Annotated in this window: 59 protein-coding genes and 2 pseudogenes (1 of these 61 running past the window's edge); 36 read left to right on the forward strand and 25 right to left on the reverse strand. The window is 38.0% G+C overall.

The window, feature by feature from the left end; all coding sequences use genetic code 11:
• Positions 1-121 precede the first annotated feature (121 nt).
• Together rpsI and rplM are read right to left on the reverse strand one after the other, a co-directional pair.
• On the reverse strand, positions 122-511 hold the full coding sequence (rpsI, locus tag JP36_RS03230) for a 30S ribosomal protein S9 (RefSeq protein ID WP_013746828.1): 390 nt from the start codon (positions 509-511) through the stop codon (positions 122-124).
• Between the two features lie 16 nt (positions 512-527).
• Entirely contained in the window at positions 528-956 is a 429-nt protein-coding gene (gene rplM, locus JP36_RS03235) for a 50S ribosomal protein L13 (protein WP_026211022.1), read from the reverse strand.
• Positions 957-1236: 280 nt separating this feature from the next.
• Here rplM and arsC point away from each other — a divergent pair, with 280 nt between their 5' ends.
• The 5 genes from arsC to JP36_RS03260 all read left to right on the forward strand — a co-directional run bounded on the left by arsC (position 1237) and on the right by JP36_RS03260 (position 3769).
• Positions 1237-1599 carry an arsenate reductase (glutaredoxin) gene (gene arsC / locus JP36_RS03240; RefSeq protein WP_018346396.1) on the forward strand — a complete coding sequence of 121 codons (363 nt, stop codon included), beginning with the start codon at positions 1237-1239 and terminating at the stop codon, positions 1597-1599.
• Positions 1600-1674: 75 nt separating this feature from the next.
• Entirely contained in the window at positions 1675-1860 is a 186-nt protein-coding gene (locus JP36_RS03245; protein ID WP_230585709.1) for an alternative ribosome-rescue factor A, read from the forward strand.
• Between the two features lie 172 nt (positions 1861-2032).
• On the forward strand, positions 2033-3139 hold the full coding sequence (locus tag JP36_RS03250) for a transglutaminase domain-containing protein (RefSeq protein ID WP_018346394.1): 1107 nt from the start codon (positions 2033-2035) through the stop codon (positions 3137-3139).
• Positions 3111-3473: a mercuric transporter MerT family protein gene (locus JP36_RS03255; RefSeq protein WP_039167722.1), complete on the forward strand. Its 363-nt coding sequence runs from the start codon at positions 3111-3113 to the stop codon at positions 3471-3473. The genes JP36_RS03250 and JP36_RS03255 overlap by 29 nt, the downstream gene beginning before the upstream one ends.
• A gap of 2 nt (positions 3474-3475) precedes the next feature.
• Complete coding sequence (locus tag JP36_RS03260; protein WP_013746834.1) at positions 3476-3769, forward strand: heavy-metal-associated domain-containing protein; 294 nt, start codon at positions 3476-3478, stop codon at positions 3767-3769.
• 47 nt (positions 3770-3816) lie between these two features.
• Here JP36_RS03260 and moeB read toward each other — a convergent pair whose 3' ends face one another.
• Both moeB and moeA read right to left on the reverse strand, forming a co-directional pair.
• The gene (moeB, locus tag JP36_RS03265) at positions 3817-4545 is read right to left on the reverse strand and encodes a molybdopterin-synthase adenylyltransferase MoeB (protein ID WP_039092043.1); all 729 of its coding nucleotides are present in this window, start codon (positions 4543-4545) and stop codon (positions 3817-3819) included.
• Positions 4546-4553: 8 nt separating this feature from the next.
• Positions 4554-5783 carry a molybdopterin molybdotransferase MoeA gene (moeA, locus tag JP36_RS03270; protein ID WP_039171909.1) on the reverse strand — a complete coding sequence of 410 codons (1230 nt, stop codon included), beginning with the start codon at positions 5781-5783 and terminating at the stop codon, positions 4554-4556.
• Between the two features lie 187 nt (positions 5784-5970).
• On the opposite strand from moeA, the gene JP36_RS03275 reads away from it, so the two are divergent.
• Both JP36_RS03275 and JP36_RS03280 read left to right on the forward strand, forming a co-directional pair.
• Positions 5971-6927, forward strand: a complete 957-nt coding sequence (locus tag JP36_RS03275; protein WP_018346390.1) for an SPFH domain-containing protein — start codon at positions 5971-5973, stop codon at positions 6925-6927.
• A complete protein-coding gene (locus JP36_RS03280; RefSeq protein WP_052119434.1) occupies positions 6924-7376 on the forward strand; it encodes an NfeD family protein in 453 nt (150 codons plus the stop codon). Before JP36_RS03275 ends, JP36_RS03280 begins: the two co-directional genes overlap by 4 nt.
• A gap of 53 nt (positions 7377-7429) precedes the next feature.
• On the opposite strand, the gene grcA is transcribed toward JP36_RS03280, so the two are convergent.
• The gene (gene grcA / locus JP36_RS03285; protein ID WP_039136361.1) at positions 7430-7813 is read right to left on the reverse strand and encodes an autonomous glycyl radical cofactor GrcA; all 384 of its coding nucleotides are present in this window, start codon (positions 7811-7813) and stop codon (positions 7430-7432) included.
• 298 nt (positions 7814-8111) lie between these two features.
• Between grcA and ung the strand changes: the two genes are divergently transcribed.
• The 5 genes from ung (at position 8112) to pfkA (ending at position 12117) form a co-directional block, all read left to right on the forward strand.
• A complete protein-coding gene (gene ung / locus JP36_RS03290; protein WP_039171912.1) occupies positions 8112-8780 on the forward strand; it encodes a uracil-DNA glycosylase in 669 nt (222 codons plus the stop codon).
• Between the two features lie 14 nt (positions 8781-8794).
• Positions 8795-9574, forward strand: coding sequence for a peroxide stress protein YaaA (gene yaaA, locus JP36_RS03295; RefSeq protein WP_039171914.1), 780 nt, complete (start codon positions 8795-8797; stop codon positions 9572-9574).
• A complete protein-coding gene (locus tag JP36_RS03300) occupies positions 9564-10133 on the forward strand; it encodes a hypothetical protein (protein WP_234702140.1) in 570 nt (189 codons plus the stop codon). Before yaaA ends, JP36_RS03300 begins: the two co-directional genes overlap by 11 nt.
• On the forward strand, positions 10123-11022 hold the full coding sequence (locus tag JP36_RS03305; protein WP_039171919.1) for a cation diffusion facilitator family transporter: 900 nt from the start codon (positions 10123-10125) through the stop codon (positions 11020-11022). Before JP36_RS03300 ends, JP36_RS03305 begins: the two co-directional genes overlap by 11 nt.
• A 129-nt stretch (positions 11023-11151) precedes the next feature.
• Positions 11152-12117 carry a 6-phosphofructokinase gene (gene pfkA / locus JP36_RS03310; RefSeq protein ID WP_039092036.1) on the forward strand — a complete coding sequence of 322 codons (966 nt, stop codon included), beginning with the start codon at positions 11152-11154 and terminating at the stop codon, positions 12115-12117.
• 61 nt (positions 12118-12178) lie between these two features.
• Here pfkA and JP36_RS03315 read toward each other — a convergent pair whose 3' ends face one another.
• From JP36_RS03315 to gpt, 5 genes are all read right to left on the reverse strand, one after another.
• Entirely contained in the window at positions 12179-13549 is a 1371-nt protein-coding gene (locus JP36_RS03315; protein ID WP_039171921.1) for a sensor histidine kinase, read from the reverse strand.
• The gene (locus JP36_RS03320; RefSeq protein WP_039136346.1) at positions 13531-14193 is read right to left on the reverse strand and encodes a response regulator transcription factor; all 663 of its coding nucleotides are present in this window, start codon (positions 14191-14193) and stop codon (positions 13531-13533) included. Before JP36_RS03320 ends, JP36_RS03315 begins: the two co-directional genes overlap by 19 nt.
• A gap of 83 nt (positions 14194-14276) precedes the next feature.
• Positions 14277-15821, reverse strand: coding sequence for a phosphoethanolamine transferase (locus JP36_RS03325; protein WP_052119435.1), 1545 nt, complete (start codon positions 15819-15821; stop codon positions 14277-14279).
• Positions 15822-15934: 113 nt separating this feature from the next.
• Positions 15935-16519, reverse strand: coding sequence for a D-sedoheptulose 7-phosphate isomerase (lpcA, locus tag JP36_RS03330; protein WP_039136344.1), 585 nt, complete (start codon positions 16517-16519; stop codon positions 15935-15937).
• A 22-nt stretch (positions 16520-16541) separates the two neighbouring features.
• Positions 16542-17000 carry a xanthine phosphoribosyltransferase gene (gene gpt / locus JP36_RS03335; RefSeq protein ID WP_013746851.1) on the reverse strand — a complete coding sequence of 153 codons (459 nt, stop codon included), beginning with the start codon at positions 16998-17000 and terminating at the stop codon, positions 16542-16544.
• A 129-nt stretch (positions 17001-17129) separates the two neighbouring features.
• Here gpt and JP36_RS03340 point away from each other — a divergent pair, with 129 nt between their 5' ends.
• The 11 genes from JP36_RS03340 to JP36_RS03390 all read left to right on the forward strand — a co-directional run bounded on the left by JP36_RS03340 (position 17130) and on the right by JP36_RS03390 (position 27665).
• Positions 17130-18584 carry an aminoacyl-histidine dipeptidase gene (locus JP36_RS03340; RefSeq protein WP_039171925.1) on the forward strand — a complete coding sequence of 485 codons (1455 nt, stop codon included), beginning with the start codon at positions 17130-17132 and terminating at the stop codon, positions 18582-18584.
• 9 nt (positions 18585-18593) lie between these two features.
• Complete coding sequence (gene ubiE / locus JP36_RS03345; protein ID WP_039136340.1) at positions 18594-19367, forward strand: bifunctional demethylmenaquinone methyltransferase/2-methoxy-6-polyprenyl-1,4-benzoquinol methylase UbiE; 774 nt, start codon at positions 18594-18596, stop codon at positions 19365-19367.
• 10 nt (positions 19368-19377) lie between these two features.
• Entirely contained in the window at positions 19378-20007 is a 630-nt protein-coding gene (locus JP36_RS03350) for a ubiquinone biosynthesis accessory factor UbiJ (RefSeq protein ID WP_039171928.1), read from the forward strand.
• A complete protein-coding gene (ubiB, locus tag JP36_RS03355; RefSeq protein ID WP_039171932.1) occupies positions 20004-21644 on the forward strand; it encodes a ubiquinone biosynthesis regulatory protein kinase UbiB in 1641 nt (546 codons plus the stop codon). The genes JP36_RS03350 and ubiB overlap by 4 nt, the downstream gene beginning before the upstream one ends.
• A 70-nt stretch (positions 21645-21714) precedes the next feature.
• On the forward strand, positions 21715-21951 hold the full coding sequence (gene tatA / locus JP36_RS03360; protein WP_039171936.1) for a Sec-independent protein translocase subunit TatA: 237 nt from the start codon (positions 21715-21717) through the stop codon (positions 21949-21951).
• A gap of 2 nt (positions 21952-21953) precedes the next feature.
• Positions 21954-22514 carry a Sec-independent protein translocase protein TatB gene (gene tatB / locus JP36_RS03365; protein WP_021461293.1) on the forward strand — a complete coding sequence of 187 codons (561 nt, stop codon included), beginning with the start codon at positions 21954-21956 and terminating at the stop codon, positions 22512-22514.
• A 27-nt stretch (positions 22515-22541) separates the two neighbouring features.
• The gene (gene tatC, locus JP36_RS03370) at positions 22542-23270 is read left to right on the forward strand and encodes a twin-arginine translocase subunit TatC (protein WP_039171940.1); all 729 of its coding nucleotides are present in this window, start codon (positions 22542-22544) and stop codon (positions 23268-23270) included.
• A gap of 359 nt (positions 23271-23629) precedes the next feature.
• On the forward strand, positions 23630-24370 hold the full coding sequence (locus tag JP36_RS03375) for a hypothetical protein (protein ID WP_039171944.1): 741 nt from the start codon (positions 23630-23632) through the stop codon (positions 24368-24370).
• 102 nt (positions 24371-24472) lie between these two features.
• Complete coding sequence (locus JP36_RS03380; RefSeq protein WP_039171946.1) at positions 24473-25921, forward strand: porin family protein; 1449 nt, start codon at positions 24473-24475, stop codon at positions 25919-25921.
• A gap of 121 nt (positions 25922-26042) precedes the next feature.
• A complete protein-coding gene (gene hemB, locus JP36_RS03385) occupies positions 26043-27056 on the forward strand; it encodes a porphobilinogen synthase (protein WP_039134373.1) in 1014 nt (337 codons plus the stop codon).
• 69 nt (positions 27057-27125) lie between these two features.
• On the forward strand, positions 27126-27665 hold the full coding sequence (locus JP36_RS03390; RefSeq protein WP_039142710.1) for a uracil-DNA glycosylase: 540 nt from the start codon (positions 27126-27128) through the stop codon (positions 27663-27665).
• Here JP36_RS03390 and aphA read toward each other — a convergent pair.
• From aphA to gloA, 8 genes and pseudogenes are all read right to left on the reverse strand, one after another.
• On the reverse strand, positions 27662-28369 hold the full coding sequence (gene aphA, locus JP36_RS03395) for an acid phosphatase AphA (protein ID WP_039142707.1): 708 nt from the start codon (positions 28367-28369) through the stop codon (positions 27662-27664). The genes JP36_RS03390 and aphA overlap by 4 nt on opposite strands.
• Before the next feature lie 13 nt (positions 28370-28382).
• Positions 28383-29441, reverse strand: a complete 1059-nt coding sequence (gene fbpC, locus JP36_RS03400; protein ID WP_039171951.1) for a ferric ABC transporter ATP-binding protein — start codon at positions 29439-29441, stop codon at positions 28383-28385.
• Positions 29442-29455: 14 nt separating this feature from the next.
• On the reverse strand, positions 29456-31510 hold the full coding sequence (locus tag JP36_RS03405; protein ID WP_039171954.1) for an ABC transporter permease: 2055 nt from the start codon (positions 31508-31510) through the stop codon (positions 29456-29458).
• A 234-nt stretch (positions 31511-31744) separates the two neighbouring features.
• A pseudogene (locus JP36_RS03410) lies at positions 31745-32778 on the reverse strand (ABC transporter substrate-binding protein).
• A 210-nt stretch (positions 32779-32988) separates the two neighbouring features.
• A pseudogene (locus JP36_RS11895) lies at positions 32989-33141 on the reverse strand (winged helix-turn-helix transcriptional regulator); the annotation flags it as partial.
• A 314-nt stretch (positions 33142-33455) separates the two neighbouring features.
• Positions 33456-34814 (reverse strand): Na+/H+ antiporter family protein, encoded by a 1359-nt coding sequence (locus JP36_RS03415; RefSeq protein ID WP_039171957.1) that lies wholly within the window; start codon positions 34812-34814, stop codon positions 33456-33458.
• A gap of 79 nt (positions 34815-34893) precedes the next feature.
• The gene (gene rnt / locus JP36_RS03420) at positions 34894-35568 is read right to left on the reverse strand and encodes a ribonuclease T (RefSeq protein ID WP_052119436.1); all 675 of its coding nucleotides are present in this window, start codon (positions 35566-35568) and stop codon (positions 34894-34896) included.
• Positions 35569-35641: 73 nt separating this feature from the next.
• Positions 35642-36052 carry a lactoylglutathione lyase gene (gene gloA / locus JP36_RS03425; RefSeq protein ID WP_039171960.1) on the reverse strand — a complete coding sequence of 137 codons (411 nt, stop codon included), beginning with the start codon at positions 36050-36052 and terminating at the stop codon, positions 35642-35644.
• A gap of 93 nt (positions 36053-36145) precedes the next feature.
• On the opposite strand from gloA, the gene JP36_RS03430 reads away from it, so the two are divergent.
• Entirely contained in the window at positions 36146-36949 is an 804-nt protein-coding gene (locus tag JP36_RS03430; protein WP_039171963.1) for a hypothetical protein, read from the forward strand.
• On the opposite strand, the gene JP36_RS03435 is transcribed toward JP36_RS03430, so the two are convergent.
• Positions 36946-37455, reverse strand: coding sequence for a hypothetical protein (locus JP36_RS03435; protein ID WP_039171965.1), 510 nt, complete (start codon positions 37453-37455; stop codon positions 36946-36948). The genes JP36_RS03430 and JP36_RS03435 overlap by 4 nt on opposite strands.
• 168 nt (positions 37456-37623) lie before the next feature.
• Between JP36_RS03435 and mpl the strand changes: the two genes are divergently transcribed.
• Positions 37624-39000: a UDP-N-acetylmuramate:L-alanyl-gamma-D-glutamyl-meso-diaminopimelate ligase gene (mpl, locus tag JP36_RS03440; protein ID WP_039171968.1), complete on the forward strand. Its 1377-nt coding sequence runs from the start codon at positions 37624-37626 to the stop codon at positions 38998-39000.
• A 107-nt stretch (positions 39001-39107) separates the two neighbouring features.
• On the opposite strand, the gene sodA is transcribed toward mpl, so the two are convergent.
• Positions 39108-39737: a superoxide dismutase [Mn] gene (gene sodA / locus JP36_RS03445; protein ID WP_039171969.1), complete on the reverse strand. Its 630-nt coding sequence runs from the start codon at positions 39735-39737 to the stop codon at positions 39108-39110.
• A gap of 113 nt (positions 39738-39850) precedes the next feature.
• The gene (gene yjgA / locus JP36_RS03450; RefSeq protein ID WP_324606548.1) at positions 39851-40387 is read right to left on the reverse strand and encodes a ribosome biogenesis factor YjgA; all 537 of its coding nucleotides are present in this window, start codon (positions 40385-40387) and stop codon (positions 39851-39853) included.
• 91 nt (positions 40388-40478) lie between these two features.
• On the opposite strand from yjgA, the gene pmbA reads away from it, so the two are divergent.
• The 5 genes from pmbA to tilS all read left to right on the forward strand — a co-directional run bounded on the left by pmbA (position 40479) and on the right by tilS (position 46254).
• Complete coding sequence (pmbA, locus tag JP36_RS03455; protein ID WP_039171974.1) at positions 40479-41828, forward strand: metalloprotease PmbA; 1350 nt, start codon at positions 40479-40481, stop codon at positions 41826-41828.
• Between the two features lie 262 nt (positions 41829-42090).
• Positions 42091-43035, forward strand: coding sequence for a bile acid:sodium symporter family protein (locus JP36_RS03460; RefSeq protein WP_039171977.1), 945 nt, complete (start codon positions 42091-42093; stop codon positions 43033-43035).
• A gap of 83 nt (positions 43036-43118) precedes the next feature.
• Positions 43119-44072, forward strand: coding sequence for an acetyl-CoA carboxylase carboxyl transferase subunit alpha (gene accA / locus JP36_RS03465; RefSeq protein WP_039171980.1), 954 nt, complete (start codon positions 43119-43121; stop codon positions 44070-44072).
• A gap of 30 nt (positions 44073-44102) precedes the next feature.
• Positions 44103-44966, forward strand: coding sequence for a pyridoxal kinase PdxY (gene pdxY, locus JP36_RS03470; protein WP_039171983.1), 864 nt, complete (start codon positions 44103-44105; stop codon positions 44964-44966).
• Position 44967: 1 nt separating this feature from the next.
• Entirely contained in the window at positions 44968-46254 is a 1287-nt protein-coding gene (gene tilS, locus JP36_RS03475; RefSeq protein ID WP_039172094.1) for a tRNA lysidine(34) synthetase TilS, read from the forward strand.
• Positions 46255-46375: 121 nt separating this feature from the next.
• Here tilS and JP36_RS03480 read toward each other — a convergent pair whose 3' ends face one another.
• A complete protein-coding gene (locus tag JP36_RS03480) occupies positions 46376-47200 on the reverse strand; it encodes a glycerophosphodiester phosphodiesterase (protein WP_039171985.1) in 825 nt (274 codons plus the stop codon).
• Positions 47201-47436: 236 nt separating this feature from the next.
• On the opposite strand from JP36_RS03480, the gene JP36_RS03485 reads away from it, so the two are divergent.
• The 4 genes from JP36_RS03485 to JP36_RS03500 are packed head-to-tail and all read left to right on the forward strand — an operon-like array spanning position 47437 to position 51321.
• A complete protein-coding gene (locus JP36_RS03485) occupies positions 47437-48510 on the forward strand; it encodes an ABC transporter ATP-binding protein (protein ID WP_039171989.1) in 1074 nt (357 codons plus the stop codon).
• Complete coding sequence (locus JP36_RS03490; RefSeq protein ID WP_039088689.1) at positions 48507-49376, forward strand: ABC transporter permease; 870 nt, start codon at positions 48507-48509, stop codon at positions 49374-49376. Before JP36_RS03485 ends, JP36_RS03490 begins: the two co-directional genes overlap by 4 nt.
• On the forward strand, positions 49373-50215 hold the full coding sequence (locus tag JP36_RS03495) for an ABC transporter permease (protein WP_039171991.1): 843 nt from the start codon (positions 49373-49375) through the stop codon (positions 50213-50215). Before JP36_RS03490 ends, JP36_RS03495 begins: the two co-directional genes overlap by 4 nt.
• A 23-nt stretch (positions 50216-50238) precedes the next feature.
• Positions 50239-51321 carry an extracellular solute-binding protein gene (locus JP36_RS03500; RefSeq protein ID WP_039172097.1) on the forward strand — a complete coding sequence of 361 codons (1083 nt, stop codon included), beginning with the start codon at positions 50239-50241 and terminating at the stop codon, positions 51319-51321.
• A 401-nt stretch (positions 51322-51722) separates the two neighbouring features.
• On the opposite strand, the gene malM is transcribed toward JP36_RS03500, so the two are convergent.
• The 3 genes from malM to malK form a co-directional block, all read right to left on the reverse strand.
• A complete protein-coding gene (gene malM / locus JP36_RS03505; RefSeq protein WP_039171994.1) occupies positions 51723-52598 on the reverse strand; it encodes a maltose operon protein MalM in 876 nt (291 codons plus the stop codon).
• A gap of 151 nt (positions 52599-52749) precedes the next feature.
• A complete protein-coding gene (locus JP36_RS03510; protein ID WP_039171996.1) occupies positions 52750-54021 on the reverse strand; it encodes a maltoporin in 1272 nt (423 codons plus the stop codon).
• A gap of 54 nt (positions 54022-54075) precedes the next feature.
• Complete coding sequence (gene malK, locus JP36_RS03515) at positions 54076-55194, reverse strand: maltose/maltodextrin ABC transporter ATP-binding protein MalK (RefSeq protein WP_039171998.1); 1119 nt, start codon at positions 55192-55194, stop codon at positions 54076-54078.
• A gap of 365 nt (positions 55195-55559) precedes the next feature.
• Between malK and malE the strand changes: the two genes are divergently transcribed.
• Together malE and malF are read left to right on the forward strand one after the other, a co-directional pair.
• The gene (malE, locus tag JP36_RS03520; protein WP_039172098.1) at positions 55560-56750 is read left to right on the forward strand and encodes a maltose/maltodextrin ABC transporter substrate-binding protein MalE; all 1191 of its coding nucleotides are present in this window, start codon (positions 55560-55562) and stop codon (positions 56748-56750) included.
• A 75-nt stretch (positions 56751-56825) separates the two neighbouring features.
• Positions 56826-57671, forward strand: partial view of a maltose ABC transporter permease MalF gene (gene malF, locus JP36_RS03525; RefSeq protein WP_052119437.1) — the 5' portion only. The gene runs 711 nt beyond the window's last position; 846 of the gene's 1557 nt are visible here — the first part of the coding sequence; it begins with the start codon at positions 56826-56828; the stop codon falls past the right edge of the window.

Raw genomic sequence — 57671 nt, forward strand, 5'->3', positions numbered from 1 at the left:
TTTGATAGATCAGCAACAATTTTGTCTACTATGCCGAAAAGAATCGTTAAGAATAGAAGAGCGAAAAAGAAAAAAGGGCTGAAAACAGCCCTTTTTTGATCTTGAATCGTGCAAAATCGTATTAACGTTTTGAGTATTGTGGACGACGACGTGCTTTGTGAAGACCCACTTTTTTACGTTCAACACGACGAGCATCACGGGTTACAAATCCTGCAGCACGTAATGCTGGGCGTAATGTTTCATCGTATTCAATTAACGCACGAGTAATACCGTGACGAATTGCACCTGCTTGACCAGAAATACCGCCACCTTTAACAGTGATATAAAGATCAAATTTATCTGCCATATCAACTAATTCTAATGGTTGGCGAACAATCATACGTGATGTTTCACGACCAAAATAAACATCAATTTCACGTTGATTAATAGTAATTTTACCTGTGCCCGGTCTTAAAAATACACGAGCTGAAGAGCTTTTGCGGCGGCCTGTGCCGTAGTTTTGATCTGCCATAGTCTAAACCTCGTGATTAAATATCTAAAACTTGTGGTTGCTGTGCAGCGTGATTATGTTCGCTACCTGCATACACTTTCAATTTACGGTACATATCGCGACCTAAAGGACCTTTAGGTAACATACCTTTAACTGCGATTTCAATCACGCGTTCAGGACGACGAGCAATCATTTCAGCAAAAGTCGCTTGTTTAATACCACCAACATAGCCAGTGTGCCAGTAGTAAAGTTTATCAGTTTTTTTACGACCGGTTACGGCTACTTTTTCTGCATTGATAACGATGATGTAATCACCTGTATCAACGTGTGGAGTATATTCAGCTTTGTGTTTACCACGCAAGCGACGTGCGATTTCTGTAGCTAAACGACCTAAAGTTTTACCTGTCGCATCAACTACATACCAGTCGCGTTTTACTGTTTCTGGTTTTGCTACAAAAGTTTTCATTAATTTCATTACCAAAATAATAATTTAACACCCTGTGCCCAAGAATTTGAACACACCTTTTCGCTTGTCCTCATACCCCTTCGAGTAGATTTTAAGCATAAAAAAATTACACGGCGGGAAAACCAATGTAATTAACAGGGTCGCAAAATTATACAGTAAGCAAAATTAAAAAACTATTTAAATTTTATTTTTTATGGTTTATTTTCGAATTTTCCGCATAATGAAAGCTGACGTGTTAAAGTAATCATCTCTTTGCCATATAAAAAGGAGTAATAAATAGATGAGTGTTAAAATTTTGCACAATCCGCGTTGTTCGAAAAGTAGAGCAACATTGCAATTATTAGAAGAAAAGCAAGTGAAGCCTGACATAGAGCTTTATTTGCAGCATCATTTTTCATTGCAGGAGCTTGAAGATTTGATGCGTAAATTAGCGATTGATGATCCGAGAAAAATGATGCGTACAAAAGATGAACTGTATAAATCATTAGGTTTGGATCAGCTTGATCCAAATGTGGAAGCGCAACGGCAACAATTATTACAGGCAATTGTGGAACATTCCGCTTTGTTGGAACGTCCGATTGTCATAAATGGTAATCAGGCACGCATCGGTCGTCCACCGGAACAAGTGTTGGAAATTTTATAGTCAACTCGTTAATTTTTTGTCATAATAGCCGCCGCTTTAATCAGCGGCGTTTTTATAATTTTATTATGGAGATATATGATGAATATGAAATATCAGCACCAACGAGGTGACATTCAAGAGAGTGCGATGAAAGCACTGGTGACGGATAAACTGTTCAGAGCTCGAGTTGAGCGTAACCGTAAAGGCAAAGGCAGTTATCAACGTAAGGCGAAACACGTTAAACGCAATTATGAAAATGCAACGATAAACATTTTATTTTAAAGTCTTTATCGCTGCATTTTTGTTTTGTCTTCCCCTCTTATTTCTTAAAAAAATTTCCATTTTTATAAAAAGAAGCTTTTCTTATACCGATAATGTGAGTATTCTTAGTCGTCCGGCATTTTGTCGGACAAATGAAATATAACAAGTTATGTTTATTTTAAGGTTATACAATATGAAAAAACTTCTTTTAGCTTCTATGCTGATGTCCGGAATGGCATTTGCAGCACCTGTTACTCAAGTTAATCCAAATACAACCACTCACACCTATGAATTTACTAATAGTTACGATCTTGTTGTGCCTAAAGGTGCTCAGGGCGAAACAAATTTGTGGGTTCCATTGCCTTTCGATAGTGATTATCAGACTTTAAAATCCGTTGAATTTGAAGGTAATTATCGTAATGCCTATGTGACGGAAAATAACCAATACGGCGCAAAAACATTGTTTGCAAATTGGGATGAAAAAGCGGATAAACGTCTGCTTAAAGTGAAAATGGTGATCGAAACTAAAGATCGTGAACCGATGGTTACCGGTGCATTGAAAGATTATAAAGTTCCGGAAAAGATTGAATATTCAGTGGATGTTCAACCCTATTTAAAAGCAACATCTCATATCAAAATTGATGGTATTGTTAAAGAATATGCCGATAAAATCGTTGGCAATGAAAAAAATCCATTGAAAAAAGCAGAATTGATCCACGAATGGATCGTTAACAATATGGAACGTGATAATTCTGTTTTAGGCTGTGGTGACGGTGATGTTGAAAAAATCCTAACAACAGGCGTATTAAAAGGTAAATGTACTGATATTAATTCAGTATTTGTTGCGTTGGCTAGAGCTTCCGGTATTCCGGCACGAGAAATTTTCGGTATTCGTTTAGGCGATGCACCGAAAATGTCAAAATATTCTAAAAAAGCTTTTGGCAGTGCTAAAGACGGTGTTGCGAATGAAAATGGCGGTCAACATTGCCGAGCTGAATTTTATTTAGCCGGTTACGGCTGGGTGCCGGTCGATTCTGCTGATGTGGCGAAAATGCGCCTAACTGAGAAAAAATCAGTGCAGGATGCGGATACTCAAGCGGTAGCGAAATATTTATTCGGTAACTGGGAAGCAAACTGGGTTGGCTTTAATCACGCGCGTGATTTTGATCTCTATCCGGCACCTGAATTGAAACCAATTAATAACTTTGGTTATCCGTATGCTGAAGTAGGCGGAGATCCGCTTAACTCTTTTGATGCTAAAGAGTTCGGTTATGAATTTATCTCAAAAGAAATTAAATAATCGTTTCTTTGCAAGTTGTGTCACTGCTGTGATCGCAGCAGTGACTTCAACATTATGCTGCATTGCGCCGTTGATTTATTTAGTTTTCGGTGTTTCTTCCACGTGGCTAATTGAACTCAATCAATATGATTATTTGCGTATTCCGATGCTGATTATTTCATTGGCAGCATTCGGTTACGGTTTTTGGTTACTGATGTTTTCTAAAAAAATTATCTGTACCAAATATTTATCGCGTAAATGGCTAATGATTTTATATTGGTTAGTGTTTGTCATTATTTTATTTTTTCTTACTTATCCGACTGTCTTACCGTGGATTTTAGAAAGGATGGCTTAAAGATGAAAAAATTTTTTGCAGTATTGTTATTTTTAATCTCGTTATGTGGTTACAGTTATGCAGACGAACAGTCGGTAACAAATAATCAAAGAGAGCTGACGATGCAGGTTGATGAGATGAATTGTCAGTTGTGTGTTTATTTGGTGAATAAGGAGTTGCGTTCAATTGAAGGCGTTTTGAAGACCAAAGCGGATATGAATGCACATACAGTAAAAGTGATCACAACCGATAAGGTCAGCAATGAGCAGTTGATTAAAGCAATGGAAAAATTGCACTATCACGCAAAAGTGCTGTAACAAATGTTGTAATTGTTGAGAAAATGGGCTTTTTGCCCATTTTTTGCTTAAGAAACAGGGAGTTTTAATTCCCTAAATTGCATTGACATTCCATCAATCATCAATAATCTGCCACATAAAATATCGCCGATATTGAGCAGCACCTTAATTGCTTCTAACGCCTGAATAGAACCGACAATGCCGACAATCGGCGATAAGACGCCGGCTTCGACACAGCTTAAAACATTCTCGCCGAATAATTGACTTAAATTACGATAGCTCGGTGTGCCGGGTTGATAAGTAAAAACAGTAATTTGCCCTTCCATTCTGATTGCCGCACCGGAAACAAGCGGTTTATGTAATTGTTGGCAAATCAGATCAAGCTGATTGCGGCTTTCGACATTATCAGTACAATCCAACACGACATCAACAGTCGCAATTAATTGTTCCAACTGTTGCGAAGTCATTTTCTGATTAATCGCATTAATTTTAATAAGCGGATTAATTTGGGAAAGTGCCATTTTAGCCGATTCGACTTTCGGCATATCAATACGCTGATCGGTATGCAAAACCTGACGTTGTAAATTGGATAGCGACACTTTATCGAAATCCAGCAGTGTTAATTCGCCGACGCCGGCGGCAGCAAGATATTGTGCTGCAGCGCAGCCCAAACCGCCCAGTCCGACAATCAACATTTTACCTGCTTTTAATTTTTCCTGACCATCAAAGTCAATTGCTTTCATCACAATCTGTCGGTTATAACGCAACATTTCGTGATCAGTTAATTCAATTTTCATTTTGTCTGTCAATTTATGAGAAAGTTAAATGGTTCGATCATGACGGTTTCGCCGGCGGCAACATTACCGCGTTCCTGTTCCAAGACGATAAAGCAGTTGCTTTGGACAAACGAACTGAACATATGCGAACCTTGGAAACGAACCGGTGAAACTTCAATTTGACCTTGTTCGTTAACTTGATAGAAACCGCGTTGAAAATCTAAACGACCGACACCTTTTTTCAATGGTTGTGCCGCAATGGCTGGTAATTTTTGTGGTGCTTGCCATTGGCTAAACCCGCTTAATTTGGCAATTGCCGGTTGCACTAATTGATAAAAGGTGACAAACGCTGAAACCGGATTGCCCGGCAAACCACAGAACCAAGCATTTTCCAGTTTGCCGAAAGCAAAAGGTTTACCCGGTTTAATCGCCAATTTCCAGAAATTAATATTCCCCAAGCGTTCAAGTACATTTTTAGTAAAATCGGCTTCACCGACAGAAACACCGCCGCTGGTAATAACCAAATCTGCCTGTTGTTGCGCATCGCGGAATGCTTGCTCAAATTGCTGTTCATTGTCTGGTAAAATACCGAAATCCAGTATTTCACAATTTAAACGTTGCAACATTAATTTAACTGCAAAACGGTTGGTATCATAAATTTGCCCGTCTTGTAATGGTTGACCGACTGGAACTAATTCATCACCAGTGGAAATAATAGCCACTTTGATTCGGGGAAAAACCTTTATCTTTTCAACACCTAATGAAGCGAGTAGTGGCAAGGATACTGATGTTAATTTTGCACCTTGAGATAGAACCTCTTCACCCTGTTTGACATCATCACCAATACGGCGAATATTCTCACCCAATTTAGGAAGTTGTAGGAAAGTAACGCTACCGTCAGCATTGACGATAGCTTTTTCTTGCATTATCACCGCATCGGTTCCTTCAGGGATCATTGCACCAGTCATAATTCTTACTGTGCTGCCTTCCACCCATTCTCCATTAAAAGGTTGTCCCGCAAAAGCTTTACCGGCAACCGTTAGTGCCATTGATTTTTCCAAATCAGCTATTCTAACAGCGTAACCGTCCATTGCAGAATTATCGAAAGCCGGCACATTGATTGGTGAAATAACGGCTTCGGCACAAATACGTTGATCTGCCTGATCAAGAGAAATAGTTTCACAGTGTGTTTTATTTGGAGCTGGAAGTTGTTGTAAAAGTGAGTCTAATGCTTGTTCAAAGGTTAATAATTCAGCCATAAATTTATCCTTATAAATAGTGATAGTGCATTGTAGCGTAACTTAGTTTGTTTGTTTAGGTTAAGTTGATAAGCCTTTATGGGTATAATTTGTGGTAAATTATCAATTTGTAAATAGATTCCATTTCTCTATTGCAATCGTTTATTGTTGCGGGATGATGTAGCTTCAATTTAATTTAGGAGGCGTTATGTATTTAGAGAGTATTCCAATTGGAACAATTTTTTTCATTATTTTAGTGATTGTTGTTTTGGTTTCAGCGGTAAAGACCGTGCCACAAGGGTATCATTGGACTATTGAACGATTCGGACGTTATACCAGAACATTAACGCCGGGATTGAATATTATTGTTCCGTTTATTGATCGTATTGGTCGTAAAATTAATATGATGGAACAGGTGTTGGATATTCCGTCACAAGAGGTCATTTCCAAAGATAATGCAAATGTATCAATTGATGCAGTCTGTTTTGTGCAGGTGATTGATGCTCGTAATGCTGCTTATGAAGTTAATCATTTGGAACAGGCAATAATTAATTTAACTTTGACTAATATTCGTACTGTGCTGGGATCAATGGAGTTGGATGAAATGTTATCGCAGCGTGATGCAATAAATAGTCGATTATTGGCAATTGTGGATGAAGCAACCAATCCTTGGGGTGTGAAAGTAACAAGAATTGAAATTAGGGATGTGCGTCCACCAAAAGAGTTGATTAATTCAATGAATGCGCAAATGAAAGCGGAGCGTAATAAGCGAGCTGAAATTCTTGAAGCTGAAGGAGTGCGTCAAGCTGCAATTCTTCGGGCGGAAGGTGAAAAACAGGCACAGATCTTGCAATCTGAAGCAGAAAAACAGTCCAGAATTTTGCAAGCAGAGGGGGAACGGCAGGAAGCTTTTTTACGTGCCGAAGCACGTGAACGTGAAGCGGAAGCAGAGGCAAAAGCAACACAAATGGTGTCTGAGGCTATTGCAGCCGGTAATATTCAAGCGGTTAATTATTTTGTTGCCCAGAAATATACGGAAGCTTTACAACAAATTGGACAAGCGGAGAATAGCAAAGTGGTATTGATGCCGTTGGAAGCGAGCAATTTAATGGGATCAATTGCTGGTATCAATGAATTGTTAAAACAATCGGGAACACAAAAATGATGGAATGGTTAGCGCAATGGGGAGCAATTCATTGGTTGGTACTCGGGTTTGTGCTTTTAATTTTGGAAATTGTTGTCCCTGGAATTTTCTTTTTATGGTGGGGAATCGCGGCATTAGTGTTGGCAATATTGAGTTATTTTTTTCTGCTTTCATTAGTGATTGGGGGAATATTGTTTGCGGCGATAGCAGTGCTTGCTAGTTTGTGTTGGTGGAAAATTCAGAGTAAACGTAATCAGCAGGATATTGCTGCCGAAATGTTGAATCAACGAGGTTTGGCAATGTTGGGGCAACAAGGTGTAATTACCGAAGTTTTTACAGATCATATTGCTCGTGCCAAGTTTGGTGACGGTAGTTGGCGTGTTGAAGGTAATCAATTACATCAAGGTGATGTTGTAGAAGTAGTATCAATAAAGGGGATTACTTTGGTTGTGAAAGTAATAAAAAATTAAGTAAAAAAACGGCGATAGAAATATCGCCGCTAAATTTTTAAAGAGGAAAAAAATTATAAACTTTCAGTGAAAGTACGGGTAATTACATCGCGTTGTTGTTCCGGAGTTAATGAATTAAAACGCACAGCATAACCAGAAACACGGATAGTTAATTGTGGATATTTTTCTGGATGTTTTACTGCATCTTCCAAAGTTTCGCGACGTAAAACGTTAACGTTTAAATGTTGACCACCTTCCACTTTTACAGTTGGCGCAACATCAACTGGCAATTCACGATATTCAATTTTTCCTAAATCATTGATTGCAACGATTTGGTCTTCAACGTAATCGCCTTTTGCACATAGACAGCGTGCTTCACCTTTCTCATTATCTAATAACCAGAAAGAGTTAATTAAATTGTCATTTGCAGCTTGTGTAATTTGAATACCTTTAATCATAATAGCCTCCAAAAGCCTAGGTTTAAAATTAATGAATTGAGTGAATTTTATCAAAATATTTTATATTTTCAAATTAAATTGCAATAAATCATTTTATTGATTAATAAAAAGTTTTTGTCTGATTTTAAATTTGATTTTAATCAACAATTGTTTAACTTGAAGTCTGTATTAAATATTTGTTTTTACCTTTTAATAATGAAGTTGTAACAATTTGTGATGTATTTTTTATTGGCGATTTTGTTATAAGATTTTTATAATTGCCTTTTCAAATGCGATAAGTGATAAAAAGGATAACGAGATGAGAACGTGGAAAGATATGATAGGCAGCGAAAAAGCGCAACCTTATTTCCAACATATTTTGCAACAGGTTCAGCAACAAAGAGATTCAGGGAAAATAATTTATCCACCAAAAACAGATGTATTTAATGCATTTCGTTACACTGAGTTTGATCAGGTAAAAGTGGTGATTTTAGGGCAAGATCCTTATCACGGTCCTAATCAAGCTCACGGTTTAGCTTTTTCAGTACGTCCAAATGTGCAGATACCGCCTTCATTGCAGAATATTTATAAAGAGTTATCGCAAGATATTACTGGATTCCACATTCCAAACCACGGGTATTTGGTTACTTGGGCACAACAAGGCGTGTTGTTATTAAATACTGTATTAACCGTGGAACAGGGAAAGGCACATTCACACGCTAATTTTGGTTGGGAAACGTTCACAGATCACGTTATTGCTACTTTAAACCAGCATACGCAAGGATTGGTTTTTTTATTATGGGGGAGTCACGCTCAGAAAAAAGGGCAATTTATTGATCGACAAAAACATTGCGTTTTGACGGCTCCACATCCATCGCCACTTTCTGCTCATCGAGGTTTCTTAGGTTGTCACCACTTTTCAAGTAGCAACCAGTATTTAATACAACAGGGTAAAACACCGATTGATTGGTCATTACCCAATTTATAATTAAAAGGAAAAATATGTTAGCTATTATTTCACCTGCAAAAACATTGGATTTTTCAACACCGAGTCCGATTTCAAGTTATACACAACCAGATTTAACACAATATAGTCAGCAATTAATTGAAATTTGTCGCCGATTAACACCGGCAGAAATTGCTTCATTAATGAAAATTAGCGATAAACTGGCAGGATTAAATGCTGCTCGTTTTGCTGAGTGGGTGCTACAACATCATACGGAAAATAGTAAAGCAGCAATTTATGCTTTCAAAGGTGATGTTTATACTGGATTAGAGGCGGAAACATTATCAGCAGAGGATATTCAGTTTGCACAATCACATTTAAGAATGTTGTCCGGATTGTATGGATTATTAAAGCCGTTGGATTTAATGCAACCTTATCGTTTAGAAATGGGAACAAAGTTGAAAAATGAAAGAGGAAATGATCTGTATCATTTTTGGGGAAATGTGATCACCGATCAGTTACGGCAAGCATTGGATCAGCAAGGTGATAATATATTAGTGAATTTGGCATCTGATGAATATTTTAAAGTGGTCAATACACAGCGTTTACAGGCAACAATTATAAAGCCTATTTTTATGGATCGTAAAAACGGAACTTATAAAGTGATTAGTTTTTATGCTAAGAAAGCTAGAGGATTAATGAGTCGCTATCTGTTACAACAACGATTAACCGAAATTGAACAGTTAAAAACATTTGATTTAGGCGGATATTGGTTTGATGAAAATCTATCTACAACAACGGAATTAATCTTTAAACGGGAGTTAAATGATGATTAAACGGAGCTATTGGTTGGGTTTATTGCTTTTATCTGGCTGTGTTAGTCAACCGATGATGCAACAGAAAGTGACTGTACCGAATAAAATTGAGTTTGAACAACAGTACTATCAATTGAGTAAAACTGATGATCTTGGTTCAGTGGTGAAATATACCTATGAATTAATAAATAAAGATCAACAGAAACATTTAGAAATTTTTCAAGATTTGCAACAGAATTTTGTGAAAACGGATGCGAAATATCAGCAACGTATTCAATTACGCGAAAGAATGTTCCGTAACACAGGTGTTGATGTTTATAACAATAAATTAGAACAAGGAAAATTATATAGCTATGTGGTTTATCCGCCAGATGAGCAGTTTATTGATTATCAAGTGGATGTCGCAAAAGGTGAAAATTTGGCGAAATGTGGTTTTGTTCAATTTCAATATACGCAACAGTTTGCCCCAATTAAGAGTAGCCAAACGGCTATTTTGAAAAATTTGCAACAACAAGTGGCGGAACCAATGATGCAAAAATTAGCAAATTTTGCATTCCCTTGGAGTTGTGATGAAAGATAGATATTCGATTTATGTAAAAAGAGCAGCGTGTTTAGCGATTTTTACTGCCTTTTTTTTGGTATCAATTAAAGCTATTGCTTGGTGGAAAACCGGTTCAGTCAGTATTTTAGCGGCAATTACGGATTCACTTTTGGATCTGTTAGCTTCTTTTACGAATATGTTGATTCTTCGCTTTGCATTAATGCCGGCGGATGATAATCACTCATTCGGTCACGGTAAAGCAGAATCACTGGCGTCATTGGCGCAGGGGATGTTTATTTGCGGATCGGTCGTCTTTTTATTTTTGCAAGGCATTCAACGTCTTCATTCGCCTGAAATTACTGATCATAATATTTGGGGGATCGCAGTTACCATTGTTTCAGTGATAATGACTGCTATTTTGGTGAGTTTTCAAAAATATACAATAAAACGTACTGATAGTCCGGCGATTAAGGCGGATAGTTTGCACTATCAGACCGATTTATTTATGAATTTAGGTATTTTGATTGCGTTGGTGATCAGTTATTACGGTTTTGTAATGGCAGATGCGATTTGTGCCTTAATTATCGCTGTTTATATTTTAATTAATGCATTAAAAATGGTATCGGAATCAGTGCAAATGTTATTGGATGTTGCTTTGCCGGAAGAGGAGATCTCAGAGATTAAAAAAATTGCGAAACGAAATCCGAAAGTACTGGGGGTTCACGATATAAAAACACGCCGTGCTGGGGCAGTGCGTTTTATTCAGTTGCATTTAGAGTTGGAGGATAATCTCCCTTTGATGATAGCTCACGCTATTACCGAAGAATTGGAACAGGAATTGCGACAGGCTTTCCCAAATTCCGACATAATGATTCATCAAGAGCCAACTACAGTGGTAAAACAAGAAATGGCTCAAACGACAACATAATGACGAATTAGATCAAAAATTACCACACTAATCGAAAATTTTGCTAGAGCGAGCTTGGTGAATGGTGTAATCTTAGCGCGGTTTTTGATTTATTTTTTTCGATAAAATATTTCCTAATGAGGACAACATATGATTAAGAAAATTGCCGTATTAACAAGTGGTGGCGATGCGCCTGGAATGAATGCCGCAATTCGTGGCGTAGTTCGTGCGACTCTATACGAAGGATTGGAAGTTTATGGGGTTTATGACGGATACCAAGGATTATATTTTAATAAAATTAAAAAATTGGAACGTTTTAGTGTTTCTGATGTGATTAATCGTGGCGGTACATTCTTGGGTTCAGCACGTTTCCCAGAATTTAAAGATCCTTCAGTACGTGCAAAATGTGTTGAAAATTTGCGTTTTCACGGTATTGATGCTCTTGTTGTTATTGGTGGTGACGGTTCCTATATGGGGGCAAAATTATTAACTGAGGAACACGATTTTCCTTGTATCGGCTTGCCTGGCACAATTGATAATGATGTCGCCGGTACTGATTATACTATCGGTTATCAAACAGCATTAGAAACTGCATTGGATGCGATTGACCGTTTACGTGATACTTCAAGTTCTCACCAACGTATCTCTATCGTGGAAATTATGGGGCGACATTGTGGTGATTTAACTTTGGCAGCAGCGATTGCCGGAGGTTGTGAATTTATCGTGATTCCGGAACGCCCTTTTGAACGTGAAGCATTAATTCGTAAAGTAGAATATGGTATTGAAAAGGGTAAACGCCACGCCATTATTGCGATTACTGAACATATGTGTGACGTTAACGAGTTAGCGAAAGAGATCGAAGAACGTGTCCATCACGAAACTCGTGCGACAGTATTGGGACATATTCAACGTGGTGGGGCGCCTTGTGCCTTTGACCGTATTTTGGCTTCCAGAATGGGGGTTTATGCGGTTGAATTATTATTGCAAGGTGAAAAAGGTCGTTGTGTTGGTATTCAAAATGAACAACTCGTTCATCATGATATTATTGATGCTATTCAAAATATGAAGCGTAGTTTTAAAGAAGATTGGTTCAATACATCAAGAAAACTTTATTAAGTTACCAGCATTCAAGAAAAACGCATATTGACAACAATATGCGTTTTTTGTTCTATGCCGTCTAACTATTTAGAAGTTTTTGATGGATTGGCAAGATAATTTCTACACGCAGACCGTGTGTGTATTGTTGTGCTGCTTTAAGTTTAATCGTGCCACCATAATACTGTACTAAAGTTGATGCAATTGCTAACCCCAATCCGGTACCTTGCTGTTGAGTTCCTAAAATGCGGTAAAATGGTTTTAAAACCTTTTCTCGCTCCTCTTCTACAATCCCGTTGCCATTATCTTCTACAATGATTTTCACTTTATCGTCTTGTAGTTGTTCAACTGATAAATCAACAAAACTTTCTTCCGGAGCATAAACAATCGCATTTTCGAGTAGAATTTTAATAATGGTGAAGAGATCCGTTTCACCGATACAAATTTCAGCATCCTGTTCACTGATCACGCCAATATCAATCTGCTTTTGTTCTGCCAATGGTAGCAAGGTTTCAATAACCTGTTTAAAGGTAGCTTTTGCCGAAATTGGTTTAATATCTGGTTGTTGAGTTTGATGTGCCTGACTACGAGCAAAAGATAGCAGTTGATCCAATAAATGGCGATTACGCTGAATTGCTTGAATAAGCTGTTCAATTTGCTGTTTAGTTTCTATCGGAACAGCGTGAGTTGCTAAACGTTCTGCCTGTAAAGAGAGAACCGTCATTGGAGAACGTAATTCGTGGGCGGCATTGGCAATAAACTGTTGTTGTTCTTTTACCGACTTATCTACTTGTTTCAATAAATGGTTAATGGCTGTAATAAAGCTATGTACTTCATAAGGTGTTTTTGCTAAAGGAATAATGCTGAGATCATTTTTTTGCCGTTGTTGAATAGCTACTGAAAGTTTACGCAGTGGAATAAAAGTGAAATTAATCACTAGAATTGATAGTAGAATGACAATTGGCATAAAAATTAAGAATGGCAAAATAGTTTGCCAAGTGGCATCAATCGCTTTTTTTGTTCTGAATTCGGTTTCTTGCATTACTGCAATTTTTTGCATCCTATTTTGTGTTTTTATTTGTCGTACGAAAACACGAAATTCTTTTTTATGAATTTTGACGGTATGAAATCCTTCTCTCATTTGATAGAGAAATGGAATGAAATATTTATTATTAGGTGAAGTAAAAATGCTTTGTACATAAATTTGGTTGTCATCATCGTTTAATGGTAAAGGCATTTGTTCGGAAAAATTGTTACGAAGTGAAGTAAAACGTGCTGTCTGAATTAATAAGTCATCCTGTAACTGATAAGCGGCATAAAACGCATTATAAGCAGTAGAAACTGCCGTAACGGTGGCGGTGAAAAAAGTAACGATTACAAGTGTTAATGTTAATTTTGCTTGAATGGAATAACGCCAGCGTAATAATCTTTTAGTTATTTTGGAATAGTCCAACCGACACCTCGAATATTTTTAATTGCTTCTTTTCCTAATTTTTTACGCAGTGCGTGAATCAAAAAATCAATAGCATTACTTTCAACTTCTTCGCCCCAACCATAAATCTTATCTTCAAGATCGCTACGCGAATAGATAACGCCTGGATGTTGTAATAATGTTTGCAAAATAGCAAATTCTTTATTTGTGAGCTGCTGCGTTTCTTGAGTAGTGAGGTTTTGCACTTGATAAGTTTTTAAATTCAATAAAAGATTGCCGTATCGAATCTCTGCAGTATGATGACCGCTCTGTTTACGCAGCGCAACACGAATGCGAGCCAAAAGCTCAGCCATATCAAACGGTTTAATGATGTAATCATCGGCTCCACCATCCAAACCCTGTAAACGGCTTGGTAGATCATCTCGTGCGGTAAGAATAATAATCGGAAAACCAAACTGTTGTTGGCGTAACTGAGCTAAAACTTCCAATCCATCTTTTTTAGGTAGCCCTAAGTCTAATAAAACCAAATCATAAGGCTGTGATTTTACTGCACTTAATGCCAGTTCTCCATTTTCCACCCAATCGACTGCGTAACTTGCGTCTTTCAAGTTATCGGATAATACATTTGCGATCATTGGATCATCTTCAACCAGTAGAATTCTCATATTATAAAGTTGATCTAAAAATAAATGAGTGAAATTCTATCATAAAATAGAAACGTAATTTATGTAGATTGATCAATGACTTTTTATTTGTTTCTAATGTCTATTGCCGGATCTAACTTAGTTTTAGGTAAACGTTCTTTTAATCCATAATCATCGTTGTCATTTTTACAGTCGAATAGATTAAATTGTGTTGAAACCTGTTGATTTTGAATATTCATCCAATTTGCAATTGCTTCAGTGAAATTCAAGCCAGATTTGAAACTAGTGCATTTTTGATGCTGTTGGCTGTCAGAAGAGGTCATAAATAGTGGAACATCGTGATGTAACGGACTGCCAGCATTGTTGAAAAATAGTACTTCGTTATCAATAGTTTTATGTGCCAATCCGTGATCAGCAAAGTAGATCATTGAAAATGATTGTTGGTGTAGCTGATATTGTTGTTGTAATGCTTGATAGATTTGTTGTAGTACTTGATCGGTTTTTCTAATAGATGAAACATAACAGCTAAGGTATTGATATTTCTTATCTTTTACTGGAGAAATATTTTGATAATCCTTAATACGATCACACGCTTTAGGGTGTGATCCATAAAGATGAACTACAATAAATTTTGTTTGATTGCTAGGTTGTGCAAGAATATTTTTTAATGGCGCAATCAATTGAAAATCACTGGAGTCATTACTAATAGAATCATTTTTAGCGATAAAGTAATGTTCATCATTTAAATCGGCAATGGCGGTGATCGGTGTATCAAATTGACCCAAAAAACCTTGATTGGATAGCCAGTAAGTTTTTATGCCAGCAGATTTAATTAAATCAATTAAATTTAATGAATAATCAGGCGCCCAATTTTGTTTATCAGGTTTTGTTAGCATAAGGCGTAAAGAGGCGATAGTGTTGCTTCCGGCTGATTCTAAACCATCAACGATAATACCGTTGACGTTTTCCATAAAGGGGGTATTTTCAATAGGATAACCATAAGCGTGCATATAATCACGACGCACACTTTCACCGATGACCAACACATAATTTTTATATTCTCCGTTAAACTGAGAAGCTCCCCAACGACTTTCCAGTTGAAATTGGTTTAAACGAATCAGTTCGTCTTTAACTTGAGTTGCAGCAGCGAAAAATTGATGAAAAAAGGAAAACGGGGATTGATTAACTAAGGCGAAAAAGAGAATGAAACAGAGCAACGTTTTATTTTTATAGAATTTTAGTTGGAAACGTTGGCTTAAATAGCGGAATAAAAGCAGTAACGGCACAATAGCGATTGCCATTAAATAATATTGTAACGGAATTTGTTGTAAAAATTCGCTACCTTCGGCTAGATTCGTCGCTAAAACAGAAGCTAAATATTGATAATTCGGCGCTCCGAACATCATTCCTACTGGCGCATATAATGTATAAGCAATGGCAATAGGAAGAATAACGAAATAAAATGCTTTACGGGAAGCGTTAAAAATAAGAATGAGTGCGGAAAGCAGCAAAACATCCTGAATTTCAATCTGTTTACCGCTACCGTTGAGCATAAACAGTGATGAAAAATAGAGAGAAACTAAGGCAATGATGGCAATAAAAAACTGTTTCAAATTAAGATTTTTGAAGAGATTGAAAAATTTTTTCATCAAAATGTCCTTAGTGGTGAAAAAAACAGCGTTAGACGGTGAAAAGAAAATGTGCATCAACAGTGAATCAACAGTGAATTGATGCACAAAATAATCCATAAATAATGAAATTATTAGTTCTGTTTCGCCATTTCAAATTCAATCAACATCATCAAAATATGGATAACTTTGATATGAATTTCTTGAATACGATCAGCATAACCGAAATGAGGGACACGAATTTCAACATCTGCTAGACCTGCCATTTTCCCACCATCTTTGCCGGTTAATGCGATTACTTTCATTCCTTTTGCTTTTGCAGCTTCGATTGCATTCAAAACATTTTTTGAGTTGCCGGAAGTTGACAATCCGAACAAAACATCACCTTTTTGACCGACTGCCTCTATATAACGCGAAAAGACATAATCGTAACCGAAATCATTACTTACACAGCTTAAATGGCTAACATCTGAAATGGCAATGGCGGGATAACCAGGGCGATTTTCACGATAACGTCCGGTCAACTCTTCGGCAAAATGCATCGCATCGCAATGCGAACCGCCATTACCGCAACTTAAAACTTTTCCGCCCTGTTTAAAACTGTCGGCAATAATGAGTGCCGCCTGTTGAATTAGCTCAATATTTTTATCATCGGATAAAAATTTGTCTAAAACATCTGCCGCCTGTGTCAGTTCGGCTTTGATTTGTGTTAAATACATCAGCAACTCCAAGAAATTTTATTTATTTACGAGAAAGAGGTGGAACAAAAGTAATTCCCATATCCCAAGGTTGTTCAATCCAAGTATTTTGTGGAATATCAACAACATAATCATCAACTAAAGGCGCACCTGCAGGTTTTGCAAATACGGTTACAAATTTTGCTTTTGGATACATCTCACGAATAGCACGTGCAGTGTTACCTGTGTCAACCAAATCATCGACTACGATAAAGCCTTCGCCGTCACCTTCTGCGCGATGCAACACTTTTAATTCATTCTGTTGATCGTGGTCATAACTTGCGATACAAACGGTTTCAACTAAACGAATACCTAATTCGCGTGCAATAACCGCTGCTGGGAATAACCCACCACGACTAACCGCAATAATTCCTTTCCATTGTGAAGCCGGAAGGAGGCGTTCGGATAATTTGCGGGCGTGCATTTGAAACATATCCCAAGTAACAACATATTTTTCGCTCATAATAAATGTACCTTTGTGTTTGAAGTTATAAAAAATTGCGTAAGGATAACGCGAAATTGCTTTCTATGCTATCATTTAACGCAATTTCTTTTTGTTTTCTGCAAAAGTAACTATTTCAAAGGAAAAATTATGTCTTCAATTACAGAATTATCACCAAAATTAGTATGGCAATGGTTTGATAAAATTTGTTCAATCCCTCATCCTTCTCACCACGAACAGGCACTTGCCGATTTTATTATTCAATGGGCAAAACAGAAACAGTTATGGGTTGAACAGGATTCAGTAGGGAATATCTTGATTCGTAAAGCGGCAACGGTGGGAATGGAAAATCATCAGCCAGTGGCATTGCAGGCTCATTTGGATATGGTGCCACAAGCGAATAAAAATACTGAACATAATTTTTTAACTGATCCAATAGAGCCTTATGTTGATGGTGAATGGGTAAAAGCCAAAGGTACAACATTAGGTGCAGATAATGGTATTGGTATGGCCTCCTGTTTAGCGGTGTTGGATAGTAATGATGTCGCACATCCGCCGTTAGAGGTTTTATTGACTGCTAGTGAGGAAACTGGAATGGTCGGTGCATTGGGATTGCAACCGAATTGGTTGCAAAGTGAGGTGATGATTAATACTGATACCGAAGATGAAGGTGAAATTTATATCGGTTGTGCTGGCGGTGAAGATGTTGATATTCGTTTCCCAGTGCAATGGCAAGAGTTACGCAAAAATGAAGTGGCAGTACATATTGCGTTAACAGGGCTAAAAGGTGGTCATTCGGGGGCGGAGATTCATTTAAATCGTGGTAATGCGATTAAACTTTTAGCAAAAACACTTGAAAAGGTATTGACCAAAGTTAGCTTCCGTTTGGCAGAAATTTCTGGAGGCTCTGTTCGTAACGCTATCCCAAGAGAAGCATTTGCTACAGTTTTAATCTCTAGTGCATCAGTAGAAAAGTTTAAACAGGAGTGGCAAATATTATCTCAACAACTCATTGAAGCGTTATCTCACGCTGAAAAACAGATCAATTTTGCTTTTGAAGTTGCGACAGCTAAACAGGGATTAAGTGAGCGTCAGACACAAAATATATTAGATTTAATCAATGCACTTCCTAATGGCGTTATTCGTTTTAGTGATGTGTTGCCGGATGTGGTGGAAACCTCTATCAGTTTAGGCGTATTGGAAACTAAAGCAGAACAGATTAAATTAACGCTATTAGCCCGTTCATTGAATGAGTACGGACAAGATGATGTGGCAGGATTAGTACGTTCTGTTTGTCGTTTAGCTCATGCTGAAGTTGTTTTTTCCGGGCGTTATCCAGGTTGGGAACCGCAGGCAGATTTGAATATTGTTAAACGCACGAAAACGTTATACGACCGTATTTTAGGTAAAGAGAGTGTGATCAAAGTAATTCACGCCGGATTGGAGTGTGGATTAATTAATAAAGTTTATCCAAATATGGAGATGGTTTCAATTGGACCGACCATTTTGGGGGCTCACTCTCCGGATGAACGTTGTCATATTCCTGCTGTGGCAGTTTATTGGCAATTATTAACAGAATTATTGGCAACAATGCCCCAAAAATAGGATGAGATAATGGAACAGGAACAACAACCGAATTTAAATAATGAAGAGTTAACTCATTTCGGGTTTAAAACGGTCGCAAAATCAGAAAAACAAAAACTGGTTGCCAATGTTTTTCATTCTGTAGCAGATAAGTATGATTTGATGAATGATCTACTTTCATTCGGTATTCACCGAGTTTGGAAACGTTTTACTATTGATTGCAGTGGTGTGCGTAAAGGTCAGAAAGTATTGGATCTTGCTGGTGGTACTGGTGATTTTTCGGCAAAATTCTCCAAAATGGTGGGGGAAAGTGGACAGGTTATTTTAGCTGATATTAATGATTCTATGTTGCAGGTAGGACGTGACAAGTTGCGTAATTTAGGAGTAGTCGGCAATGTAGAATATGTGCAAGCAAATGCGGAAATGTTGCCATTTTCGGATAACACTTTTGACTGTATTGTGATTAGTTTTGGTTTACGAAATGTGACGGATAAAGATAAAGCATTGCGTTCAATGTATCGTGTGTTGAAACCAGGCGGTCGTCTTTTGGTGTTGGAATTTTCTAAGCCGATTATTGAACCGTTGAGCAAAGTTTATAATTTTTATTCATTCAATATTTTGCCAAAAGTGGGCGAAGTGGTGGTGAATGATGCTGACAGTTATCGCTATTTGGCGGAGTCAATCAGAATGCACCCGGAACAATCCGTGTTGGAACAAATGATGATTGATGCCGGCTTTGAACAGACGCAATATTTCAATTTAACCGCCGGTATTGTGGCATTGCATCGTGGTTATAAATTTTAAGGAGCGATAAATGCTTTCTTCAATTAAACAGCAATTAATGTTGCCTCAGTTAGTAAATGGCTTGCTGGAACAAGCGGTAAATTATCTTATTGAACGTAGTGAAGGTGTTGTTCCAAGGTTACGGAAATTATCAGGTAAGGTGTTGTTGCTTCGTCTTAAACAAGGTGGTTACTGCTATTTGCTATTTTCGGAACAACGCTTAGATATTCTAGCGCAATATGATGGTGAAGCGGATTGTGAGGTATCGGCAGATGCTTGGTTGTTATTGAAGCGTCCGAAAAAAAGTGAGCTGTCTGAGTTAATCAATCAAAAGCAGGTTGTGGTTCAGGGAGATTTACAAGTCTTGCAGGATACGGTTGCTTTATTTGAACAATTGGAAAAAGATCCAGAAGAATTATTGGCTCCGTATCTTGGTGATGTGGCTGCTTACTCTTTAACCCAGATGATAAGACAGATAAAAAATCGTATAACTGAACATTATGCAACCAGTGAGCGTCATTGGGGAGAACGTTTAACTGAAGAGTGGCGGTTGATTGCTCCCTCTTTGGCGTTGGTACATTTTTATGATCAGGTTTCTGAGTTGCAACAGGATTTGCACCGTGTAGAAAATAAAATTAACCAACTTGCAGGAAGGCTATGAAAATAAAGCACTATTTTCGTTTTTATCGTATTGTCAGAGTATTATTGCAATATGGTTTAGATCAATCATTGCCTAAAATTCCATTAACCCGACCTCTCCGTTATGGTCGTAAACTCTGCTTTTGGTGGCAAAATCGTTATCCAGATAAATCTCTTGGTTGGCGTTTACGGATGGCTTTTCAAGAGCTGGGGCCAGTATGGATTAAGTTAGGGCAGATGCTTTCAACAAGGCGAGATCTTTTTCCGGAAGAAATTGCTAATGAATTGGCATTGTTGCAAGATCAGGTAAAACCATTTGATGGAAAATTAGCAAGAGAGGAAATTGAAAAAGCCTTAGGGGACAAGATTGAGCGTTGGTTTGAAGCATTCGATGAACAAGCACTGGCATCGGCTTCAATTGCTCAGGTTCATACCGCAAAATTTAATGGAATGCAGCCGTTCGCAGGGAAAGAGGTGGTGTTTAAAGTGATCCGCCCCGATATTGCGCCAGTTATTGCTTTGGATGTTGCCTTGATGTACAAAATTGCGAAATGGATTCCGCGTTTAACTCGGGAAGGTTATCGGTTGCGACCGGTGGAAGTGATTCGTGAATATGAGAAAACACTGTTGGCGGAATTGGATTTACGACAGGAAATGTCGAATGCAATTCAGTTAAGAGAAAATTTTTTAGATAGTCCAATGTTGTATGTACCGGAAATGTATAGTGATTTTTGTCATAAGAATGTCATTGTAATGGAGCGTATTTATGGCATTCCAATTTCAGATATTTCGGCATTGGAAGCGAACGGCACAGATATGAAATTGTTGGCAGAGCGTGGTGTACAGGTCTTTTTTACACAAGTGTTTCGCGACAGTTTTTTCCACGCTGATATGCATCCCGGCAATATTTTTGTCAGCTATCATCACCCGGAATCACCGCAATATATCGGTATTGATTGTGGCATTGTCGGCACGTTGAACAGCGAAGATAAACGCTATTTAGCGGAAAACTTTTTGGCTTTCTTTAATCGCGATTATCGTCGCGTTGCGCAGTTACATATTGATTCCGGTTGGGTGCCGGAAGATACCAATGTAGAAGAGTTCGAACAGGCGTTCAGAATTGTTTGTGAACCGATTTTTTCTAAACCGTTGGCAGAAATTTCATTTGGAAACGTGTTGTTAAATCTATTTAATACTGCGCGTCGTTTTCAAATGCAGGTGCAGCCGCAGTTGGTCTTACTCCAGAAAACATTGCTTTATATCGAAGGATTGGGTAGACAGCTATATCCGCAATTGGATTTATGGCAAACGGCTAAACCGTTTTTGCAGGATTGGCTGAATGAGCAGATTAGCGTCAAGAAAATGTATCGTGATTTTCAATCACATTTGCCTTTTTTGCGTGAGCATTTTGCCTCTTTTCCACAGACATTGCATCAGGCATTGTTGGAACAAAAACAAATTCGTCGGCAATTAACTTTGATTCAGCAGCAGTTAAAGCAGCAACAACGAAAAAATACCCAACGTGTGTATGGTTTTATGAGTGCGAGTTTGCTATTCTTTGCCAGTCTGTTCGGCTTTCAATTTTTACCGCTGAATATTGCTGTCGGGTTGTTGTTATTAGGTGTAGTGCTATTATTGATAACCGCTTTCAAACGATAAAGCAGCATTGTTGCAGTGTAAAAGCAGCAGTATAATTTAATCAACATTTTATTTTGACTAGAGGTACATTATGGGTGGAATCAGTATTTGGCAATTATTAATTATTGTATTAATCGTTGTATTGCTTTTTGGAACAAAAAAATTAAAAACATTAGGTTCGGATCTTGGCGAATCTGTTAAAGGTTTTAAAAAGGCAATGAGTGAAGAGGGGGAAAAAGATGCCGAATTTAAGAAATCTATCGAATCTCAATCCTCAAATTCAAACATACAAACTGACACAAAAACTAAAGATAAAGAGCAGGCATAACTGTGTTTGATATCGGTTTTTCTGAACTTGTTCTGATTTTTGTCATCGGTTTAGTGGTTTTAGGTCCGCAGCGTCTGCCGGTGGCAATTCGTACCGTTGTTAGTTGGATACGCACTTTGCGTAATCTCGCTAACAATGTGCAAAGCGAATTGGCACAGGAGCTTAAATTGCAAGAGTTGCAAGAGAGCATCAAAAAAGCGGAGCATCTCAATTTATCAGCACTTTCTCCTGAATTAAGCAAAACGGTTGAAGAGCTGAAAGCCTCTGCACAAAAAATGCAACAGCAGTTGGATCAACAAACCCAAGCAGCGAACAATGCTGTGAGCGAGTTGAAATCTTCATTGGAACAGCAGACCAAAATGGAAGCGCAAGGTGAAGAGCAGTCCATCACCACTGATAAAGCTGAGGAACAGCAACTGCTTGCTGCCGATGAACAAGCAGAATTGGCTGAAGCAGATGAAGAAAAATTAATTCTTGAACAGCATCAGGATGAGTTGGCAAGTTATGATCCGTTAGCGGATGTGCCGGCGGAAAAAATAACCGATCCGGCTAAAAAATCTTAAATTATCGCTATTTAGCAAAGGAAAGTTATGGCTAGCGTAGATGAATCTCAACCGCTGATTACCCATCTTATTGAGTTACGCAATCGCATTTTGAAAAGTTTTGTCTGTGTGTTGGTTGTGTTTCTTGCATTGGTTTATTTTGCAAATGATATTTATCATATTATTTCAGCTCCGTTAATTAATGAGCTTCCACAAAATTCAACGATGATTGCAACCAATATTGTTGCGCCTTTTTTTACGCCAATTAAATTAACTGCTATTACGGCAATATTTTTGTCCGTACCTTATATTTTGTATCAAGTGTGGGCATTTATTGCTCCGGCATTGTATAAACACGAAAAACGGTTAATTTATCCTCTGTTAGTTTCTAGTACATTGCTGTTTTATGTTGGTGTGGCGTTTGCTTATTATGTGGTTTTCCCCTTAGTATTTGCGTTTTTAACTAAAACAGCACCTGAAAGTGTAGCAATAGCAACAGATATCAGTAGTTATCTTGATTTTGTGTTAACTCTGTTTTTAGCTTTTGGCATCTGTTTTGAAGTGCCGGTTGCAATTATTCTTCTCTGCTGGAGTGGTGTGGTCAGCATTGAAGATCTAAAACAGAAGCGACCTTATATTTTAGTAGGTGCATTCGTTATTGGAATGTTACTGACACCGCCTGATATTTTTTCACAAACATTACTTGCTGTTCCAATGTACTTATTATTTGAAATAGGTGTATTATTTGCCCGTTTTTATCAGCCAAAATCAAATTAAATTAATAGAGCGGTTTAAATTTTAAGTATGAAAAATAACCTCATAAAAAATTGAGACAATTATTTAACTTTTAGATCAAATACCAATCAAGCGTTAACGAATACAGCAACTCATATTCAACGTACATATAAATTTGTTATACCGAGCCTCAAAGGTTCGGTTTTTTTATAATAATATTACTATGAATAAAAATTCACTTAACATTAATATTTTGTTAATAATTTAGGTACTTTTATTTTTTGTAAAAGTAGGTATACTATACCACTTTAAAAGTATCAACTTTATGGGGGTTTTTATGAAATTATTAAATAAATCTATTCTGTTTGGTTTATCGTTTATTTTAGCGGCTTGTAACTCTAGTGGGGGGGGGGAATTCTTCGCAAAAAGATAATGCTGTTGTAATTAATCCTGTTCAAGATGAGCAACAAGACGGTATTAATTCTTCTACAGAAAATAATACTAGTCATAATAAATCTTCAAAAGAAGATAAACAATCAGTAGAAAATAAACAAGAGAAAAAAGAGCCTTCATTTAAGCCATCGAAAGCTGAAGGGGATGTTTTCACTTTCGTTGGAATGGATGGGGATTTTCGTCAAGAACGTCAAAAGAATACTGTACTCAGTTTTGATAAAACAGCAAATCCTGTAAGTGATATTGGTTATTATGGTTATTTTACTATGCCAGAAATGCCTTACCCTTACAATAATCATAAATATTATTTTTATGAAGTAGATCAGAAATATGTTTTAGAAAATCCTGCTCAAGCTGTTAATGCAATTTATAAAGGTTTGGCAAAAATGACAATTGATGGGCAAGAAAAAGATGGTTCATTAACGTTAGAATTAAAAGATCAGACAGTTTCAGGTAATATTGAGGTACAGGCTAATAATATTAAGCAAATTGAATTGAAAAATGTGACCTTAACAGAGAAGCAATACTACTATGAAGGTAATGCTGTTGCTGCAGAATATGAGGGCAAGTATACAGGGGTGTTTGCAGGAAAAGAAGATAAAGCAGAGAATACACTAGGCGTATTTTATCTGAAGAACAAGGAAGGAGAATCTGTTATTTCTGGGGCATATCAGGCAAAAAAACAATAAACTTATTTTCATTTTTAAACGCCCAGTATGGGCGTTTTTTATTTATCATTAAAAAGATTAACGTAATAGGCAGAGAGTATTTAAATTTCTTATTGTTTTCTTATGATTTACAAGACATTAATTTTAATTTTCTGTGGCTTATTCACATTTTCTGCGATAGCAACAGCAAGTGATAATGTTGCTCTTCAAACTTATAAAACAGAGCTACACTCACCTGTATTCAATGCAACATTAGATCACTTGGACGATAAAATAGCTAAAGTGATACAAGGTAAAATATCTATTTCTTTAAAAGATGTGGAGAAAGATCCTATCTTAGTAAAGAAATTGTTATATCAAGCGGTAATATATCGACATTTTAAAATAATTAAGATGTTATTGCCTATTTATCAGAAATATCAACAACAAGATAAAATACTCATCTTATTTGCTGAAGGTGCTTTAGCTGAATCACAGCAAAATTATTCACAAGCGATTGCAAAGTTTCGACAATTGTTAGCTATAAATCCTAAAATGAATCCTGCAAGAATTGCATTAGCAATAGCATTATTTAATGATAAGCAGCTTAGTTCTGCAAAGCAACAATTTGAAAAAGTGAAATCTGATGAAAATTTACCAATAGCAGTGGCGAAAATGGTAGAACAATATTTACGTTTAATTGATGATAATAGTGCTTGGCAAATTAGTTTCTCTGCAAATTATGAACAAGATAATAATGTAAATGATGCCTCTTCTGATCGTAATATTGAACAAACAGGATTTGTGAAATCTGATTCAATGTTGCCACAATCTGCTCATGGTATTGCTTATTCATTGATATTAGCAAAAGAGAAAAATATTAAAGATTCACACTATTTCTTTTTTGAAACTAATTTGTTTGGTAAGTTTTATTGGGATAATCGTGATTATAATGATACATATAACCGTAGTTATTTAGGTTATGTAAATAAAAATTCAAAACAGAGTGTGCGTTTATTATCTCTTTATGAAAGGCGTTGGATTGGGAATAAGCGTTATCAACAAGGAACGGGAATACGTGCAGAATATAATCGCTGGTTATCTATAAATTGGCAAATTTCTTCTGCTTTGGAGTATGTTAAGCAACGTTATAATAATTATGATTATTTAAATGGAGCAAATAAATTATTTTCGACAACATTATTTTGGATAAGAAATCCACAACAAACTTTTCATATAGGATTTAATCTAGAGCAAGAAAATACCAGAATCAAACAGTATAGCAATAATAGTTATACTTTACGTTTTGGTTGGGGGCAAGAGTGGGGAAAAGGCATTTCTTCACATATGAATTTTTCTATTAGTAAAAGACAGTATCAAGATCAATTCAAATTAGCTAACCGGTTTCCATTGGGTAAAAATCGAAGAGATCACATATATCATACTTATTTTGCTCTTTGGAAACGTGATTGGCATTTGTTTGGTATTACACCTAAATTACAGCTGATATGGAAGAAACAACAGAGTAATTTTCCATCACTTTATTCTTATCAGGAAAAACAATTTAATATTGTTTTTGAAAAAAATTTTTAAAAGAATAAGACATTCTCAGCCTTTAAAAAGAGGATAACGTATTTTAAGCATATATTCGCTAATGTTAATTCATTATAATAGCTATCCTAACAGTATTTTTGATGAGTAAAGGAGCTAATGAATGACTCAACAAATTTTTTCACAATTTCCTGAACGTCGTATGCGCCGTATGCGTAAACAAGATTTCAGTCGTCGTTTAATGGCGGAAAATAAATTAAGTGTCGATGATTTGATTTATCCAGTATTTGTGATTGAAGGTGAAAATCAGCGTGAAGCAGTGCCTTCGATGCCGGGTGTGGAGCGTCTGACTATCGATCAATTATTGATTGAAGCAGCAGAATTAGTGAAATATGGTGTACCGATGGTTGCTTTATTTCCAGTTGTGCCACAAGAGAAAAAATCATTAATGGCGGAAGAGGCTTATAATCCGGATGGCTTAGTTCAACGTACCGTACGTGCATTGAAACAGGCTTATCCTGAGCTGGGGGTAATGACTGATGTGGCACTTGATCCTTTTACTACTCACGGTCAGGATGGAATTATTGATCAAAATGGTTATGTTTTGAATGATATTACTACTGAAGTATTGGTTAAACAGGCGCTTTCCCACGCTGAAGTTGGAGCTGATGTGGTTGCACCTAGTGATATGATGGATGGACGTATTGGAGCAATTCGTCAACAGTTTGAACAACAAGGTTTTATTAATACCTTGATTATGGCATATTCTGCAAAATATGCTTCTTGTTTTTATGGACCATTCCGTGATGCAATCGGTTCATCAAGTAATATCAAAGGTGGTAATAAATTTACATATCAACTTGATCCTGCAAATAGCGATGAAGCATTGCAAGAAGTTGGGTTGGATATTCAGGAGGGGGCTGATATGGTGATGGTTAAACCGGGAATGCCTTATCTTGATGTACTATGGCGTGTTAAACAGCATTTTGGTGTACCTACTTTCGCTTATCAAGTTTCTGGAGAATATGCAATGCAGATGGCTGCAATTCAAAATGGGTGGTTAAAAGAAAAAGAGAGCATTTTAGAAGGATTGCTCTGCTTTAAACGTGCCGGAGCGGATGGTATTTTGACTTATTTCGCTAAACAAGTGGCTATTTGGTTAGCGGAAGAAAAGTAAGGATAATTCTTCATTCATTATTTATTTCCGGATTACATTTATGTAATCCGTATTTTTTTGAAATAGGCTATGAACACAATTCAACAACAGTTTGAACAGTTACAACAACAATTCTTTCAATATCAATTGGTTCCAGCTTGGGGTAATTCTCAAGCTGAAATAATGTTTATTGGTGATGCTCCTGGGAAAGATGAGCTGAGTAAAGGACCTTTTGCTGGGACGAGTGGTAAATTTTTTGATCAGTTATTAGATTCTATTGGATTGACCAGAGAGAATATTTATCTGACCAATGTGGTTAAGTTTAGACCGGAAAAACGTAATCCTAACAAGAAAGAAATTACAGCATTTAACAGCTTACTACGTGCGGAAATTGCGAAGGTTAAGCCTAAAATTATTGTGCCGTGCGGACGTATTGCGTTGTCTGCATTTCTGCCAGAATTTAAAATCAGTGAAGTTCACGGGCAAGTTTACACCTTGATGCAGGATGAACACTGTTTTTTATTATTGCCGATGTATCATCCGGCAGCGGCAATGCATAATGGAAAAATGCGCCCAATGCTGAAACAGGATTTTCTCACATTGGGCGATGTTTGGAATGATTTGGATTAGTAGCTTGAGTTAATCAAAACTTCTTCACCGTAACCGCCTAAAGTAGGCATTGGTAAGTAGGTGGAGTTCGGGGCACGCATAATACGGATACCACGAATACCAGCTTCTTTCGCTGCTAGAATATCATCATCACTGTCACCGTAGTGAATGCTGATTTTATGCTCTAAAATAGCCGGTGTTTTGTTATATTTGGTATTACGTGGGCGATCTCCCATAAAATCAACCGGATGCATATTTTTAACTCCTAATGCTTTTTGTAGAATTGGGGTTACACCATCTGTTTTACCGGCAGTTCTTCCGGTAATGAAGTAAACGCTGTCGCCACGTTCCTCGTGCATTTTAATTAATGCTTTGGCAGCTTCTTTCGGAATAGAATATTTATCGCAGCCGGCATTGACTTCATTCCAGAAATCTTGATTTTTTAAATACTCAAAACCGTTTGGTGAATATTTTTGTTGTCCGTAATAGAAGCAAGGGCTGGAAAATAATACGGTATCATCAATATCAAAACTGACATTGATTGCCGGTTTACCTTCTAAACTTTTTTTAATCTGCTCAATTGAAACCCAATGAATTGGTGCTTGCTGTAACATTTCACGTGCATTTGTGCCTTCTTGAGTATAAGGTTCAGTTTTGGCAGCAAAAACATTAGTGGCGACACCGGCAATAATAGCCATGAGAGCTAATTTTTTCAAATTATGCATAGTTATATCCTTCTTAATTGTTTGATTTATTTAATAAAAATATTCCAGATGGAGCAAGTTCAATATAGACTACTTGGTAATTTTCCTCGAAGTGCTCAGGTGCTAAATTCACTAATAGTCTATTATTGCCCCATAGCACCACAATTTCCCAATGATTTCCCATATAAACTGCTGATTTAATTTGACAACGTGTTTCCGGTGAACCTTGGGTAAGTAGATGGATAGCCTCTGGACGAATGCCGACCAAACATTCACCATTACTGACATTGAACTCCTGAGCTTGGTTCAATGTTAATTGATAGCCATTAATGTTTAATTGATTATTTTCTAAATAGCCTTCAATGATACTGGCTTCACCCATAAATTTAGCTAAAAAGAGAGAGTTAGGTCGTTGATAAAGCACTTTTGCAGGTGCTTTCTGCATAATTTTACCTTTATTCATTACAATTACTTCATCAGAAACGGCAAAAGCTTCACTTTGATCGTGAGTAACATAGAGAGAAGTAATATTAAATTTTTGCTGTAATTCTCGAATTTTTTCACGCATACTGCGGCGTAAATTAGCATCAAGGTTACTTAGCGGCTCATCAAAAAGTAAAACTTTTGGTTTTAATACTAAAGCGCGAGCTAATGCTACACGTTGTTGTTGTCCACCGGAAATTTGATCGACATAACGATCACCAAAACCGGCTAGATCGACCAACTCCAATGCTTCTTCAATGCGCTGTTTACGCTCTTCAGCATTAACTCCCAACATTTTTAAGCCATAACCTACGTTATCTGCAATCGACATATGTGGGAACAAGGCATAAGATTGGAATACAATACAAATATCACGACTTTGAATGGAGGATTTCGTCACATCTTCACCATCAATAAAGATTTGTCCGCTGGTAGGGCGTTCCAAACCGGAGACCAAGCGTAGAATGGTGGTTTTACCGCAACCTGAAGGACCTAGCAATGTGGTCATTGTGCCACGTTTAATGGTTAAACTGAGATCATCGATCACAACAGATTTACCAAAGCGTTTTGTCACATTTTTTAAGACAAGAAAGTTATTATCGTTATTCATAAAACAACCTCAATTTAATTCATTTGTTTTGCTTTTGAACGGGAAATTCGAGTATCACCGACCATCCAGTCAAAGAATAAAATAATTGCCATCATCACTACAATCAGCAATGAACCATAAGCGATTGCAATACCGTATTCACCATCTTCTACACGGTTTAAAATATAGGCAGTGGCTACACGAGTATCGGCAGTTACCAAGAATACAATCGCACTTACAGTGGTCATTGCCCGAACGAAACTGGTAATTAATGCGGAAAGTAGTGCAGGTTTAAGCAATGGCAAAGTGACATAAATTAATGTTTTCCACGAATTTCCTTTTAAAGAAAGTGAAGCTTCATCTAATGATTTATCCAACTGCCCTAAACCGGCAATAGCGGCACGCATCCCAATCGGTAAATCCCTCATTACCATTGAGATAATAATGATGACACCGGTACCGGTGATATAGAGCGGAGCATCATTAAAGGCTAAAATGTAAGATACTCCGGCAACGGTTCCTGGTACGGCAAAACAGAGCATAGTTAAAAACTCTAATGTTTTTTTACCGGTGAACTCTTTACGCACCACAATATAGGCGATTAATAAGCCGAATAGTGCAGTAAGTGGAGCAGCAATACCGGCATAAATAATAGTGTTGATTAGAGATGGCCACGCACCGTCACTAAATCCTTGACCGAATAGCGAAGCATAATTTTCAAGGGTTAAAGTGTAATTAACACCCCAATTGACAGTGAAGCTACCGTAAAAAATACTGCCGTAAAGTGTGGCATTAAAAATAATCCAAATTGCTAATAAGGCAATAATGGCATTTTTTAATCCGGTAGGTAAATCCTGTACATCACCACGATAAGATTTACCAGAAACAGTCACATAAGAGCGATTTCCGATCCAAATATATTGCACAATAAAAATACCGAGAGAGAACAACAATAGAATTGTGCCTAATGTACTGGCGGAAGCATAATCAAGTTGTGAACCAGCAATATAGAAATAAATTTGAGTGGCGATAACATCGAAACTGCCTCCCAATACTAATGGGTTACTGAAATCTGCTAAAGATTGGATAAAAACCAACAAAAACGCATTAGCAAGAGCCGGTTTTAATAATGGAAAAATAACTTGAAAGAAGGTTTGATAACGATTAGCTCTTAATGTGTAAGAGGCTTCTTCAATGGACGGATGTACTGATTTTAATGATCCTTCCAAAATCATAAAAGCAAGCGGGGTAAACGCTAAGATTTGTGCAATAGCGATACCATTGAAGCCATAAAGCCAGTTTGTGTTGGTAAAACCGAAATGTTGCACTAAAAATTCAGTTAAATAACCGGAACGCCCCAACATCAATGTTACCCCTAAACCGACAACAAACGGTGGTGTAACGATAGGCAGAATGGAGAAAATTTTGCCGATAAAAGCGGTACGTTTGGCGATTCTGGTGGTATAAAGCGCAAAAGCCAAGCCAAAAACGGTAGAAAGAAAACCGACAAAGGCAGATAGCCATACCGAATTGAGGATGACACGCAAAATATAAGATTGAGTGATAATTTGGATAAATTGGCTTGGATTAAATTCATTGCCATCATAAAACATTGAAATGAAGATGGCTAAGGTCGGATAAACAATAAAAAAGAAAATTAATAAGATAATGGCGAGCAGCGAAGCAATAATAAATTTATCGCCTTGCATAATTTTGAGCTTAGCTAAGGCATTAGTAGCGATAGCAGTTAGCGTAATAATTTGTACGATAACAGCATAACCTAAGCTCAAGTGATAAATATTGGCGGAAATAAAAGTAAATAAAGCGATAATACAAACCGCAACTAATTCAAATTTTGCTTCCTTTTCTTGAGATAACCCAAGATGAGGGGAGAACCAGAAAATAGCCAAAGAGAAAAACCAAAACCAACTTAGATTAAACGAGTGCCATCCCATTGCGGCTAAAAATTCATCAGTAGTAGATTCTAGCAAGCCATAATCCAAAGCAAATGATGGCAGAATCGCAAATGCAAGAAAGCTAATCAAAATCCAGGTCGTAGTAGTATTTATTGAAAATTTTGTTGAGTCCATCAAAAATTCCTTAGTGGTTGAAACCTCATCATTTTCGGTGGTAGGATACATTTAATTTAGGAGAGGTTTAAGCTCTCATCAGGGCGATTCATAGAGCAATGCTTTATGGTCTTTCTGAGAATTGAAACATACAACCCTACAAAATAAAAATATACTCCCAAAAGATAGGAGAATAAATTATAAAAAGCAAATAGCTATGAGAAATAAATTCCCCATAGCTATTTTTTTGTTTTATTATTTGCTTAATTTGACGTCATTGACCCATTTGTTGATTAAACGTTTTCTTTCATCACTTGAGCCGAATTTTTCAAAATCATAATTGATTAATTTAAGTTTTGTCGGATCAAATGCATTAGGAGATTGTTCTGCGGTAGTGTTAGTTAAAGTCTGTAAAGCCTGACCTTTTTTCCACGCAAGTTCTTGACCTTCTTTAGATAATGCCCAATCAACGAAAAGTTTGGCATTGTCTAGATTTCTTGCACCTTTTAAGATACTTACGCCACCGAGTTCATAACCTGTGCCTTCACAAGGAACGACCAAGGCAAGTGGTGCGCCTTTCTCTTTTTCTAAGGCATAATCGTGTAAGAAGCCGATACCGATAGTGGCTTCACCACGTGCGGCGTTACGTGATGGTGTAATACCGGATTTGGTGTATTGTGAAATATTTTTGTCTAAGGATTTGAAGTATTCAAATGCTTTCGGTTCACCCCATAATTGGACAAATGTAGCAATGGCGGTATAAGCGGTACCGGAGCTTTGTGGGTCAGCAATTTGAATTTCGCCTTTTAAGCGCGGATCTAACAAATCACTCCAACATTTTGGTGTTTCTTTAATACCTAATTTTGCTAAACGGTCAGTGTTAACACCAAATCCTAAAATTCCCATATAAATGGCAGAGGATAGATTTCCTTTGACTTTGCCTGGATTTCGGAATTTTTCGATAATTTGCGACAAGTTTGCTGATTGATAAGGTTCTAATAAACCTAATTCCCCAGCTTGGGATTGAGGATCGAAAGTACCTCCATACCAAACATCAGCTTGAGGGTTATTTTTTTCCGCTTCAACTTTAGCAAAAGTGCTACCGGAGCCGTTACGAATGAATGAAGTTTTAACATCATATTTTTTGAGAATGCTTGTGTTTCAGTTTCACATAATTCATTGGTTGTACTGCAGTAAATGACTAAACGTCCGGATGCTTGAGCTGTAGAAGCTAATAAAATGGTACTAATGGCTAATGTAGAAAGTTTTAATGAAGTTGATAAATTTATAGCTATAATCCTTCTATAATGAAAAATTTGTTCGTTATTATATGAAAAACTTTTATCTGGAAATGTGAGCGAATTCACAAAAGTAAACTTATTTGATGAAAAATATGAGCGAATAAGTAAATTTATTTTTCTGATAGATATAATTTTGTTTAGAAAGAAAACAACGATAATGAAGCTTTTGCATTAATCGCCGATGCATTGTTCTTGTGATTATTCTAATTTATCTGTAACAAACTTGTAATAAATACCGAACTGTTCCATAGATTTTAAAACTTGAAGTAACTCTTTGCCTAAAGTAGTTAGCCCATATTCCACTTTTGGTGGATTTGTTTGATAATCTTTTCTAAAGACAATTCCATCATTACATAACTGCCTTTGAAAGTGATTGGTTACGGATTTCGCCGGCTATTAGAAGACAATTTTTTGCAGGAAATGATATACCAATCACTTATGTATGTATCCAAGTAAAAGAACACTCTCTTGATTCATTCACAGCTGATGATGCTGAAATATTAGATTGAAGTTATAAGGATTAGTAGAAATTTACAACTTGTTGTTTAAATGTGTGACTGTATTTGGTCATAAAAAATCTGCACCTTTATATGTTGGATAATAAGTCCAACTTTAGGGGTGCAGATCACAATTCAGCCTTTTTCAATATTTTTTATTGTACGATATTACAAAGTCATTGCCGCAATCCAACCGAAAATTAACAACGGAATGTTGTAGTGAATGAATGTTGGTACGACTGAATCCCGAATATGATCGTGTTTTCCATCCATATTCAAACCGGATGTTGGACCCAATGTTGAATCAGAAGCTGGTGATCCAGCATCGCCTAACGCAGCAGATACACCAACAATTGCAGCGGTAGCTAAGGGCGAAAAACCGAAACTAACACATAATGGCACATAAATTGATGTAATGATTGGAACAGTAGAGAATGATGAGCCGATACCCATTGTGATAAATAGCCCGATCAATAACATTAAGAATACGGCAAACCCTTTGTTATCAGTACCGATAGTGCTGCTGAAAGTTTGCACCAATTCAGTCACACCGCCGGTTTCATTAATCACTTTGGCAAAGCCGGAAGCGGCAATCATCACAAAACCGATCATTGCCATCAAACGTAAACCTTGTTGGAAAACATCATTGCTCTCTTTCAGTTTAAAAATACCACCTAAGGCAAATATAATTAAACCAACTAAACCACCAACAATAGTGGAGTCAGTGAATAGTTGTAAGGTAAATGCAACAACAATGGAAATAATACTAATCCAGATATGAAATGGTTTAATGTTAGCGATACGATGTTGTAAATCCTCAGAGGTAGGTTCACTGCCGTGAACAATATATTCTCTAGGTTTACGGTAGGTGATGAAAATGGCGGTCAACAATCCTAAAATCATTCCAATAACCGGAATCAACATCGCTAGCGACACTTGCGCAGTAGAAGTTTGCAGTCCGAATTGTGCGCCTGCCTCATTGATATTTTTGACAAGAATATTTTCAATAAAGATTTTTCCGAAGCCGACAGGTAACAACATATAAGTTGCAGTTAAACCGAAAGTCAAAATACAGGCTACGGCTCGGCGATCCAGTTTTAATTTATTAAAAATACTGAGTAATGGTGGTACAACAATAGGAATAAAAGCAATATGTACCGGCAAAAGGTTTTGTGAAGAGACAGAAAATGCCAATAACACGGCAAGTAAAAAGTATTTAAACCAAAATAGTGTTTTATGGCTAGGTGTATGACCTAAACGAACAATCACTTTGTAAGCGAGTAAATCTGTGATCCCTGATTTAGAAATGGCAACAGCAAAGGCACCTAAAATAGCATAATTCATTGCGACTGAAGCGCCCCCACCTAAACCATCAGTAAAAACTGAAACGGTTTTGTTCAGATCCAAACCTCCAACTAATCCTGCAGTAAGTGCAGAAATAATTAGGGCAATTACAACGTTGATACGCATCAAACTCAGTGCAAGCAACACGAGAATGGAGATAACAACTTCATTGCTGAATAACATATGTTGTGTTCCTTAAGTTGATTATGAGAAGTTCCATAATTTACTAAAATTTAACCATTTATCAAGAAATTTTTACATCTTAAAGTTGTGGTGGAAAAATATTAGCTTGTTTTAATTTATTCACCATTAAGCAGAATAATTCTGCTGTTTTTTCAGTATCATAAAGTGCTGAATGGGCTTTGCTTGGTTCAAATGGAATTCCTGCATTGTCACAGGCTGTACGAAGAACAGTCTGCCCAAACATAAATCCAGCCAAGGTGGCGGTGTCAAAGGTTGAAAATGGGTGAAACGGATTGCGCTTGATGCCTGTACGATTAATGGCAGCCATTAAAAAATTGTAATCAAACATTGCATTATGGGCGACCAATATTGAACGTTTGCATTCCGCCGCTTTTTGACCACGCCTAACCATTTGAAAAAATCCGGTTAATGCGGTGAGTTCATCAACCGCATCTCTTTGTGGATCATCGGGATTAATGCCGTTAATTTTTAATGAGTTCTGATCAACATTTGCGCCATCAAAAAGTTTAATTTGAAAGTGGCATTTTTCATCGGGATACAATAATCCTTGCTCATCCATTTTTACAGTGATGGCGGCTAATTCAAGTAGTCCATCCGTTTGCGCATTTAAACCGGAGGTTTCAACATCCACAATAACAGGGTAATAACCGCGGAAACGATGTTTTAGTAGCTGATAATTTATACTGTTTTCTGTTGCGTTATTTTCCGAGGTTTGAGAAAGCGTAGTATCCAAATTATGTTACCTTTAAAAATGACTCACTCCTCGAAAAAGAGGAGTGAGCAAAACATAGTGTAATTAAAGAAAATTAATGATTACCTAAACCGTCTTTCGCACTTTTATTTTCAATAAATTCGATTTTGTAACCATCAGGATCTTCAATGAATGCAATTACGGTTGTTCCACCTTTTACCGGACCCGGTTCACGTGTTACTTTACCTCCGGCTGCTTTCACTGATTCACAAGTTGCAGAAATATCATCAACACCGATAGCAATATGACCGAAAGCGGATCCTAAATCGTACTGACTCACGCCCCAATTATAAGTTAATTCGATTACAGCCGTTTTATCTTCATCGTCATAACCGATGAATACAAGGGAATATTTATATTCAGGGTTTTCACTGCGACGTAAAACGCGCATTCCTAAAACTTCGGTATAGAATTTGATAGAACGTTCAAGATCACCAACGCGAAGCATAGTATGTAATAAACGCATATTTCCTCCGAAAGATTAATTTAAAGAAAAAACCGAGTGATTATGCCATAATATGCGATGTAAATCACAAAATTTTGTAAAGGTTATTTAAATATGTCAAATCAAGAAGAGTCAAAAATTAAAGTTATAGGTTTATCGATTTTACCTATCTTTATACTTGCATTAGCTGATTTTTTCTTATTAATGGAAAAACCGGTAGGAGAGTCCATTATTTCTCATCTATTAATTGCGGTGTTAGTAGCTCAAATGATCTCTCAGTTAATTTTTATTAAAGGAGAAATATGCAATGGACAGCGTTCAAGGTTAAGTCGATGGAACCTCTATTTCTTAATCTTTTGGGGAGGATGGCTATTGGTAACTTGTTTCCAAGTGCAGGTTTATTTGCCGATTAGATTGGCTTATTGCTGCGGTCTTGCTTTCACTTTAACTACTTGGCAACAGCCCAAAGAAGAGCAGTTACGACGTGCGATACTATGGTTAGGTGTAGTGATTGGAATCATTGGTTTGATTTTAGCGTTAATTCCACTATTTTTATTTGAATTACAGACCAGTTTAACATTTAATCCATTATTGCAAGTTGTCTTAGGTATAACATTGGCTTATTGGGGGCTGTTAGTTTCTCATAACAGATTAAATGGACTAATTGAAATTTTGCCTTATTTTGTATTAATTGCTTTGGTTGCCAGTAGTATATTTGCTTTAGTTGCAATAGCGATTATTTATATCGATGGTGTAAAGATTGACCGGAATATCCTACATCTTTCTTTTTATTTTATCTGTCATTTACTATTATTAGCTGGTTGGGCTTACCCAATAATACGCAAAGAAAAAGCCTATTATTGGTTGTTGTTAATAATGATTTTATTATCTGCGTTTTCTCCGATCTTATTGTTTTAATTATGTTTTATAGAGGTTGAGCCGTCATCAAAAACAATTGATTTAATAATCGGCTTAACCTTAATATCAGAACTGTCACTGGTAAATAACTCTTTACTGAAAGTAGGCATTTCATCTTCAGGAGTAAATGCGATCAGATAATATTGTTGGTTGGGCTTAAGAATATTGAATTGTTTAAAATTAATATGAGAAAGGCGATTATCAATAATACGATTATTAAAAATAAAAACAGCATACCAAGTCAATTTTTTTATATTTTGTGAAGATTTATTTTTAATAAGATAAGTTGTTGAAAACATTAATTTTCCGTTATCTTGTTTTTGGATATTTTGTGAAATAACCTGTATGTCAACAAGTCGATAAGAATCAAACGGTTTATTAGTAAATGAATTAGGAGGCACTTCGGCAAGTGCTTGAGTACTGAAAATGATGATAAAAATTGCTAGAATAAACGCAAAGATAGGGGTTAAAATACTGATAGAAGTGATTTGAAATTTACTATTCATATCTTGATCCTAAATAGTCGCTTATTTATATATTGCGGAATGATAACAGTTAGCTAAATATTACGCAAATTTAGAGCAAGAGCTGAAATAGAACTTAGATAATATTATTTACAGTTCAATTAAAAGGAATGTTTAATTAAAATAAAAGTAGGTAAAGTAGGATATATAATGAAACAGAAACATATTCATATTTTGGGGATTTGTGGCACGTTTATGGGCGGATTGGCAATGATTGCCCGGGAATTGGGGTACAAAGTTACTGGTTCAGATATCAATGTTTATCCACCAATGAGTGTTTTTTTGCAGAAAAGCGGAATTGAAATTATTCAGAACTATGATATTGAACAACTAAAACCTGCTCCTGATCTTGTAATTATTGGTAATGCAATGAAACGTGGTAATCCTTGTGTGGAATATGTCTTAGACAATAATTTACCATATACCTCAGGGCCGCAATGGTTGCACGACAATTTGCTTAGAGATCGTTGGGTATTGGCTGTTTCTGGAACACACGGTAAAACTACAACGACAGGAATGTTAGCGTGGATTTTAGATCAAGCCGGATTGCAACCTGGATTTTTAATTGGTGGTATTTCAGGAAATTTCGGTATTTCCGCGCGTTTAGGTAAATCGCCATTTTTTGTGATTGAAGCTGATGAGTACGATACAGCTTTTTTTGATAAGCGTTCTAAATTTATCCACTATAATCCTAAGACATTGATTATTAATAATATTGGATTTGATCACGCTGATATTTTTGATGATCTGAAGGTTATTCAACGTCAATTTCACCATATGATTAGAACTATTCCATCGAAAGGGCGTATTTTATCTTTTGCTGATGAGATCAGTGTGAAAGAGACATTGGCGATGGGGTGCTGGAGTGAACAGCAGTTTATAGGCGAAAATAAAGAATGGTTTGCAAAACGTTTGCATAATGACTGTACGAAATTTGAGGTTTATCATCAACAGCAAAAAATAGCAGAAGTAGAGTGGAATATTATCGGACAGCATAATATGTTTAATGCTTTAATGGCGATTGCAGCAGCTTACCACGTAGGTGTTAGTATAGAACAATCTTGTAAAGCTCTTGCTACTTTTGTGAATGCTAACCGTCGTTTAGAAGTGAAGGGTGAAGTGAACAGAATTACTGTTTATGATGATTTTGCCCATCATCCGGTGGAAATTTCGGCAACATTAACTGCATTAAGGGATAAAGTCGGTGGCGGTGTTCGTATTTTAGCAGTGCTGGAACCTCGTTCTAATACAATGAAAATGGGCGTTCATACAGGAGAACTTGCACCTGCTTTAGTGAGGGCTGATTATGTTTTTCTATTGCAACCCGAAAATTTGCCGTGGCAAGTGGTTGATATTGCTAACCAGTGCATTCAGCCGGCTGTTTGGACGGCAGATATTGATTTATTGGTTGATAAAATTGTCGAAGAAGCCCAGCCTACGGATCATATTTTAGTGATGAGTAATGGCAGCTTTGGCGGAATACATCAAAAAATATTGCAGAACTTGAGAGAAAAGGCAGAACAGTAGTCGCTCAAAAAGGTTGAAAATAAGATTTGTATTCAAAAGTTGGATTAAATGAAAAAAGCCGCAGTGGATGCGGCTTTATTTCAAATATGTAATCAAATTTTTTAAAATTATTTTGCTAAATGTTCTTCGTAACGTTGAGCAACGAAATCCCAGTTAATAACATTCCAGAATTCTTTAATGTAGTCCGGACGACGGTTTTGGAATTTCAAATAATAAGCGTGTTCCCAAACATCAAGACCAACAAGAGGGAAACCTTCGCAACCAGCAATTTCTTTACCCATTAACGGGTTATCTTGGTTTGCAGTAGAAACGACAGATAATTTACCGTCTTTTAATACCAACCACGCCCAGCCTGAACCGAAACGAGTTGCAGCAGCTTTTTCAAATTCTGCTTTGAAAGCGTCAACAGAATCGAAATCACGTTCAATTGCTTCTTTTAATTTTCCTTGTAAAGTAGTGCCTTTTTTCAATGATTTCCAGAAAAGGGAATGGTTAAAATGTCCACCAGCATTGTTGCGTAAACCGGTACGTTTTTCTGCCGGTACTTTATCTAAGTTTGCAGAAAGTTTTCCTGGACACATTGCTTTTAATTCTTCAGATAAACCTTCAAGTAATGCATTGGCATTATTGACATAAGCTTGGTGATGTTTTGAATGGTGAATTTCCATAGTTAATGCATCGAAATGTGGTTCTAATGCATCGTAAGCGTAACCTAATTCAGGTAATGTGTAAGCCATAATTTCATCCTTTTTTGTTAAAAATATTAATAAAAAGTATCATCAGTATTAAATCGGGGAGAAGTGTAACAAATTTTTTGAAAGAAAGCACCTCTATTTCCGATAACATAAACCTATACATCCAAAATATGTGCTTTTAGATATTGATAGATTTCTCGATAAGATTTAGGCGGTGCATTTTTTTCTTTTTCTTTCAGTGCATTCCGAATTAAAGTACGTAATTTTTGGCGTTCCAATGTGGGATAATCATTCAAAAGCTGGTTAATCGTTTCATCTCCGTTTTTCAATAATGCTTCGCGATAAGCTTCAATTTTATGTAATAGAATCTGTTGTTGGTTATGTTTATTCTCGAGTTTATCTAAAGCAACTTGTAATGGTTCAATATCTCGTTGACGTAATAATTTCCCAATAAATTGGATTTGACGACGATAACTTTCACGTGTCAATTTTCTTGCTAAATTAACAGCATCGGTAAGTTGTTCATCCAATGGAATCTGACTCAAAGCACTATCCGATAATGCAACAATTTTTTCTCCCATTTTTTTTAAGGCTTCAGCATCACGTTTTATTTCGCTTTTGCTTACCCAGATAATCTCTTCTTCATCTTCTTCTTGCTGCCATTCAATATCTTTATTTCTATGTCGCATAATCGTTTCCTATTGGTAGTAAAATAATTCGCCATTGTAGCAGAAGTTGGCTAAAATTCCGAAAATCAAATCAGAATGATTAGAGTGAACAAAAATGGAACAGATAAAAAAACAAGATATAGAACAACAACAAACAGTATTAAAAGAAGCGGTCGCTTATGCATTATCTTTGGCAGAAAAAGCAGGGGCAGATGCAGAAGTGGGAGTGACAAAAGTGAGTGGATTAAGCGTTTCTACTCGGCTAAGTGAGATTGAAAATTTAGAGTTTAACAATGACGGAGCAATGGGAATTTCCGTTTATATTGGTAATAAAAAGGGAAATGCCTCTACATCGGATCTATCAGAGCAGGCGATTAAGCGGACTGTTGAATCGGCATTGTCCATTGCAAAATATACATCGGAAGATCCTAGCGCTGGATTAGCGCCAAAAGAGTTGATGGAATTTAATCCACCGGATTTACAGCTTTATCATCCGGCAAATATTAGTGTGGATCAGGCAGTGGCATTGGCATTAGAGACAGAAAAAATAGCACTAAATTATGATAAGAGAATTATCAATAGTGAAGGTGGTAGTTTTAATTCTAGTGAAGGAATTCGAGTTTATGGCAATACATATGGAGTATTGAATAGTTACCCTTCATCGCGTTACTCACTTTCTTGTAGCGTAATTGCTTCTGAAAATGATCATTTAGAACGTGATTATGAATATACTATTTCACGAAAATTCAATGAGTTAGCAACGGCAAGTTGGGTTGGAGAACATTGCGCTCAAAAAACATTGTCAAGATTAAATCCTCAAAAACTTAGTACATTAAATGTGCCTGTTGTTTTTCTCAATGATGTTGCTACTGGGGTTATTGGACATTTGGCCTCAGCTATCAGTGGTGGTGCACTATATCGAAAATCCTCTTTTCTCTTGGATAAATTGGGCGAGAAAATTTTGCCGGATTGGTTTGAAATTATAGAACGTCCACACCTTTTATCCCAATTAGCTTCAACACCGTTTGATAGTGAAGGAGTGAAAACGAGCGATCATAATATTATTGTTGATGGTGTCTTACAAACCTACCTTTTAACCTCTTACAGTGCCAAAAAATTGGGAATGCAGACAACTGGACACGCCGGAGGTATTCATAACTGGTTGGTTAAAGCGAATAGTGAGGGAGGACTGGAGGCATTGCTTAAACAGATGGGAACAGGAGTATTGGTGACAGAATTAATGGGACAAGGCGTAAATTTAGTGACAGGTGATTATTCACGCGGCGCATCCGGTTTCTGGGTGGAAAATGGTGAGATTAAATTTCCGGTTTCTGAAATTACGATTGCCGGTAGTTTACCGGAAATGTTTAAACAAATTGTTGCAGTGGGTGATGATGTTGAGTTGCGCTCTAATATTCGTACCGGTTCAATTTTGATTGAACAGATGAAAATTTCCGGTGAATAGAAGTTAATAAATGAGAATAATTCTTATTGACTATATATTTTTATCTGATATGATAATTTTCAGGTCAGCATTGCAAGTGCAGTCCGGGTAGTAAAAGTAGAGTAGAAAGTAAATTTGTAGTAATAAATAAAGGCGAGAAAGGAGTTCTCGCCTTTATTTTTTGAATTAACAGATAAAACGATTGAAAATTTTCAATAGAAAGGTAAATTTATAAACTTTCATTCAAACTTAACAACTAAAAATTGTATTTAGGATAAAATTTATGCAGACACTACAAAAAATTAGCCAATTTGCAGGCAAAACATTTTCTCTTTGGGTTCTACTTTTTGCTTTTTTAGCCTATCAATTTCCAAGCCATTTTTCATCATTGATTGCCTATGTCCCTTATTTATTAGGTATCGTAATGTTTGGTATGGGTATCACTTTGACGGTTAATGATTTCAGTGAAGTGATTAAACATCCAAAAGCCGTAGTAATCGGTGTGGTATCACAATTTGTGATTATGCCTTTGATTGCTTTTGCCTTGGCAAAAGGTTTCAATTTACCGGCGGATTTAGCGGTCGGTATTATTTTGGTTGGGGCTTGTCCGGGCGGAACTTCTTCTAATGTAATGACCTATTTGGCGAAGGGGAACACAGCGCTTTCCGTTGCTTGTACTTCAGTTTCTACTTTATTGGCACCATTCTTAACACCGGTAGTTTTCTATGTGCTAGCGAGTCAATGGCTTGATATTGATGCCTATGCGATGTTTATTTCTGTGTTAAAAATCGTTTTATTCCCAGTATTTTTAGGTGTGGTGGCAAGAACGTTATTGACTAAACAGATGGTGAAATTAGGTACTTGCACTCCATTGGTGTCGGTGATTGCGATAGTATTGATTCTTGCGGCAGTAGTAGCAGTAAGTAAGGACAAAATTATTGAATCAGGCTTATTAATTTTTATTGTGGTGGTGTTACATAACAGTTTAGGCTATTTGCTAGGTTTTTTTGTGGCAAAATTGTTTAAGTTAAATTTTGCAGATAGTAAAGCGGTGGCGATTGAAGTGGGAATGCAGAATTCCGGCTTGGGGGCTGCATTGGCAACCGCTTATTTCAATCCTATTGCAGCTGTACCGAGCGCTGTGTTTAGTTTTTGGCACAATATTTCCGGGCCGATTTTAGCCACTTTTTTTGCGAATATAGATAATAAAGATAAGTTAACAAAATAGAAAAACACTGCAAACTGATAAAAAAAAGCATAGAATAAACGGCATTCTTATGCCGTTTATCTCTAATGACAAAAGGAAACTTTATGAATCAAGATTTTTTAGATTTCGAACTCCCTATTGCCGAACTGGAGGCAAAGATTGATTCACTTCGTTCTGTATCAGGACAAGATGATAAAATCAATCTCGATGAAGAAATTGCAAGATTAAAAAAGAAAAGCGAAGAGCTGACTAAAAAAACTTTTGCCGACTTAACGGCGTGGCAAGTTTCTCAAATGGCTCGCCATCCGCAACGTCCGTATACTTTGGATTATATTCAATATATTTTCACTGAATTTGAGGAGTTAGCTGGGGATCGTGCTTTTGCTGATGATAAAGCAATTGTTGGCGGTATTGCACGTTTGGATGATCGTCCAGTAATGGTTATTGGTCATCAAAAAGGGCGTACCGTAAAAGAAAAAGTAATGCGTAATTTTGGTATGCCGGCACCGGAAGGTTACCGCAAAGCATTGCGTTTAATGCAGATGGCGGAACGTTTCAAAATGCCTATTATCACTTTTATTGATACTCCAGGTGCTTATCCAGGTGTTGGGGCGGAAGAGCGTGGTCAATCTGAAGCGATTGCCCGCAATTTACGTGAGATGTCAATGTTAAAAGTGCCGATTGTTTGTACTGTTATCGGTGAAGGCGGTTCCGGTGGTGCATTGGCGATTGGTGTCGGAGATAAAGTCAATATGTTGCAATACAGTACCTATTCGGTGATTTCACCGGAAGGTTGTGCTTCCATTCTTTGGAAAAAAGCGGATAAAGCCTCTACTGCAGCGGAAGTAATGGGATTAACGGCAGATCGTCTTAAAAAATTGGAGTTAATCGACAGCATTGTTGAAGAGCCATTAGGTGGTGCGCATCGTCACCCGGAACAGATGGCACAAAATTTGAAAGCACAACTTAATGCTGATTTAGAGGAATTATCCGTGTTGGATAGTGAAGCCTTGCTTGCTCGCCGTTATCAACGTTTAATGAGTTACGGCTATTGTTAGAATAGAAATGAATTAAAAGGAGAGATTGAAATGAAAAATGTTTTATCAATTCAATCACATGTGGTTTATGGTTATGCTGGTAATAAGGCGGCGGTATTACCAATGCAATTGCTCGGCGTTGATGCGTGGGCATTGAATACAGTGCAGTTTTCTAATCACACGCAATATCAGCGTTGGAAAGGAATGGTAATTCCTAAGGAGCAGATTGCTGAAATTACACAAGGAATTTCTGATATCGGAGCTTTATCTGAATGTGATGCGGTATTGTCTGGTTATATCGGTGCAGCGGAGCAAGGACAAGAAATACTCAATACTGTTAATACTGTTAAAAAAGCCAATCCGAAAGCTATCTATTTTTGTGATCCGGTGATGGGACATCCAGATAAAGGTTGTGTCGTTGCGCCTGGGGTGGCGGAATTTTTGGCAAAAGATGTCATTAGCCAAGCGGATATTATTGCACCAAATTTAGTTGAGTTACGAGAATTAAGCGGTTTAACGGTAGAGAATTTCACTCAAGCATTAAAAGCAATAGAAGCCATTTTAGCTAAGGGACCGAAAAAAGTATTGGTGAAGCATCTCAGTCGTGTTGGGCAGAACCCGAATAAATTTGAAATGGTGTTGGCGACACAACAGGGAATGTGGCATATCAGCCGTCCGTTGCACGAATTTGTTGGGCGTGATCCGGTGGGTGTGGGTGATATGACTAGTGCCATTTTCCTTGCTAATTTATTGAACGGAAAGTCGGAAGTAGCAGCGTTTGAGCATACTGCCAATGCAGTTAATGATGTAATGACCGTTACCAAAGAAGCAGGTAAATATGAATTGCAGATTATTGCCGCTCGCAATTTGATTGTAACACCGACCAGTCAATATCAAGCGGTGAAAATTGCTTAATATGGATTTGATTACTGTACTAAGACAACAGATAGAACAAAACGCCTTGCAAAACAAGGCGTTTTTAGTTGGTTTGAGTGGAGGTGTTGATTCAACAGTTCTGTTGCATCTTTTTGTGAGACTTTCGGAACAAATGCCTTTGAAGTTTCGTGCTATCCATATTCATCACGGCATCAGCAACAATTCCGATTATTGGCTAGATCATTGTCGACAACTTTGTCAACAGTTCAATGTTTCATTCTGTTTTGAAAAAGTGCAAATTCAGGATCACAGTAATATTGAAGCTCAAGCACGACAGGCACGTTATCAAGCTATTCAACAACATCTCAACAGTAATGAAATGCTTGTTACTGCTCATCATTTGGATGATCAAAGTGAAACTTTTTTATTGGCATTAAAACGAGGTAGTGGGGTAAAAGGTTTAGCCGCAATGCCAACCTTATCCCGACTCTTTTCTGTGCCGATTTTTCGTCCGTTGTTAAGTGTGACTCGGCGACAATTGGAGCAATATTTAGCGGAAAATCAATTAACTGCCATTTTTGATGAAAGCAATGATGACCTACGTTACGAACGTAACTTTTTACGTCATCAGGTTTTGCCGTTGTTGCGACAACGCTGGGCAACGATTGATTTAGCAATTGTGCGTTCTGCACAACATTGTGCTGAACAGGAGCAATTGTTGGAAGAATTGCTACACCCTATTTTTCAACAACACCTAATGGAAGATAATAGTCTGAATTTGCAAGGATTTCACGACTATTCTTTGGCAAAACAGCGTTATTTATTACGTTATTGGTTTGCACATTTGCAACAACCAATGCCGAGTCTAAAACAGTTGCAGGTATTACTGAATGAAGTGGTCGGAGCGAAAAATGATCGTCAACCGGAATTACAGCTGAATCAAAAAGTAGTACGGCGTTATCAGCAACAGCTCTATTTAACGCCGATTTATCAAGATTTACGCACAATAAAGTTGCCAATTCAAATTGGAGAAACAGTGATATTGCCAGATAATTTAGGTGAGTTGTATTGTTATCAACAACATCATTATCTTTATTTTGAGTGGCAACAACAGCAATTAATTTTACCGTTACCGAAAGCGCCATACCAAATTACTATCGGTTTTCACTATTCCAAAACGGTAAAAATTAAAGCTAATACAAAACATACCGACATTAAAAAAGTATGGCAGATGCTTGCTGTGCCACCGTGGCAACGCAATCGTATTCCACTTATTTTTATCAACGAACAGCTGAAAGGAGCAGTGGGTTATTTTATCGTTGTTTGATTTTAAGGCATAGTGGACAGAATACTTGATCTTTTTAAGAACACTATGCCGGTTATTATATATTGGTTTTTACCTTCTGAGCTTTAACCTAAGAGAGTGCTTAGGTTAGATTTTATGACGGTTAATAAGGCACTTTCCCCGCTTTTTCAATTAATGATTTTAGATACGGAATATCATCGTGGCTGAGCATATCGATTAATCCCTCGCGTAGCCATTGGATAATTTCGCTTTCTGTATCATAGCCGTATTTTTGATTGTACATTTCTAACACGGGGATTTCTTTGGATTCATGCAGATACATTCTCACTGACAGCCCTGCTTTTTTGTAGGCAATTAAATCTTCTTTGCCAACATAGTGGTATTCCACGCAAACACTGCTGGCGTTTGATCCCAACACCGCACTGAGCTGATCGTTATAGCGTGCGAGGGTAACCACTTGTAGGCGTAGGCTCGGTAGCAGAGCTTTGACTTTATTAATTAAAACGTGATCGAAGCCCAATAATAAAATTTGATCTACGGTATTGGTACGTTGCAATATTTCCGCTAGCACTTCGGCAAAACGCTGATGGTTGCGGCGTTGTTTGGCTTCAACAATTAAACCCACGTTATTTTCTAATGCCCATTTCAACACGGTTTCTAATTCCACAATGTGCGTACCTTTGAATTCAGGTGAGAACTTTTCACCAAAATCATAGCGTTGTAGTTCAGCAAGAGTCATTTGTTCCACATAACCTTCACCGTTAGAAACGCGTTCGATAGAAAAATCATGGATAACCACCATTTTTTCATCTTTCGTCATCGCAATATCTAGCTCAATGCTGTGCGTGCCTGCCTCCAACGCACCGACAAAGGCGGGCATTGTGTTTTCTGGATACTTAGCACTGTAACCGCGATGGCTGTTTGCCAAAATCAAACCTTTTTCTGTTACGTTAAACTCAAATGCCATTTTTCTCTCCTATTTTTTAATTTTCAATTTAATTTTTAAATTCATTTTAGGATTGATAGCTTGCATTGGCAAATTAAATTCGATTATTGCGGGTTTATTTTACTAAAATATGTGATCTCATTCACAAAAATAAATTTATTAGAATTTAATAATTAAATTCTAATTGCGTAAAAATGAAGATTTGGTTTAGAGTAAGATTATCAATCTGGCAACCCACCTAGAGGAGCGAATCAACAATGGCAAAACTCGAATTACGCAATATCACCAAAAAATTTGGCGATTTTTATGCCGCCAATAATATTTCTTTCACCGCAGAAGAAGGGGAGTTTGTTACCTTGCTCGGCCCGAGTGGCTGTGGAAAAACCTCGCTCTTAAAACTGATTGCGGGCTTTCATAAGGCTGACGAGGGCGAAATTATCATCGGTGATCGCTCCGTGAATAATATTTCACCAGAAAAGCGTAACACAGCGATGTGTTTTCAGTCCTATGCCCTTTTTCCGCATTTGAACGTTTCGCACAATATTTGCTACGGCTTGAAACAGAAAAATGTGCCGATTGATGAGCAAATCGCCCGTTTAAATGTGGCATTAAAGCAAATGGATTTGGAAACACAAAAGTTGAAACTGCCCTCTGAGCTTTCAGGTGGTCAGCAACAGCGTGTGGCATTAGCAAGGGCAATGGTAACCCGCCCTGATGTGATTTTATTTGATGAGCCATTATCAAACCTTGATGCCAAATTGCGGGAAAGCGTGCGTTTTGAGATTAAACAGCTTTCTCATCAATACAATTTAACCAGCATTTATGTAACGCACGATCAGGCGGAAGCCCTGTCGATGTCAGATAAAATCATTGTGTTGAATAAAGGGCAAATCGAACAAATCGGCACGCCACAAGAGATTTATTACCAACCGAAAAATCGCTTTATTGCCGATTTCATCGGCGTGGCAAACATTACTAAAGCGAACGTCAAACATTGGCAAGATGATCTCTATCAAGTGGATTCCCTTTGGGGCAAATTTATTGTGCAATCCGCCCACAAGCCTGTGGCTGAGAATATTTATATTTGTTTTCGTCCTGAAGATGCCGTCCCTTGTGAGCCAAATAGCAACGTGGAGAATAAATTTAGCGTCAAAGTGCTACAAACCGCCTTTATGGGCAATATGACTGAAGTGCAAGGCTTAGTTACTTCAGGTTTGCCAAATGAGAAAGTGCGGTTGCAATTAACCAAATTTTCGCCGTTGTTAAATCAATCAGAAGAATTATTTTTCACCCTCGCACGCAATGCCATTCGTTTCTTGGAGGCAGTATGAAATCGGTAAAACAAGATCTCAAGGCTTGGCTACTGTTAAGCACAGGGCTTGGCACGATTTTATTATTAATGGGCTCAACCTTTTATTTGGTGGTGGCACAAAGTTTCGGCTTGCAAAATATGTATGGCGAACCCTCACATTTCACCTTAGATTACTGGCAAGAGGTGTTGAGTAACCCGATTTTTCATAAATCCTTTTGGTATTCCGTGCGGGTTTCCTTCCTTGGAGCGTTGCTATCGATTTTGGTCGCCTACCCTATCGCCTTATGGCTACGCAACCCAATGAAAGGCAAAGAATTTATCATCACCTTTTTCCGTATGCCGATGCTTGTGCCGGGCTTGGTAGCCGCCTTTTTGTTTATGAATATGATTTCCTATCACGGTATTTTAAACGAAACACTGGTTTGGCTCGGCATTTGGCAAGAACCAAAATCCCTACAAAATGATAGCTTCGGCTGGGGCATTGTGATTTTGCAAATGTGGAAAAATATTCCCTTTGCGTTAATTTTGGTTGGCGGTGCAGTCAATTCGCTGAAAAGTGATCTGTTTGATGCTGCGTCAAATCTAGGTTCAACCAGTTGGCAACGCTTTATTTATGTGATCTTTCCTCTCACGCTCGGGGCGGTGCAAGTGTCCTTTATTTTGATTTTTATCGGAGCGTTGGGCGATTTTGCCTTTTACAGCATTGCAGGCCCGCGTGATACTTACTCCCTCGCTCGCTTTATGCAAATGAGTGCTTATGAGTTTGAAGAATGGAATCAAAGTGCGGTGCTGGCAATGGTGATAATGCTAACTTCTGCCCTTGCCTCCGTTCTCATCACCTTAATTATTCGTCCATTATCTGTTAAACGAGGAGCGGTAAAATGAACAGAATCCAAAGTAACAACACCCGTTTAATTAACCGCATTGTGCTGATCTTTTTTGTGGTGGTGAATTTTGTTTGGTTGGTGTTGCCTTTCTTAATGGCTGGGCTGTGGTCGCTGGTTGATCCGCAACACCCTTGGAGCTATCCCGATATTTTCCCGCCTGTGCTGTCTTTTGAGCGTTGGCATTATGTGTGGGAAAACACTGCCCTGAAAGAAGCAATGTTGAATAGCTATACCATTGCGCCGATTGTTTCTTTAATCGCCATCACGCTTGCCTTGCCAACAGCTTATGCCTTTGGACGAATGGAGTTTCGTGGTAAAAAAATTGCCGAACTTATTACCTTAATTCCTTTGGTGATCCCTGGAATGATCATTGCGCTATTCTTTAGTGCGGTGTTAATTCAGCTCAAAATTAGCAACCCAATGATCGGCATTATCATTGGGCATACGGTGATGACCTTGCCTTATGCCATTCGTATTTTATCTTCGGGCTTTTCCGCCGTGCCACAAGATTTAATTGATGCCAGCCGTGATCTCGGTGCGTCAAAACTCACCACCTTTAAAGATGTGTATCTGCCGATGCTTAAGCCTGCGTTTTTAGCCTCTATTATTTTCTGTTTAGTGAAAAGTATTGAGGAATTTAGCATTTCTTTTGTCATCGGCTCACCTGATTTCATTACCGTGCCAACCATTTTGTATTCTTTCTTAGGCTATTCCTTTATCCGACCGAATGCGGCGGTGGTGTCGATTATCTTATTAATTCCAAACGTTATCTTGCTGTTAATTATCGAGCGTTTATTGAAAGGTAACTATTTATCACAATCCACAGGCAAAGCCTGATTTCCACCAGAGGAGAAACAATGATGAAAACTCGTCTTATCAAAACCGCATTAATCAGTTTAGGGCTAACCACCGCCCTGTCCGTTTCGGCTTCCCAAGATCTCAGCCAAAAAAGCTGGGAAGAGATTGTGGCGCAAGCTAAACAAGAAGGCTCGGTAACCTTTAGCGTGTGGTATTTACAACCGCAATTTCGCCTTTTCGTGAAAGATTTCGAAAAAACCTATGGCATCAAAGTGAAAATTCCTGAAGGCACTTTAGACGGTAATATGAATAAGCTGATCGCTGAAAAATCCCTTAGTAAAGGGAAAATGGACGTGATCGCCATCGCTGCCGACAATTATCCTATCGTGCAGAAAAATGATGTGTTACGAAATCTCAACAGCTTGCCTAATTTCGCTCAAGCCAACCACGCTTTGCAAGGAGTGAAATTTGGCAATCAAGCAATGGGCTTTTGGGGCAACCAAACGGGCTTCGCTTATGATCCAATGCGGGTGAGTGAAGATCAACTGCCACAAACCTGGGCGGAAACTGAAACCTATATCCAAACTCACCCGAAAAAATTTGGCTATGCCGATCCCAACGGCGGTGCTTCAGGTAAAGCCTTTATTTTCCAAGCCTTGCTCAACATCAGTGGTAATTATGATTATCAAAACACGCCTTTTGACGCAGCTCAAACCGAAAAATGGCAAAGCACTTGGGATTGGTTCAATCAAAATAAACAAAATATGGTACGTACCGCCTCTAACGCCGACAGTTTAACACGCTTAAATGATGGCGAATTAGACATTGTTGCCGCTTGGCAAGATCATTTATTTAGCCTACAAAAACAAGGTGCGGTTACGCCTCGCTTAAAATTTTATGTGCCGAAATTCGGAATGCCGGGCGGCGGTAATGTGGTTGTTGTCGCAAAAAATGCCCCTCACCCTGCAGCAAGTTTAGTGTTTACCAACTGGCTAGTTTCACCTGAAACGCAACAAAAATTAGCCAACCATTTTGGTATTCGCCCATTGAATGCGGAAATCGGACAAGCGGATATTCCTTTCTTCCCGCTTGACTGGAGCAAAGCCGCCATTGCCGATTTCACCAAAGAAGTGATCGCAAAATAAACGGAATAAGCTAAGGTTCACCTTAGCTTATTTTTTCGCTATTTACATTCAAAAAATGCGGGATTTGCTTCAGCTTGTTATTTTGAACTTAAACATAAGAAAATGAGATGAAACTTTTGCTAAAAGTTGCATTTTGGCTTCCATTCCTTTTTTGAGAAAATTCTTTTAGTAAATTTTTTCGTATTATCTTTTTTAAAAAGCCACCAATTTCAGAAAAATCAAGCTATAAACTAGCTTTATCGAATTCACTTTTATTGCCTGCAAAGATATATTCTTCAAAGGAGCTTGAACTTCTAATATAACTGTAATGTACCATTACACTTTTTAAATGGATTTTGAATTTGCTTATAAAAAAACTGCACTCTCTTGGTGCAGTAAATAATGAAAAAGACAAAGTAAGATTATTTCGCTGAAACCTGCTGTAAAAATAATTTTCGAGGCGTTCGTAGCCCTAATTTTTCCGCTTCATTGACCAGATTTAAGGCTCGGTTGATGTCTTTTTGTTTTAACGCATTGAGGACAGCTTGATTAAAATAGGCCTCCGTTTCTTTCTCCACCTTAACATTTTTCTCATTCTCTCCCTTTTGGTTAGCAATCACGGCGGTGGCTGCGGGGGCGTTTTTCTCCATTGTAAAAATCTGATTTAAGCCGACAAAATGTGTACCGTTAGCGGGTTGGAAATTAACAATGAGCTTGCCATTTAAACTATGCTTCACTTGAATATCCGCAATCGCTGGCGGTTGTTTGCCCGTGGCTTTGGCAAAAAGTTTTGAGGGGTGAGGGACGATAGTTTGCCCTGCCAAATCCGCTTTGGTGGTGTAAATCAGCAAGTATAATGCTCCTTGATTAATTGGCGTGAGATTTAGCTTTGCGGCTAATCTATTCGGCTTTAGCCCACGTTCTTCTTGCAGTTTAAAGTAGGTGGAATCATAATGTGCTGCAACCTGAAATTGGCTATCCAAAACCACGACATTCGGGACAAAAACGTGCTGATTTTGCACCTCACTTTCAATTTCGATTTCCATTGTTCCTTGGCTTGCAGGGAGGCGATAAGCCGCAACAGGGCTTTCAATCCCAGCAAAAGAGAGCGTAAACCCTTGTTTTTGTGTGGCGTTAAGTTCGGTTTTCACCTGTTGCGGTAGTGCGACATCTTGCCAGTGCAACTGAGCGAGGCTTTGAGCAGGCAAAGACAAGGTTGCGGCGAATGTTGGTTGAGTGCTGAGAGCGGTGGCAAAAAGTGCGGTCAAAAAAATGCGTGTTTTTTGGGTTAATTTCATTGTTACCTCACAAGAAGAAAGCCATTGTGTTGTTGAAGAGGCAAGCAAAAGTGCGGTGGTTTTTTGAGCCAGTTTTTTTGCTTGCCTTGTCCTATGATTTACTTATGAATCAATGGGTTGCCTGAACTTGAGATCCATTTAATGGTTGGCATTACCACCAAGCTTCAAATTGTATGCCAGCGATAAATTCACCATCTTTGGCTTTATAGCCTGCGTCAGTGCGTTTGCTGGTATTAAATTTATCGTTCCAATGTGCATAAGTGCCGAACACACGGATTGCAGGTCTTGCCCAAATGCTGCTACCGGCTTGCCATTGTTGGGCGAGGGTGTATTTTATTAGCTGATTTTTCAATCCTGTTTGCTGATCTTTAATGCGATCATAACCCACTTCAACTAGTGTACTCATTGTGTCAGTCCATTTGTACATAGGGCGAACGCCAGCAGAATACCAAGTTTTCCCTTGATGATTATCTAAATCGGTTTTTTCGTAAATTAACGCATACATTACTTCCACTTTATCTGACGGTGCGACAACGCCTTGATTGATTAAACGTAGCATATGCCCTTTATTGGTATTTGAGCCACCTTGAGAATGTCCCGTACTCCAAGAGGTCATCGCGTCTGTGGCGTATTGCACGGTAAATTTATTAAAACCGCCAAAAAATTCGCCTTGTGTGTGTTCAAGGGTGAGCATATACCCGTTTTTACTCGCACCCTCGACACGGCTGGCGTGATTTTTGGTGTGAGAGTTACCATAATCTAGCCCGATTTCTAATTTTCCGTTTTTATTCACTTCAAGATCGGCAAGACGCACATCAAAGACATCGTTATACACGTCTTTATCTAGATCACGAGTGGATTCCCACTTTTTCGTAATCGGGTTATAATTCCAGCCGTACGCTCCGCCTTGCTCGGTATTGCGAGTTACGGCAAAAGACAATTTCCCTACGCCCACATCAATATTCTCTACCCCTGCGCCAGGGCCTGAAATATCCCAATAATAGAAGTCATTAAGATGCACATCGTGGCGTTGATAAAAGCGTTTCCCTGCCCATAAAGTGGCATCGGGTAGGCTGTCGAGGAAATTTTTAAATTGCACATTGATCTCACGCAAGGCGGGCGTGGTGGTTTCCCAATCGCCTTGCTGATTAATGGAATAAGCAAGATTGGAATCTAAATAAATAGATTTATTGCCTTCATTGAAAAGGGATTGCCCTAGTTTAAATTCCGCATAGGTTTCCGCTTCGTTACCTAAGCGATATTTTGCCCCCCCCCCATTCACCGTAAAGGCGGTTTGCTCACCACCGCCTGATGTCCAACCAATGCCCGAACGAGCATAGCCGTGAAAATCAACGGCATTCGCACTCAGTGCGATAAAACTGGCGGCGATAGCGGTTGCAATGCGTGTTTTTGCGTTTTTCATAAGCGACCTCACTTGAAAATAATTGACGTATGAAAGAGAAATGAAAAATGATGGTTACACCCCTTTTTCTTTAAAAAGCCTTGAACAAGCCACCCCGTTTTCTTTGAATAAATGACAACGCTCTGGCACGATCCCAATATCAAATTCTGCCCCCTCATCAATCAACACCACATCATTTTGTCGATAGACCAAGGTTGGCTGTTTAATTTCAGGAATTTCAAGATGGATTTGGGTTTCATAGCCCAGTAGTTCCACCACTTGCACTTTACCTCGCAAAGTCACTTCGGCGTTTTCGGAGGGAACAAGATGCTCTGGTCGAATACCAAGGGAAAGGTTATCTCCCACTTTCACACCATCACCGCGGACAGGAATCCAAAAGTTATGGTGATTGGCATCAGGTAATTCGACTCTGACCCGCTCATTTTCAACGCCAGTTACTTTAACAGGCAAAAAGTTCATTTTTGGTGAGCCAATAAACCCAGCGACAAAACGATTCGCTGGATAATGATAAAGTTCAAGTGGTTTACCAACTTGTGCAATTCCGCCAGCTTTTAATACTACGATTTTATCCGCAAGAGTCATCGCCTCCACTTGATCGTGGGTAACGTAAATCATAGTGCGGTTCAATTTTTTGTGTAATTTAGAAATTTCCACCCGCATTTGTACGCGTAATGCGGCATCAAGATTAGAAAGGGGTTCATCAAGTAAAAAGACTTCAGGCTGAGAAACGAGGGTTCTGCCAATCGCCACCCGTTGGCGCTGACCGCCCGATAAGGCTTTCGGCTTGCGATCGAGCAAATGGGCAAGTTGTAACACTTCTGCCACTTGATTTACCCGAGTCTCACGTTCCGCTTTGCTCACCCCAGCCAGTTTTAAGCCGAAAGACATATTTTCCGCCACATTCAAATGAGGGTAGAGGGCGTAAGATTGAAACACCATTCCTATGCCTCTTTTGGCTGGCGGCACATCATTCATTCTTTTTTCGCCGATGTATAAATCCCCTGTGCTGATGTCTTCAAGCCCTGCGATCATTCTAAGTAAGGTGGATTTTCCACAGCCAGAAGGTCCAACAAAAACGACAAATTCGCCTTCATCAATTTCTAAATTAATGTCCGTTGAAATCTGTACATTGCCGTAGGATTTACCCACATTGCGTAAGGATACCTTTGCCATATTTAACCTCGTTTTGCATTTTTATCCGAAAGCTTAGGATAATTCAATGTGCCGTATCTTCCCCTATTCATTTATAAAAAAAATCCTCCTTGACGGATTTTTTTAAGGATTAGATGAAAAAATCGGCTGAAAATGATGTTGTGTGTTGAAAAGGACAATTTGGCGAGCTTTTGTGATAGCGATCACATTTTCTTCTTTCATTTTTGTGAGCTTGCTCACAGAAATAGAAAAAACTTGTCAGAACAGGCTGATTTTTTAAAAGGAGGAGATGGGGGGAGGATAACAAATTGTAAAATTTACGCATAATGAAGCAGAAATCCTTATTACCCACTCACAATCAGGAGCGTAGTATTATGAAAAAAGTGATGAAAAAAAACTTATTGACTTTCACCCTAAGCACCATTGCCAGCCTTGTTTTCTCAGGGGCGGTAATGGCGAAAATGAGCGAAGGAAAACTGGTGATTTGGATCAACGGCGACAAAGGCTATAACGGCTTGGCTGAAGTTGGGAAAAAATTTGAAGCGGATACAGGCATTCCCGTGTTAGTAGAACACCCTGATAAACTAGAAGAAAAATTCCCACAAGTTGCCGCAACAGGCGATGGACCCGACATTATTTTCTGGGCGCACGATCGCTTTGGTGGCTATGCACAAGCAGGATTGTTAGCCGAATTGCACCCTAGCCCTGACTTTAAAGAAAAATTCGCCGATTTCGTGTGGGACGCACAAACCTATAATGGCAAAGTGATTTCTTACCCTGTTGCGATTGAATCCCTTTCATTAATCTACAACAAAGACCTGATCAAATCGCCACCTCGCACTTGGGAAGAAATCCGCGAATTGGATAAAACCCTAAAAGCACAGGGGAAAAATGCCATTATGTGGAACCTTGCAGAGCCTTATTTCACTTGGCCAGTGGTTGCTGCCAATGGAGGCTATGCGTTCAAATTTGACAACGGACGCTACAACCCGCAAGATATCGGCGTGAATAACGCAGGTTCGCAACAAGGATTACAATTTGTCGTGGATTTGGTGAAAGATAAGGTGATCAATCCTGATATGGACTATTCCGTTGCGGAAGCTAGCTTCAACAAAGGAGAAACTGCCTTAACCATCAACGGGCCTTGGTCGTGGGGCAACATTGAAAAAAGTGGGATCAATTATGGCGTGGCAGTATTGCCTACCCTCAATGGTAACCCATCTAAACCATTTGTGGGGGTATTAAGTGCCGCGATCAATGCCGCAAGTCCAAATCAGGATCTCGCCGTTGAGTTTTTAGAAAATTATCTTTTAACGGACGAAGGGTTAGCCACTGTGAATAAAGATAAACCATTGGGAGCAGTGGCATTGAAATCTTACCAAGCTAAGCTCGCTGTTGATCCTAGCATTGCCGCCACGATGACGAATGCGGAAAACGGAGAAATTATGCCGAACATTCCGCAAATGTCCGCCTTTTGGTACGCTGAACGCAGTGCGATTACTAATGCGGTGAATGGTCGTCAAACGGTACAACAAGCCCTAGATGACGCACGAGCAAGAATTTTAAAACAGCAATAATTTGAGGGGAATTTCCCCCTTTTGTCTATAGCTAAAAGTGCGGTGCTTTTTTTTACATTTTTTTTGAGGTGTAGTATGCGATCATTTTTAAGCCCCAATCCTGTTTTAACCCCCAAGCTGAAGCAACGAGGTTTTGTCAGATACAGCCTAATCCTTGCCATTTTGTTCTTGGATTTTTATGCCGTAATGCTGATGTATTCGCAAGGCGAGTATCTTTTCGCCCTATTAACCCTCGTGATTCTCACCTCTGGGGTTTATATTTTTAGCAGCCCGAAAGCCTATGCGTGGCGATATGTGTACCCCGGCATCACAGGAATGATCATCTTTATTTTGTTTCCATTGGTAGCCACTATCGCCATTGCATTCACCAATTACAGCAGCACAAACCAACTTTCATTTGAGCGTGCGTTAAACGTTTTAACCACCCAGAAATATTTATCTGGCGAAAAATATGATTTCAAGCTCTACCCACAAGCGGAGGGAAAATTCCAAATTGGCTTATCGCATAACGGAGAATATTTTCTTTCCGAACCCGTACCGTTAGCCCCTGCACAAGTCAATTTAACGCGACAAGATCTGCCAAACATCAGTACCGCTCCGCTGAAAACCATTACCCAAAATCGCCAAACCTTGCAAGCGATGACCTTAATTTTACCTAATGGCTCATCATTAACAATGAGTTCATTACGCCAGTTTTCAGCTCAAAGTCCTCGCTATCATTATGACGAAGCGACACATCAGCTAGTTAATAACGAAAACGGCAAACGCTATGCTGCCAATTTTGACATGGGCTTTTTCCAACAAATTGATGCACAAGGCAACTGGCTGAAAGAAACCCTTGAACCCGGTTTCACCGTTTCTATCGGCTTCAGCAATTTTATTAAAATTTTCACCGATGAGGGCATTCAAAAGCCGTTTATC

The sequence above is a fragment of the Gallibacterium genomosp. 1 genome (assembly GCF_000771875.1).
Lineage (GTDB): Bacteria > Pseudomonadota > Gammaproteobacteria > Enterobacterales > Pasteurellaceae > Gallibacterium.

Coding starts and splice junctions, on each gene's coding strand:
- rpsI (WP_013746828.1), bottom strand. CDS start 511: ATGGCAGATCAAAACTACGGCACAGGCCGCCGCAAAAGCTCTTCAGCT.
- rplM (WP_026211022.1), bottom strand. CDS start 956: ATGAAAACTTTTGTAGCAAAACCAGAAACAGTAAAACGCGACTGGTAT.
- arsC (WP_018346396.1), top strand. CDS start 1,237: ATGAGTGTTAAAATTTTGCACAATCCGCGTTGTTCGAAAAGTAGAGCA.
- JP36_RS03245 (WP_230585709.1), top strand. CDS start 1,675: ATGATGAATATGAAATATCAGCACCAACGAGGTGACATTCAAGAGAGT.
- JP36_RS03250 (WP_018346394.1), top strand. CDS start 2,033: ATGAAAAAACTTCTTTTAGCTTCTATGCTGATGTCCGGAATGGCATTT.
- JP36_RS03255 (WP_039167722.1), top strand. CDS start 3,111: ATGAATTTATCTCAAAAGAAATTAAATAATCGTTTCTTTGCAAGTTGT.
- JP36_RS03260 (WP_013746834.1), top strand. CDS start 3,476: ATGAAAAAATTTTTTGCAGTATTGTTATTTTTAATCTCGTTATGTGGT.
- moeB (WP_039092043.1), bottom strand. CDS start 4,545: ATGAAAATTGAATTAACTGATCACGAAATGTTGCGTTATAACCGACAG.
- moeA (WP_039171909.1), bottom strand. CDS start 5,783: ATGGCTGAATTATTAACCTTTGAACAAGCATTAGACTCACTTTTACAA.
- JP36_RS03275 (WP_018346390.1), top strand. CDS start 5,971: ATGTATTTAGAGAGTATTCCAATTGGAACAATTTTTTTCATTATTTTA.
- JP36_RS03280 (WP_052119434.1), top strand. CDS start 6,924: ATGATGGAATGGTTAGCGCAATGGGGAGCAATTCATTGGTTGGTACTC.
- grcA (WP_039136361.1), bottom strand. CDS start 7,813: ATGATTAAAGGTATTCAAATTACACAAGCTGCAAATGACAATTTAATT.
- ung (WP_039171912.1), top strand. CDS start 8,112: ATGAGAACGTGGAAAGATATGATAGGCAGCGAAAAAGCGCAACCTTAT.
- yaaA (WP_039171914.1), top strand. CDS start 8,795: ATGTTAGCTATTATTTCACCTGCAAAAACATTGGATTTTTCAACACCG.
- JP36_RS03300 (WP_234702140.1), top strand. CDS start 9,564: ATGATGATTAAACGGAGCTATTGGTTGGGTTTATTGCTTTTATCTGGC.
- JP36_RS03305 (WP_039171919.1), top strand. CDS start 10,123: ATGAAAGATAGATATTCGATTTATGTAAAAAGAGCAGCGTGTTTAGCG.
- pfkA (WP_039092036.1), top strand. CDS start 11,152: ATGATTAAGAAAATTGCCGTATTAACAAGTGGTGGCGATGCGCCTGGA.
- JP36_RS03320 (WP_039136346.1), bottom strand. CDS start 14,193: ATGAGAATTCTACTGGTTGAAGATGATCCAATGATCGCAAATGTATTA.
- JP36_RS03325 (WP_052119435.1), bottom strand. CDS start 15,821: ATGAAAAAATTTTTCAATCTCTTCAAAAATCTTAATTTGAAACAGTTT.
- lpcA (WP_039136344.1), bottom strand. CDS start 16,519: ATGTATTTAACACAAATCAAAGCCGAACTGACACAGGCGGCAGATGTT.
- gpt (WP_013746851.1), bottom strand. CDS start 17,000: ATGAGCGAAAAATATGTTGTTACTTGGGATATGTTTCAAATGCACGCC.
- JP36_RS03340 (WP_039171925.1), top strand. CDS start 17,130: ATGTCTTCAATTACAGAATTATCACCAAAATTAGTATGGCAATGGTTT.
- ubiE (WP_039136340.1), top strand. CDS start 18,594: ATGGAACAGGAACAACAACCGAATTTAAATAATGAAGAGTTAACTCAT.
- JP36_RS03350 (WP_039171928.1), top strand. CDS start 19,378: ATGCTTTCTTCAATTAAACAGCAATTAATGTTGCCTCAGTTAGTAAAT.
- ubiB (WP_039171932.1), top strand. CDS start 20,004: ATGAAAATAAAGCACTATTTTCGTTTTTATCGTATTGTCAGAGTATTA.
- tatA (WP_039171936.1), top strand. CDS start 21,715: ATGGGTGGAATCAGTATTTGGCAATTATTAATTATTGTATTAATCGTT.
- tatC (WP_039171940.1), top strand. CDS start 22,542: ATGGCTAGCGTAGATGAATCTCAACCGCTGATTACCCATCTTATTGAG.
- JP36_RS03380 (WP_039171946.1), top strand. CDS start 24,473: ATGATTTACAAGACATTAATTTTAATTTTCTGTGGCTTATTCACATTT.
- hemB (WP_039134373.1), top strand. CDS start 26,043: ATGACTCAACAAATTTTTTCACAATTTCCTGAACGTCGTATGCGCCGT.
- JP36_RS03390 (WP_039142710.1), top strand. CDS start 27,126: ATGAACACAATTCAACAACAGTTTGAACAGTTACAACAACAATTCTTT.
- aphA (WP_039142707.1), bottom strand. CDS start 28,369: ATGCATAATTTGAAAAAATTAGCTCTCATGGCTATTATTGCCGGTGTC.
- fbpC (WP_039171951.1), bottom strand. CDS start 29,441: ATGAATAACGATAATAACTTTCTTGTCTTAAAAAATGTGACAAAACGC.
- JP36_RS03405 (WP_039171954.1), bottom strand. CDS start 31,510: ATGGACTCAACAAAATTTTCAATAAATACTACTACGACCTGGATTTTG.
- JP36_RS03415 (WP_039171957.1), bottom strand. CDS start 34,814: ATGTTATTCAGCAATGAAGTTGTTATCTCCATTCTCGTGTTGCTTGCA.
- gloA (WP_039171960.1), bottom strand. CDS start 36,052: ATGCGTTTATTACATACTATGCTTCGCGTTGGTGATCTTGAACGTTCT.
- JP36_RS03430 (WP_039171963.1), top strand. CDS start 36,146: ATGTCAAATCAAGAAGAGTCAAAAATTAAAGTTATAGGTTTATCGATT.
- JP36_RS03435 (WP_039171965.1), bottom strand. CDS start 37,455: ATGAATAGTAAATTTCAAATCACTTCTATCAGTATTTTAACCCCTATC.
- mpl (WP_039171968.1), top strand. CDS start 37,624: ATGAAACAGAAACATATTCATATTTTGGGGATTTGTGGCACGTTTATG.
- sodA (WP_039171969.1), bottom strand. CDS start 39,737: ATGGCTTACACATTACCTGAATTAGGTTACGCTTACGATGCATTAGAA.
- pmbA (WP_039171974.1), top strand. CDS start 40,479: ATGGAACAGATAAAAAAACAAGATATAGAACAACAACAAACAGTATTA.
- JP36_RS03460 (WP_039171977.1), top strand. CDS start 42,091: ATGCAGACACTACAAAAAATTAGCCAATTTGCAGGCAAAACATTTTCT.
- accA (WP_039171980.1), top strand. CDS start 43,119: ATGAATCAAGATTTTTTAGATTTCGAACTCCCTATTGCCGAACTGGAG.
- pdxY (WP_039171983.1), top strand. CDS start 44,103: ATGAAAAATGTTTTATCAATTCAATCACATGTGGTTTATGGTTATGCT.
- tilS (WP_039172094.1), top strand. CDS start 44,968: ATGGATTTGATTACTGTACTAAGACAACAGATAGAACAAAACGCCTTG.
- JP36_RS03480 (WP_039171985.1), bottom strand. CDS start 47,200: ATGGCATTTGAGTTTAACGTAACAGAAAAAGGTTTGATTTTGGCAAAC.
- JP36_RS03485 (WP_039171989.1), top strand. CDS start 47,437: ATGGCAAAACTCGAATTACGCAATATCACCAAAAAATTTGGCGATTTT.
- JP36_RS03490 (WP_039088689.1), top strand. CDS start 48,507: ATGAAATCGGTAAAACAAGATCTCAAGGCTTGGCTACTGTTAAGCACA.
- JP36_RS03495 (WP_039171991.1), top strand. CDS start 49,373: ATGAACAGAATCCAAAGTAACAACACCCGTTTAATTAACCGCATTGTG.
- JP36_RS03500 (WP_039172097.1), top strand. CDS start 50,239: ATGAAAACTCGTCTTATCAAAACCGCATTAATCAGTTTAGGGCTAACC.
- malM (WP_039171994.1), bottom strand. CDS start 52,598: ATGAAATTAACCCAAAAAACACGCATTTTTTTGACCGCACTTTTTGCC.
- JP36_RS03510 (WP_039171996.1), bottom strand. CDS start 54,021: ATGAAAAACGCAAAAACACGCATTGCAACCGCTATCGCCGCCAGTTTT.
- malK (WP_039171998.1), bottom strand. CDS start 55,194: ATGGCAAAGGTATCCTTACGCAATGTGGGTAAATCCTACGGCAATGTA.
- malE (WP_039172098.1), top strand. CDS start 55,560: ATGAAAAAAAACTTATTGACTTTCACCCTAAGCACCATTGCCAGCCTT.